Genomic DNA, 57,671 nt, shown 5'->3' on the forward strand with positions numbered 1-57,671 from the left:
TGTTTGGGGTATCGCCCCTTCATCTCTTTTTGAACGTCTTTATACGATCCTGCCCAAAATGACGCTAAGTCTTGTGTCACTTGAAGCGGTCGCTGTGCGGGAGAAAGCAACTCCAAGACGATTTTCTTTTTCCCAAGAGCAATTAAAGGGGAGTCTTTTTCGCCAAAGATTTCCTGCATGCGCACGGATAATATGGGCTCTCTCCCCACTTCATAACGAATTCTCTTTTTCATACCTGTCGGCAAGGTATGTGAGATTGGTAGCCATTGATCGATCTCTTGATTCAATGGCCAACTCAGATAAGCAGACAGAGCCTGAACTAGATCGATGTTTTTTAGGCCTTTAAGTGAGGTCACTCCGACCATATAGGGCGCTAGCCATGTGTCGAGCTCACTCAGTAAACTTTCTTCGTCCACCAATGGCCATGGTTTATCAGGAAGCCACTCTGCTGCGCAGCGAATTCTGGTTAGCAGTTCTGTCGCCGATTGACTCCAGTTTAATACGGATAGGCCTTTCTGATTTACATAGTTAAGTAAGGCATCGGTCATTTTTTGTTTATCAAGCTTAGGGAGCTCTTTACGCGTGATGACCAATGCACCCAATTTCAACTGGTTTTCAGCAATCAATCGACCTTTGTTTTCATTCCACTCGACTGTCTCTTTCTGGACGAAGAGAGTCGGAAAATGCTGTAGAAGCAATTCAATATCTAGATTGGCCGCTAAGAAAACTCGGCTTATATTTTGCTGCCCTCGCATCAAATCAATCGCAACCAGATAATCACTGTCAGAGAGACTATGAGATCCTTCAACTTCGACACCATGGCCATTCGACAACACAAATTTTCCATTTTTAGCAGAGCGGGACTGAGCGATGCGATCCGGAAAGGCCAAACAAAGCACCACCGCAACATACTGCTCTTGAACCGAATTTAGGCTGAATGACTTGTCACATTTAGCCGCTAACTGAGCCGCTCGTTGCAAAATGGCTTTGGATTTCTGATGAGTGCCCTGCTTAAGACGATAAAGACTATCTTGCAGATCCAATGTATTGCGCTCTGGCTCTTCAACCAAAGCAGCGACCGCAACCGCCGTTTGGAACAGGGCATCATCCCCCGTTAAGGATTGAGCGAGCATACTTGCGATACGTGGGTCTAAGCCAAATTGGTGCGCCTGTTTACCGATAGAAGTCAACTGATCGCGTTGATTCATTAGACCTAGCGAGATCAGTAATTGCTTTGCCTGTTTGAGTGCCACAGGTGGTGGAACATCCAGCCACTTAAGCTCGCTTGCCTCTGCTGCGCCCCACTGAGCCAACTCCATAGCCAAAGAACACAGATCAGAATTCAGTATCTCCGCACTTGGAACCACGGGCTGCTGCTTTAATTTTTCTTCGCTATAAAGTCGCAAACAGATACCTGGCTCTAGTCGCCCCGCTCGCCCTGCTCTTTGTTCTGCCGAAGATTGAGCGATTCTGACTTGCTCTAATTTAGTAATGCCGGTTTTAAGGTCGAACTTGGCAACTCGCTCTAATCCCGTGTCGAGAACCAAGCGAATGCCTTCGATGGTTAAGGAGGTTTCAGCAATATTGGTCGCCAGTACGACTTTTCGCTGGTTACTTGGTAAAGGCGCAATGGCTTTTTGTTGCTGAGAAAAGGTCAATTGACCATAAAGTGGGTGCACTTCAATATCAGAGGCCAGCTCAGTCAGCTTTTCTTCAACCTGTTTGATCGCCCCAACACCGGGAAGAAACACCAGTAGAGATCCTGCCTCATTAGCCATCAAGTGATGGATCTGTTTAACAACACTCGGCACGAGATAATCATTCGGTTTTAACTCTTGATAACGGTATTCTACCGGGTAGCTGCGTCCTTGGGATTCGACATATTTAGCGTCAGGCAAAAGAGTGGTTAAGGCGTGTTGATCAAGTGTCGCCGACATCACAACAAGGTGGAGATCGTCTCGCAGCGCTTCTTGAATTTCAAGACTCAGTGCCAAGGACGTATCCGCATGAATGCTGCGCTCATGAAACTCATCGAAGATCAACAAATCGACACCAGTTAACTCAGGGTCCGATTGCAGCATCCTAGTCATAATGCCTTCTGTCACGATCTCAAGCTGAGTATTCCGACCTACACGCGTTTCACCTCGAATTCGATACCCAACTCTCTCCCCCACTTTTTCACCCAATTGAGCCGCTAGGTAGCCTGCAATGTTTCTCGCTGCCAAACGGCGAGGCTCAAGCATGATGATCTTGCCTGAAAACATCTTCGATTGAACCAATTGCAAGGGAAAGAATGTGGATTTACCTGCGCCGGGAGCGGCTTTTAGAATCAATTGATTGTGTGTTTTAACGCCAGCGAGAAGTTCGGGCATCACACTTTCTATAGGTAACGGATTGGATGAAGACAATGGAGACGCCTTATGGTGTAATGTGGACACCATTGTACATAAAAACAGTAGAAATGCATTTTAATCCACCACTTGAATCCGCGCAATTAATCAAGCGATACAAACGCTTCCTTGCTGATATCACATTGCCTGACCAATCCCAACGCACGATACATTGTGCCAATACAGGCGCGATGACAGGGTGCGCTGATGCTGGCAATACAGTTTGGTATTCCACGTCTGACAACCCTAAGCGAAAATACCCAAACAGTTGGGAACTAGCACAGACTCAGCGAGGACATTGGATATGCATTAACACAGTGAAAGCCAATCAGCTGGCGGTCGAAGCCATCGAAAACGGTGTCATTAGTGAACTGGCAAATTATGATGAATTGAAAACTGAGGTGAAATACGGCCATGAAAATAGTCGCATTGATATCTTGCTCAATTCCAAAACTAAGCCAGAATGCTATATAGAGGTAAAAAGCGTCACGCTACTGGATGAACACAATGATGGTCAGGGCTACTTCCCCGATGCTGTCACGACTCGTGGTCAAAAGCATTTGAGAGAGCTCACGGAAATGGCAAAAAATGGAAGCAGAGCAGTACTTTTATTCACTGTTTTACATACAGGGATTGAAAAAGTGTCCGCTGCACACCATATAGACGCCGACTATTCAAATTTACTAAACCAAGCAATCGAACAGGGCGTAGAGGTACTGTGCTACAAGGCGCAAATTACTGAATCTGAAATCAAACTCATTTCAGCTGTTGAATTTATCAATAACTAGCGAAAAATGATGTCATCTTCACAATGATAACAAGTTTGTTTTGCAAGATTTGCTTCGCTCGATTGTTTTTGCTATAGATAGCCGCCTTAAAATAGACTGCTCAAGCAGTTGACTAGGTGTTCGTAGGAGATGCTGCATGCCAGAATCAAAGAAAAAAGCGATTGGCATCCTAGCCATTGCAGGTGTTGAGCCATACCAAGCAAAGCCAGGTGAAGAGTACATGTCACCTGAGCAGGTAGCTCATTTTACAAAAATTTTAGACGCTTGGCGTAATCAGCTAAGAGTGGAAGTTGATCGTACTGTCCACCATATGCAAGACGAAGCGGCAAACTTCCCAGATCCGGTTGACCGTGCATCTCAAGAAGAAGAATTCAGCCTAGAACTTCGTAATCGTGACCGTGAGCGTCGCTTAATTAAGAAGATCGAAAAGACACTGAATAAAATCGAAGAAGATGATTTCGGTTTTTGTGAGTCTTGTGGTGTAGAAATTGGTATTCGTCGCTTAGAGGCTCGCCCAACAGCTGACCTATGTATCGATTGTAAAACTCTTTCAGAGATGAAAGAGAAACAGCAACAAGGTTAACCCTTAACGCGGTTAATAAAGGGAGCTTTGGCTCCCTTTTTGTGGTTTTAGCATCAGGCGAATATTATGAGCTATGTGGGTCGTTTTGCCCCCTCCCCTTCTGGTCCACTGCATTTTGGGTCGTTGGTGGCAGCGCTTGGAAGCTATTTCCAAGCCAAATCGCAACAGGGGCAATGGCTAGTCAGAATAGAGGACCTCGATCCTCCTCGTGAAATGGCGGGTGCGTCTGATTTAATACTCGAAACCCTAGAGGCCTACCACCTTTACTGGGATGGTGAGGTTATTTACCAGAGCCAGCGTCATGATTTCTACCAAGATCAAATTGATCGGTGGTTGAGTTCGAAAGAGGCCTACTTCTGTCAATGCACTCGAAAGCAGATAAAGCAATCGGGTGGCTTCTATCTAGGGACATGTCGCCACACAACCATAACGTCGAATGAACCCTGCTCGGTACGCTTTACAGTACCTCAACCGATTGACCACTTTTTCGATCTAAAGTATGGCCGTATTGATATTCCTAAATCTCTAGCAGATGAAGATTTTATTATTAAGCGTCGAGATGGATTGTACGCTTACAATCTTGCGGTAGTATTGGACGACATCGACCAAGGTGTGACGGAAGTGGTGAGAGGGGCAGACCTGATTGAACCAACGGGTCGACAGATAAACCTATACCATGCAATGAAGCAGCCAGAGGTCAGTTACCTTCATTTACCTCTTGCTTTGGATGCAAACGGGAATAAGTTATCAAAGCAAAACCATGCACCCGCACTTGATAATCAAGCGCCAGTTGCAGCGCTACTCGCGGCGATGTCGTTTCTTGGTTTTACAATCGATACACATATTGCCAATGCGAAAATAGACGAAATTATAAGCTGGGGCTGCCAAAATTGGTCTTTGAAAAACCTGCCAAATTCGATGGCGAGCACAGCAAATTTTTAAAATAGCGCTCCTTAAGCTATCATTAGCCCCAAATTAGGCCTTACTAGGCAAATAATCACTTACTAAAGCAACCTTGGTTTAAGCCAAATTTGCCAGAAGCACATGAATAATAACGAATATACACCAAGCCAATTTCCAGAACTTGCACTCAATGTTCTTACTCGAGAAGAGCACAATATTTCACGCAAGCAGATCAGTGACAATGCTCTTAAGGTGCTATACCGACTCAATGGCGCTGGTTTTGAAGCTTACCTCGTTGGAGGTGGCGTAAGAGACCTGCTGCTTGGTTTAGGACCAAAAGATTTTGATATCGCCACTAATGCGACGCCAGAGCAGATAAAGCACTTGTTCAGAAACTGTCGCCTTATCGGTCGCCGTTTCCGTTTAGCGCACATTATGTTTGGGCGCGATATTATTGAAGTGGCAACGTTCCGCGGTCACCACCAAGAGCCCAGCAAAAATATCTCAGCGCAGTCTGATGAAGGCATGCTGCTGCGCGATAATGTTTATGGCACTATCGACGAAGACGCTGAACGTCGTGATTTTTCAATCAATGCCATGTATTACAACATTAGTGATTACAGCATCCACGACTACGCTGGCGGTGTTGAAGACTTAGAAGACAAACTCATTCGATTGATTGGTGATCCCGAGGTTCGCTACCGTGAAGATCCGGTTCGAATGCTGCGTGCAATACGTTTTGCCGCAAAGCTCGATTTCGACATTGAAGAAGACACGGCAGAACCGATCGAAGAGCTCGCGACATTATTGCAAGGCATTCCGTCTGCGCGCTTGTATGAAGAATCACTGAAGTTGCTTCAATCTGGTTATGGTTTAGAAACCTACCACTTAATGCGTGAGTACAACCTCTTCCAGCAAATGTTCCCAGCGATTGCTGAGCATTTCACTGAAGACTATGACTCGCAAACAGAGCAAATGCTGGACCTAGTCTTTGACTCGACTGACCTTCGTTTAGAAGAGGGCAAACGAATCAACCCTGCTTTTATGTTTGCCGCCATGCTTTGGTACCCATTAAATAGCGTCGCTGAGCAGTTAATGAGTGAACGTAAAATGGGTCACTACGATGCGATCATGGAAGCGAGTAACATTGTGCTCGATGCACAGGTTAAAACCATCGCCATACCACGTCGTCATACCGCTACCATTCGTGAAATCTGGCAGCTTCAATTGCGACTGCCACGTCGAAATGGTAAACGAGCCTTTAGATTAATGGAGCTGAACAAGTTCCGCGCGGGCTTTGACTTCCTGGAAATGCGTGGTGAAGTTGAAGGCGGTGAAACTAAACAGCTGGCCGATTGGTGGAACACATTCCAAAATGCAGGGCGTAATATGCGCCAAGCGATGACGACAGACCTTGATGATTCTGGCTCAAAAACACCGTATCGCCGTCGTAGAAACAATCGCAAGAAAAAGAGCAAACCAGAATAATGGCTGTTGTGTATATAGCGATCGGCAGTAACCTTGCCGATCCTGTTGGACAAGCAAATGGCGCAATTGAAGCGCTAAAGCATTTACCCAAGTCGACTTTTCTTTCGACCTCGCAACTCTATAGCAGCAGCCCAATGGGGCCACAAGATCAGCCTGATTACATTAACGCTGTCGCAGCTATTGAAACCCAATTAACGCCAATTGAACTTCTCGATTGCACTCAAGCAATTGAATTAGAACAAGGGCGAGTCCGTAAAGATGAACGTTGGGGGCCACGAACCCTCGATTTAGACATCATTCTTTATGGCAATGAAGTGATCGATTCCGAGCGTCTTATCGTTCCACATTACGGAATGAAAGAGCGTGAGTTTGTACTCTACCCGCTTGCCGAAATCGCACCAAATTTAACACTCCCTGATGGGACTGAGCTTCAACAACTACTACATCAAGTAGATAGGAATGGACTCAGCACTTGGCAATCATAGCCAACGCCTTGTAAGGAAAAACAATGAAAAAAGTTACAATCAACGACCTAATCAAATGCAAACAAGAAGGACGTAAATTCGCGACCTCTACCGCTTACGATGCCAGCTTTGCTCAGCTTTTTGAAAGCCAAGAAATGCCGGTATTATTGGTCGGTGACTCTTTGGGTATGGTTTTACAAGGCAAAAGCGATACGCTGCCTGTCACTGTTGATGATGTTGCTTACCACACGCGCTGCGTGCGTGCTGGCAGCCCAAATTGTTTATTAATGGCTGATATGCCATTTATGAGTTACGCCACACCAGAGCAAGCGTGTGAAAGCGCTGCGAAACTGATGCAGTCTGGGGCGAACATGGTCAAGCTTGAAGGCGGCGACTGGTTAGTTGATACGGTAAAAATATTGACCGAGCGCGCGGTTCCTGTCTGTGCTCATTTAGGCCTAACGCCTCAATCAGTGAACATCTTCGGCGGCTATAAAGTTCAAGGCCGTGATCAAGAAAACGCTGATCGCATGGTGAAAGATGCACTAGCATTGCAAGAAGCTGGGGCTCAAATTGTGTTACTTGAATGTGTACCTGCAGAGTTGGCAAAGCGCATTACTGAAGTTTTAGACGTACCGGTTATCGGGATCGGTGCTGGTAATGTCACCGATGGTCAAATTCTGGTTATGCACGATATGTTCGGTATCTCGGCGAACTACATGCCAAGGTTCTCTAAAAACTTCCTTGCTGAAACGGGTGACATGCGCTCTGCCGTAGCGAAATACATCAGTGAAGTGGAAAGCGGTGCTTTCCCTGATGACGCTCACACCATCGCTTAGGGAGTTAACACATGCAAACTTTAGCTGAAATAGCGTTAGTTCGAGAGCAGATCAAGCAGTACAAACGCGACGGCCGCAGCATCGCCTTAGTTCCGACGATGGGCAATCTACACGAAGGGCATATTACGTTAGTAAAAAAAGCTCGTGAGCATGCAGACGTTGTAGTTGTGAGTATTTTCGTTAACCCAATGCAGTTTGAACGTGCCGACGATCTCACAAATTACCCACGTACCTTAGATGATGACCTAGCAAAGCTGAGCGCAGAAGGTGTTGAGTTAGTATTCACGCCAACACCTGAGGTGATCTACCCGCAAGGATTAGATAAGCAGTGCTTTGTTGAAGTACCTGTTTTATCGTCGATGTTAGAAGGCGCTTCTCGCCCTGGTCACTTTCGAGGTGTTGCCACGATAGTCACTAAGCTATTCAACATTGTTCAGCCAGACTTTGCATGCTTTGGTGAAAAAGACTTTCAACAACTCGCTGTGATTCGTCAAATGACGACGGATCTCGCTTTAGACATCCAAATCATCGGCGTGCCCACTGTGCGTGAAATGGATGGCGTAGCAATGAGCTCTCGCAATGGCTTACTGACCATTGATGAACGTCAACGTGCGCCCGTTGTTGCGCGTACAATGCGATGGGTAAGCAGTGCGATACGAGGTGGACGTAGTGACTACGACTCCCTCATTGAAGATGCCAGTGACCAACTACGCGCTGCTGGGCTGCAACCGGATGAGATCTTTATCCGCGATGCCAAAAACCTGCAATCGGTAACCCCAGAAAGTACACAAGTGGTCATTCTGATGTCGGCTTTCTTAGGCCAAGCAAGGCTCATTGACAATCAAGTCGTAGAATTGGTTTCTGAGAGCAAAGAAGAAAGCGCAGAGACACAATCTTCTGAATCTGAGTAAAATGCTCAATACAACCAAAAAGGTCGACATCACGTCGACCTTTTTTCGTTTAAGCATCCAACTCTGTGCTAGCCATTAGCTACGTAAGCCAATTCCACGAGTGACCAGATAGTGTGCCACTGCATAAAGAACAATCACAAAAGCGATAAGCACGGAGAATGACGTCGTGATATCGACATCAGAAACGCCCAAGAAACCGTACCTAAATGCATTCACCATGTAGACAATTGGGTTGATCTTCGACACACCCTGCCAAAATTCAGGCAACAAGCTAATCGAGTAAAATACCCCGCCTAAATAGGTTAACGGCGTTAAAATAAAGGTTGGAATGATCGAGATGTCATCAAACGTTTTGGCAAAGACGGCATTAATAAGCCCACCAAGCGAGAAGACCACAGAGGTTAGAAATACCGTTAACGCAATGATCCCCCAATGCTCAACCTGAAGATCAACGAAAAACAGTGAAACAAAGGTTACGATAATGCCGACCAGTAGACCACGAGTCACACCGCCCATCACAAAGCCAGCAATGATGACGTAGTTAGGCACTGGCGCCACCAACAGCTCTTCAATGTTTTTCTGGAACTTCGCGCTAAAGAAAGAAGACGCTACATTCGAGTACGAATTGGTGATCACCGACATCATGATAAGACCCGGCACGATGTATTCCATGTAGCTAAAGCCATTCATTTGACCGATTCGAGACCCAATCAAGCTGCCAAATATAATGAAATAAAGTGTCATTGTGATCGCTGGTGGAACCAGAGTTTGAACCCAAATACGAGTAAAGCGATTGATTTCTTTCGTGACTAAGCTGCAAAAAGCCGTCCAATAAATTTGATACATGGTTACTGCTCCTCCGCTTGATCTCTGACAATGCTGACAAATAATTCTTCGAGTCGATTTGCCTTGTTTCTCATGGACAGCACTTTAATCCCTCTATCAGATAACTGACTAAACACGTGATTCAGCCCCAGCGATTTCTCAACCTCAATCTCAAGTGATCCGTTAATAAGCTGCTGAGAGTTCACACCATCCAGATCAGCGAGGGACTCAACGCCTTCTAGGTCTAGAATAAATGTCTCAACATGGAGTTGATTGAGTAACGTCTTCATGGACGTATTTTCAATCAACTCACCACGATTAATGATCCCTATGTTTCGGCAAAGCATCTCGGCTTCTTCTAAATAGTGGGTCGTCAATATAATCGTAATCCCCTGCTCTTTATTGATCCTTTTTAGGAAATCCCACATCGAACGACGCAGCTCTATATCAACGCCAGCCGTCGGCTCATCCAATATTAATAATTGAGGCTCATGCATAAGGGCACGCGCAATCATCAAGCGACGTTTCATGCCTCCTGATAGATTTCGAGCACGTTCACTGCGTTTTTCCCATAAGTCGAGCTGGGAAAGGTATTTCTGAGCTCTCTCTTTAGCAAGCGATCGAGATACGCCATAATACCCAGCTTGCTGCAAAACAATCTGCTCTACCGTTTCAAACGGGTTAAAATTGAACTCTTGCGGCACTAAGCCAAGATTTTGCTTTGCTAGCTCTAGGTCACTATCAATATCAAAACCAAAGACTTTTACCTTTCCAGAAGATTTATTGACGAGTGAAGAAACCACGCCGATTGTCGTTGATTTACCAGCTCCATTTGGCCCTAGTAAGGCGTAAAAATCCCCTTTTTCAACATTAAGGCTGATACCTTTGAGTGCTTCAAAACCACCAGCATAAGTTTTTCGCAGCTGCTCTATTTCTAATGCGTACATAATATGACCATGCTCTTTTTCTATTTATGGCTAACAGATGACGCCGAAGAGGTTGTTTTTCAACCCAACAGTGAAATATAACTAATTAAAGGTGAGTTTAGACAGAGACAAATAATAAAGGCGCAGTAATTGACTTACTGCGCCTTTAATTTCAATACAAATGTGATGATCTACTTACATAACTCAACAGGTCATCAAACTGGGTTCTGTTGATGCTCGTCAGAGTCTACAATCTTAAGTGATGCCTTAAGTGCCTCATATCTAAAGGAGTAAGTGTTATCTTCAGATACAAGCTCTAGGACATGGAATTTTTCCAATTGATTGCGTGTCTTTTCGTTTGGACATAGCAACAACACCTGGCACTGAGCATCTTTCGCGTCTTTGATTGCATTCTCTAACGCAAGGCCAACCGTCACATCAATCATCGGCACATCGGTAAGATCCAAGATCATCACTTCATAGTCAGAAATACTGCTGTGTTGTCGTGAGATTGCCTTTGATACACTAAAGATCATTGGCCCTGACAGGTAGAAAAATAGAACCTTACCATTGGCTCTGTCGAGCAGGCCTCGTTCACTGTCAGTCAGAGGAACATCGTTTTCATCCGCATCACTGATCGCCTTTACCTGCCTTGCCTGTTCTCGACTTAATCGCTCTATGATAATGATATTCGAGATGAAAACGCCTAAACCCACAGCGACAATCAGATCGACAAACACCGTCAAAAGCATCACACCATACATGACGCTCATGCCAGCAAAACTGACTTTGTGTGCGCGCTGAATGAAACTCCAATCAAGAATATTGAAACCTACATAAACAGCGATACCCGCCAATACAGCCATAGGTATCGGTTCGGTTAATCCACCAGCGACCAATACAACAAGCATCAGGACCACTGCGCGAATCATGCCTGAAACCGGTGAGCGAGCCCCCACTTGAATGTTCGTCACTGTTCCCATGGTTGCACCAGCACCAGGTAGCGCACCAAATAGACCAGAGATCATATTGGCTAGCCCTTGCCCTCTTAACTCTTTATCGGAGTCGTGCTCTTTTCGCGTCAAAGAGTCGCCAATGACAGCGGTCAACAAAGTATCGATACAACCTAATGTGCCAAGCACTAATGCATCAATCACCATCTCAACAAACATCTCAGCATTAATGTGAGGAATCACAAAGGATGGTAATCCTGCTGGAATGACGCCGATTCGACGTATATCTTCCATACTAAATAGAATGACAGAGATGAGAGTAACCGCGACAAGCGCAACGAGCTGAGCCGGTACATACTTACGATATCGCTTCGGGAAAAAGAAGAGAATCGCCAGTGTTAGCAAACCGAGGAAGAGTTCACTGAACTTTAGGTTTTCAACCAATTCTGGCAGTGCGTTTAAGGTGCCAATCACCCCACCAGATGGCGCTGCATGCCCCAACAAGGGGGATAACTGCAAGATAATAAGTATGACACCAATCCCAGACATAAAGCCTGAAATAACGCTATAGGGCATCAATGTAATGTACTTACCCAGCTTTAATGTACCGAGTAGGATCTGAAAGGCGCCCGCCATCATGACAACGGTAAATGTCATCGCCATCCCGGTTTCTGGGTATTTCGCCATCATGCTGGTTAACACAGCGGTCATGATCACGGTCATAGGACCAGTCGGCTCAGAAATCAGGCTGGTTGAACCGCCAAATAAGGCAGCGAAGAACCCGACAAAGATGGCGCCCCATAATCCAGCTTCAGCCCCAGCTCCAGAAGCCACACCAAAAGCGAGCGCTAGCGGTAAAGAAATAATCGCAGTAGTAACACCGCCAAATATGTCGCCTTTCAAACGGACATCTTCAAAACGTTGACCAAACAAACTTCAGCTCCCTGCTGATAAAAAAACAAATCACATCACTGTAGCAAATGTGAATGTTATTTTTCACCTTTAATTACGTTAATTTTAGTTAACAAGTTTCAAAATAATTTTCTAAGCCCGTGATTCTCTGCATAAAGCTCGTCAGATGAGTACTCGCTAAGGCACTTTTAACAAGATCGCGTTTATGACTTTGTGTATAGTGTGACGAGTTAGATTGAGGGACAAAACGATGCCAGAGATTAAGCAGCTATTTGAGAATAACTCAAAATGGTCTGATTCCATCACTTCAGATAGGCCTGAGTATTTCACTAAACTGGAAGAAGGGCAAAACCCCGGTTTTCTTTGGATAGGGTGCTCAGATAGCCGCGTGCCAGCAGAGCGTTTAACAGGCTTATATTCCGGCGAACTGTTCGTGCATCGCAATGTTGCAAACCAAGTCATACACACGGACTTAAACTGTTTATCAGTTGTTCAGTATGCTGTAGACGTCCTAAAAGTAAACCACATCATCGTCTGTGGTCACTATGGCTGTGGTGGCGTTAACGCGGCCATTGATAATACTCAGCTAGGGCTGATCAATAACTGGTTACTTCATATTCGCGATCTCTACCTTAAGCACCGCAACTGGCTTGGAGAGATGCCTCGTGAGCTATGGGCAGACAAACTCTGCGAAATTAACGTAGCAGAACAGGTTTACAACCTAGGTAATTCAACCGTTCTTCAAGGCGCGTGGGAACGAGGACAACACGTTGAAATCCATGGTGTCGTGTATGGCATTGGGGATGGTAAACTTCTGGACCTAGGTGTTAGATGCTCTAGTAGGGAGACACTCGAAGTTTCGTACCAAGCCGCAATGGCTAAGATCCTGAATAACGAGAATAAAACCACTTGCTAAAAAAACGCTCACTAATTAGTGAGCGTTTTTTCTATCTATTCGCACGTTATTCCTGAGGAACTACCTTACCGATGAATGGTAAGTGGCGATATTTTTGCGCGTAATCGATACCAACACCCACCACGAACTCATCAGGGATAGCAAAACCAATCCACTTTGCATCAACTTCTATCTCGCGACGAGATGGTTTATCTAGCAGTGTACAAACCTCAATCGACTTCGGCTCGCGCAGTGACAGAATCTCGATAACTTTATTTAACGTATTGCCCGTATCGATAATGTCTTCAACCAAAAGAACATCCTTGCCTTTAATATCATCATCAAGATCTTTAAGGATACGAACATCGCGGTTACTTTCCATTGTGTTGCCATAGCTAGACGCCGTCATGAAATCAACTTGGTGCGTGATATCGATTGCACGAGCCAAATCCGCCATAAACACAAATGATCCACGCAGTAGACCCACCATGACCAGATCTTCACTGCCTTGGTAATGCTGTGTAATTTGCTTGCCTAGCTCTGTTACTCGCTCCTGAACTTCCTGCTCAGAAATCATTGGTTCTACTGTATGTTTCATACCATTCTCAATTTATCAGTGTTCATCGCATCTCACGCCGATTAAGTGACGTTGAGCGCCTAAATTTGCCGCTATAGTACCACTCCTCAGTTCATGAGTTAAATGTTTCACGGTTTCTCATTTATTAGAGTTGCTATTAACTTTAGCACATTGAATCTAATCACTATTCGCATTATTGACTATTATGTAAGCATAAATCATTGACCAACCTCATATGCACCATTACACTCATTATGCTACACAAAATAACAATAAACTCATTAGAGCAAAGACTCTAAGACTTAAAAGCATAAAATAAACGTCAATAGGCAAGGAAAAAATCATATGGACTCGATAGCAAAAAGACCACGCACGCGCCTTTCTCCTCAGAAACGTAAATTGCAACTAATGGAAATTGCATTAGAAGTGTTTGCAAAGAGAGGAATAGGACGAGGTGGGCACGCCGATATAGCAGAAATTGCACAAGTTTCTGTTGCCACCGTATTCAATTACTTCCCAACGAGAGAAGATTTAGTAGACGATGTTCTAAATTATGTCGTCCGTCAGTTCTCCAACTTCTTAACCGACAACATTGATCTGGACATTCACGCCAAGCAGAACCTAAGAAACGTGACTAATGGCATGGTCAACCTAGTGATACAAGACTGTCACTGGCTTAAGGTTTGGTTTGAATGGAGTGCCTCTACTCGCGATGAAGTTTGGCCACTATTTGTTTCATCTAACCGAACGAATCAACTCTTGGTTAAGAACATGTTCATCAATGCGATCAATCGCGGTGAAGTATGCAGCGATCATGAACCAGACCACCTAGCAAACCTGTTCCACGGTATTTGCTACTCGCTGTTCATTCAGTCTAACCGTCTGCAAAGTGAAATTGCACTAGAACAGCTAACAAGCAGCTATTTGGATATGCTTTGTATCTACAATGAAGACAAGTAATAAACTTTAGTGCACTCAATACAAAAAAAACCGCTGAATCATCAGCGGTTTTTTATTAACTTCTAAAAGCCTTCAAAGAGAATTACTTCTTCTTTTTCACTGCTTTTTTGTTTGGAAGGTCAGTGATTGAACCTTCGAAGACTTCCGCTGCTAGACCAACAGACTCATGCAGAGTTGGGTGAGCGTGGATAGTCAGTGCTATATCTTCTGCATCACAACCCATTTCGATTGCTAGGCCGATTTCGCCAAGAAGCTCACCACCGTTAGTACCCACAACAGCGCCACCGATTACGCGATGAGTATCTTTATCGAAGATCATCTTCGTCATACCGTCTGCACAGTCAGAAGCGATTGCACGACCAGAAGCAGCCCAAGGGAAAGTCGACACTTCGTAGTTAATGCCTTCCGCTTTCGCTTCTTTCTCAGTCTTACCAACCCACGCAACTTCAGGTTCCGTGTACGCGATTGAAGGAATCACTTTAGGGTCGAAGTAGTGCTTCTTACCAGAAATAACTTCAGCCGCTACGTGACCTTCATGCACACCTTTGTGAGCAAGCATTGGTTGACCAACAACATCACCGATTGCATGAATGTGAGAAACGTTCGTCCGCATTTGCTTATCAACATTGATGAAACCGCGCTCATCAACCTCGATACCCGCTTTTTCAGCGTCGATAAGTGCACCGTTTGGAACACGACCGATAGCAACAAGAACAGCATCGTAACGCTCAGCTTCAGCTGGTGCTTTTTTGCCTTCCATTGAAACGTAGATACCGTCTTCTTTCGCTTCAACCGCAGTCACTTTAGTTTCAAGCATTAGCTTGAACTTGTCTTTGATGCGCTTTGTGAAGACTTTTACGATGTCTTTATCCGCCGCCGGGATAACTTGATCGAACATCTCAACCACTTCAACTTTAGAACCTAAAGAGTGGTAAACCGTACCCATCTCTAGACCGATGATACCGCCGCCCATGATAAGCAGCTTTTCAGGTACTTCGTTCAGTTCTAGTGCATCCGTAGAATCCCAAATACGTGGGTCTTCATGTGGGATGAAAGGCAGTTTGATTGGACGAGAGCCCGCTGCAATGATTGCGTTGTCGAAGTTAACCGTCGTTGCTTCGCCTTCACCTTCAACAAGGATGCTGTTAGGGCCAGTAAACTTACCGAAACCGTTAACAACCGTCACGTTACGCATCTTAGCCATTCCGCCAAGACCGCCAGTCAGTTGATCAACAACTTTCTCTTTCCAGATACGGATCTTGCTGATGTCAGTTTGTGGCTCGCCGAATACGACACCGTGATCAGCCATCGCTTTAGCTTCTTCAATCACTTTTGATACGTGAAGAAGTGCTTTTGATGGGATACAACCAACGTTCAAACATACACCACCAAGCGTGCTGTAACGTTCAACGAGTACTGTCTCTAGACCTAAGTCTGCACAGCGGAATGCAGCTGAGTAACCAGCAGGACCTGAACCAAGTACAACAACTTGGGCTTTGATTTCTTTGCTCATTGTGACCTCTTGTAGTCATTATCCCTAACAGGCTAAGTAGGTATTCCTAAATATATGGACTTTCAAACGTGAAACATTTTACAGAGATGTTAACAGTGTGAAAGAAGCATTCAGTTAGCCTGTGAGCTAGACAACAATTCACTCTCAGTTTATTAAGATTGATTGAAACTGTTATCTAATAACATGCGTTATATAAAACAATTAAGGTGGCCCGAAAGCCACCTTATATCTTCGAACCTTACAGAACTAAACGGCGAATGTCAGACAGTGCGCTGTTTAGGAAAGTAATGAAGCGTGCACCTTCAGCACCATCGATCACACGGTGATCGTATGATAGAGACAGTGGTAATTGTAGGCGCGGTTCGAACTCTTTACCGTTCCATACTGGCTTCATTTCAGACTTAGATACACCTAAGATACCCACTTCTGGTGCATTAACGATAGGCGTAAATGCAGTACCGCCGATACCACCAAGGCTAGAGATTGTGAAACAACCGCCTTGCATGTCTGCCGCTGTTAGCTTACCAGAACGTGCTTTCTTAGAAACAACCATTAGCTCTTCAGATAGCTCGTAAATGCCTTTCTTGTTCACATCTTTGAAGACAGGAACAACCAGACCGTTTGGTGTATCAACAGCGATACCCACGTTTACGTACTTCTTAAGAATGATGCTTTCGCCATCGTCAGAAAGAGAAGAGTTAAACGCTGGGAATGCTTCTAGCGCTTTCGCAACAGCTTTCATGATGAACACAAGTGGTGTGATCTTCATGCCTGTGTCTTTCTTCGCTTCGATTGCGTTCTGTTCTTTACGGAATGCTTCTAGCTCAGTGATGTCTGCATTATCCCACTGCGTAACGTGAGGGATCATTACCCAGTTACGGTGCAGGTTAGCGCCAGAGATCTTCTTAATCTTAGACAGCTTCTGAACTTCAGTTTCGCCGAACTTTCTGAAATCCACTTTTGGCCATGGTAGTAGACCAAGAGCGCTGCCGTCGCCGCCTTCGCCAGATGCTGCTGCACCAGACTCTAGACGCTTAAGTGCATCTTTAACGTAAGACTGAACGTCTTCTTTAAGTACACGGCTCTTACGACCAGTACCTTTAACTTTCGCTAGGTTTACACCGAACTCACGAGCTAGACGACGAACCACTGGAGACGCGTGCGCGTACTCACCGTTTTCTTGGAAGTCGTTCGCAGCTGGCGCTTCAGCTTTTGCCGCAGGAGCAGGTGCTGCTGCCGGAGCCGCCACAGGAGCTGCTGCTTGTGCTGGAGCCGCTACAGGCGCCGCGCCTTCCACCGGAGTGCCGGCCACAACGAAAGTCATGATTAGAGAACCAGTTGACACTGTGTCGCCAGCGGCAATCTTAATCTCTTTCACTGTACCAGCGAATGGTGCAGGTACTTCCATTGAAGCTTTGTCGCCTTCAACAGTGATGAGAGATTGCTCTTCTTCTACTGTATCGCCAACCGCTACCATGATTTCAGTCACTTCTACTTCGTCACCGCCGATGTCAGGAACGTTTACTTCTTTCTCAGCAGATGCTGCTGGAGCCGCCGCAACTGGTGCTGCCGCCGCAGGAGCCGGAGCTGCTGCAGGTGCTGAACCAGCCACCGGAGTGCCGGCCACTTCAAATACCATGACTAGAGAACCAGTAGAAACTGAATCACCAGAAGCGATCTTGATTTCTTTAACGATACCAGCGAATGGTGCAGGGACTTCCATTGAAGCCTTGTCGCCTTCAACAGTAAGAAGAGATTGCTCTTCTTCTACTGCATCGCCGATAGCAACCATGATTTCAGTGACTTCAACTTCGTCGCCACCGATATCAGGTACGTGAACTTCTTTAAGTTCAGATGCCGCCGCTGCAGCAGGAGCCGCTTCAGCCGGTGCTGCTGCACCTTCCGCAGGGGAGCCTGCCTCTTCAAAGATCATGATAAGAGAGCCAGTAGAGACTGAGTCGCCTTCGGAGATCTTAATTTCTTTAACCACACCCGCTTGAGACGCTGGTACTTCCATTGAAGCTTTGTCACCTTCAACAGTGATCAGTGACTGCTCTTCTTCAACCTTGTCGCCAACGCTTACAAGAATCTCAGTAACTTCAACCTCATCCGCACCGATGTCAGGTACATTAATTTCGATTGCCATTGCTTATTTACCTTCTATTAAAGCGCTGTATTAAGCGTATTGTGGGTTTGTTTTTTCAGTGTCGATACCGAATTTAGCAATGGCTTCAACTACCACTGACTTCTCAATATCACCACGTTTAGCCAATTCAGTTAGCGCTGCAACCACTACGTAGCCAGCATTCACTTCGAAGTGACGACGAAGGTTTTCACGGCTATCTGAACGACCGAAACCATCGGTACCAAGTACTTTGTAAGACTCGCTTGGCATGTACGCACGTACTTGCTCTGCGTAGTTCTTCATGTAGTCAGTCACTGCGATAGCAGGTTCGTTACCAAGAACAGTTGTGATGTACGGTACTTTCTCTTCCGCTTCTGGGTGAAGCATGTTGTCACGCTCTACCGCTTGGCCGTCACGAGTTAGTTCGTTGAACGACGTTACAGAGAATACGTCAGAGGCTACGCCGTACTCTTCGCTTAGAATTTCAGCTGCTTTACGCGCTTCGTTCATGATAGTACCAGAGCTCATTAGTTGAACTTTGCCCTTGCTACCTGCGTGAGATTCAAGCTTGTAAATACCCTTACGAATGCCTTCTTCAGCGCCTTCTGGCATTGCTGGCATTGCGTAGTTCTCGTTCATTACTGTTAGGTAGTAGTAAACGTTCTCTTGCTCAGGACCGTACATGCGACGAATACCGTCTTGCATGATGACCGCTAGCTCGTAAGCAAACGTTGGGTCGTAAGAGATACAGTTAGGGATCGTGTTCGCTTGAATGTGCGAGTGACCATCTTCGTGCTGCAGACCTTCACCGTTCAGCGTTGTACGACCTGCTGTCGCACCTAGTAGGAAGCCACGAGCTTGTTGGTCGCCTGCTAGCCATGCCATGTCACCAATACGTTGGAAACCGAACATTGAGTAGTAGATGTAGAACGGGATCATCGGTAGGTCGTTCGTGCTGTATGAAGTTGCCGCTGCAACCCATGACGCCATAGAACCTAATTCGTTGATACCTTCTTGAAGAACTTGACCAGACGTTGCTTCTTTGTAGTAAGAAACGATGCCTTTATCTTCAGGTGTGTATTCTTGACCGTGTGGGTTGTAGATACCAACCTGACGGAACAGACCTTCCATACCGAATGTACGTGCTTCATCACAGATGATAGGAACGATGTTCTTACCAATGTTCTTGTCTTTAAGCAGGATGTTCAGTGTACGTACATACGCCATAGTCGTTGAGATTTCACGCTTTTGAGCGCCAAGTAGCGGAGCAAATTCTTCTAGCTCTGGTACTTTGAATTCTTGAGTGAACTTAGGAATACGTTTCGGTGTGTAACCTTGTAGCGCTTTACGACGCGCGTGAAGGTATTCGTATTCTGCAGAGCCTTCTTCAAGCGTCAGGTAAGGCAGCTCGGTAATTTTCTCGTTCGTTAGAAGATCTTGAAGACCTAGACGATCACGTAGGTATTGCACGTGAGTCATGTCCATCTTCTTAACGCCGTGCGCAATGTTCTTACCTTCTGCCGCTTCGCCCATGCCGTAACCTTTAACAGTCTTAGCTAGGATTACGGTTGGCTTGCCACCGGTTTCTTTTGCATTGTTGAATGCAGCGAACAGTTTAGAAGAATCGTGACCACCACGCTTAAGCGCGAAGATTTCGTCATCAGTCATGTCAGCAACAAGAGCCGCTGTTTCAGGGTACTTACCAAAGAAGTGCTCACGTACGTATGCGCCATCTTTAGATTTGAATGTTTGGTAGTCACCGTCGATAGTTTCGTTCATTAATTGAAGAAGCTTACCTGTCGTGTCTTTAGCCAGTAGAGAATCCCAGTTGCTACCCCAGATAACTTTAACAACGTTCCAACCTGCACCTTTAAATAGGCCTTCAAGTTCTTGGATGATGCTACCGTTACCCATTACAGGTCCGTCTAGGCGCTGTAGGTTACAGTTGATTAGGAAACATAGGTTGTCTAGCTTTTCACGCGCGGCGAAAGAGATAGCACCACGTGATTCAGGCTCATCCATCTCACCGTCACCTAGGAACGCGTATACGCGTTGAGCGTTAGTCTCTTTCAGACCACGACCTTCTAGATACTTTAGGAAACGCGCTTGATAGATAGCCGAAATAGGACCTAGACCCATAGAAACTGTAGGGAACTGCCAGAATTCAGGCATCAGTTTAGGGTGTGGGTAAGAAGGAACACCTTTACCATCCACTTCTTGACGGAAGTTATCTAACTGCTCTTCAGTTAGACGACCTTCAACGAAAGCACGAGAATAGATACCAGGAGAGATATGACCTTGGTAGTAAACCAAATCGCCACCGTCCGTCTCATTTGGAGCGCGGAAGAAGTGGTTGAAACAGACTTCGTAGAACGACGCTGCAGACTGGTAAGAAGCCATGTGACCACCAAGGTCCAGGTCTTTCTTAGAAGCACGCAATACGATCATGATTGCGTTCCAGCGAATGATTGAACGAATACGACGTTCAAGAGTTACGTCACCTGGATAGGCTGGCTCTTGTGCTGCTGGGATTGTGTTGATGTAGTTTGTGTTGATGCCTGTTGGCATATCTACACCATCTAAACGTGCTTTGTCTAAAACTTGCTCTAGTAAAAACTGAGCGCGTTCTACACCTTCTTCACGAACAACTGATTCAAGTGCTTCTAGCCAATCTTGAGTTTCCAGTGCGTCTACGTCATGCTTCATGTCAGACATGGCGATCTATCCTTCTATTGGTTGGATTTTAGATAAACAGTCAAAGAGCCGTACTAAGACGACTCTTTGCCTTGTTGAATTCGGCGTAAAGAACGTTCTCTTCGAGATTCCTCACGCGTTAAATCCAACAATGTTTCTTCAATATAAGCTAAATGTGAGTGTGACATTTCACGCGCCTTTTCAGGCTGACCCGAAACGATCGCATCCACAATATTCGCTCTGTGTTTGCTTACTTTTTCAACCACGTCTTCGCGGCGATGTAACAACTTTAAATTCTGTAAAATGTTTTGCTCTAGCAATGGAGCAAGGCTACGAACAATGTGCAGCAATACGACATTGTGAGCCGCTTCAGTCAGTGCCACGAGGAACTTCATGACCGCACTGGCTTCTGCTTCAATATTCTTTTCTTTTTGCTCTTCACCGATGTTGGCTAAGCATCCTTGGATGCGGGCAAAATCTTCTTCTGTCCCACGCAATGCCGCAAAGTAGGCAGAAATGCCTTCCATTGCATGACGTGATTCAAGCAGGTCTAGCTGAGTTTCTGAATGGCTAGATAATAAATTTAGCAGAGGATCAGAAAAACTCTTCCAAATGCTCTCACTGACGAACGTTCCGCCACCTTGGCGACGCGTTAATAATTTTTTTGCTTCAAGGCGCTGAATAGCTTCTCTAACCGACGGACGTGACACGTCGAACTGCTTCGCTAACTCGCGCTCTGGCGGTAATTGCTGACCGGGTGCTAGGGTGCCTTCCACTATCAATTGTTCGAGCTCCTGCTCAATAACATCAGATAATTTAGGCTGACGAATCCTTTGATAAGCCATATCGATTGCTCTTCCCACTCCAGCGTAAATTGGTAATACCAATTATTTGATGGGCAGAAAATTAACATATCCAAATCAACTCTGTCCAGTGAAATATTGACTCAAATCAAGGAACAGTGCCGAATCTAACAAAACGATAACTTAATTTATTTATTCACAAATAGTTAATAAACAAAATTGGTCATACCAATTACAAAGAGGACACAAACCCACCTGACCTTAATATCATTTAAACTATTGATTTAACGAAATTAAATTGATTAAGATCAAGAAATAATCACGATAAGTGTAGATAAAAAGTGAAGATAGAGCCTTAGAGTTAAGGCTCTACATAAGATAGAAATGTTAAATTGTGTCGAGGTGTTCAATCATAAGCTGAAGCGATTGATTGCCTCTGAACTCATTGATATCAAGTTTAAAAGCGACTCGCGCTTTTTTGGTCGACGCATCAGGCCAGCGTCGAAGGTCAACGTTAAAAGCAATACCATCCACCATGATATTGGTCGGGTGACCTTTATGAAGAGGTTCTAACATCAGTTTTAAGTGCTTCTCTCCGACCAACTTCTGATGAAGTATCTTAAATTCGCCGTCAAAAATTGGCTCAGGGAAGGCTTGTCCCCACGGGCCGCCAGCGCGAAGTAACTCGGCCGTGTGCATCGAAAATTGCTCAGGGGTTAACTCACCATCCGATAAAATCACCCCCTTGAGTGCATTATCATCAAGCTCTTGTCTCACCACCTGATCGAACAAGGCAGAGAATTTCTCAAAGTCAGACTCTTTAATACTTAGCCCTGCTGCCATAGCGTGCCCGCCAAACTTCGCAATGAGTCCGGGATTTTGAGTATCGATTCGATCGAGTGCATCTCTCATGTGAAGCCCGGGAATAGAGCGACACGATCCTTTGATCATACCTTCGCCCCCATCTGCGAATGCAATGACGGGGCGATGGAACTTCTCTTTGATACGAGAGGCCAAAATACCAATCACACCTTGGTGCCAGTCTCGTTGAAACATAACAAGGCCGTGTGGCAGCTCTGAATTATCACCAAATTGAAGTCGTTCGCATAAAGCCATCGCTTCTTGCTTCATGCCTTCTTCAATCTCTTTACGTGTCTGATTCAAGCCATCGAGTTCACTTGCCATGCGTCGTGCGGCATGGATGTTATTGCTCATTAAGAGTTCAACACCAAATGACATGTCGTCTAGCCGCCCTGCCGCATTAATTCTAGGGCCAAGTGCAAAACCAAAGTCAGTGGCGACCAATCGATGAGCATCCTTTTTGGCCACTTCTATCAATGCTTGAATACCCGGTCTCGCTTTGCCAGCCCGGATCCGCTGCAATCCTTGATGCACTAAGATGCGGTTGTTTTCATCCAAAGCAACGACATCGGCAACCGTGCCAAGAGCAACCAAGTCAATCAATTCCATTAGCTTGGGTTCAGCCATGTGATTGGCACTAAACCACCCGACTTTTCTCATGTGCACGCATAACGCCATCATAAGATAAAAGGCAACACCGACACCGGCTAACGATTTAGAGGGGAAGTCACAAGATTCTAGATTAGGGTTGACCATCGCATCCGCAATAGGAAGCTCATTTCCCGGTAAGTGGTGATCCGTGACTAAGACTTGTAAGCCTTTCTCTTTCGCATAGCGAACGCCATCAATAGAAGAGACACCGTTGTCGACCGTCATAATGACTTCTGCGCCCAGAGCAATCGCTTGATCCACAACCTCAGGGCTTAAGCCATAACCATCTTCAAAACGATTCGGCACAAGGTAATCAACATTGCTACTGCCTAGCATTCTCAGCGCCAGAACAGACAGTGCTGAACTGGTTGCCCCATCGGCATCAAAGTCTCCGACAATGATGATGCGTTGGTTCTTGCTTACCGCATCAAATAGAAGTTCAACGGCTTGTTGAATACCATCTAACTCTTGATACGAGTGCAATGCTCGAGATGCCTTATCTAGCTGTGCGGCAGATTCAATACCACGATTGATGTACACTCGCTTTAACAGCGGATCAATTGGCTCATCAAGAAGGGAGAGATCAACATCGGGACGACGAAGAATTTCTATCATAGATATATACTTAGCAGGTGCACTTACACCTGCTCCTAGTTTTAGTTGAGATTATTTAACTTGTTGCGGAACACACCATAGTAACAACGAGTGTTTACTGAACTGCAAGTTGCTCTAACAGTCGCTCCGGTGGTAAATACCCACCAATCATTTCGCCACTTGGTAAGAAAATGGATGGTGTACCACTGATACCGAGAGATTGACCAAGCGTATAGTCTTTCATGACTGTCTCTAAGCATTGTGCGATATTCTCACCGGCTTCAGGAAGCTTGCGATTGATTTTTGCTTGATGCATTGCATCTTGTGGATCGGCGGAACACCAGATGGCAGCCATTTGCTCGCCCACATCAGATTGTGGTCCTTTGCGTGGGTAAGCCATATAACGAACGGTAATACCCAGCTCATTGTAATCATTCATTTGGTTATGAAGGCGCACACAGTAGCCACACGTGATGTCGGTAAAGATCGTCACCACGTACTTTTCGTCATCCGCTTTATATTCGATCACATCATCGCTCATTGAAGCAATGCGCTCTGCATTCATCGGCGCCTGACGCTTAGCTAAGACATCTTCGTAGCCACCGCCTTCGGTATGACGATACAAAGTACCTGACATGAAGAGTTCACCATCGACTGACGAATACAAAATTCCACCACTGGTTTGAACTTCATAAAGCCCTTCGATCCCTGTCGGCAGGACATCAATAACAGTCAACTTCAGTTTGGCAAAGTTTGCCTCCAGTTGCTGTTTAGACGCTTCGCTTAAGCCTGAAGAATCCATCGTATTCACATCCGAAGATTCACTTTGAATGGCTGCTGTTTCTTCAACCTTTTCGGTCTCTTCAGCATTGCACGCCACAATAAACAGTGGCAGTAGGAATATAGACAGTCGGCGTAATACGCTCATTAAAATCACCTTTAAATTAAGCCCTTGGATGGTGCTCACTATGAATTTGTTTAAGTCTTTCAGTGGCGACGTGAGTATAAATCTGTGTCGTTGATAAGTCACTGTGCCCCAATAACATTTGCACAACTCGTAAATCGGCCCCGTAATTGAGCAAGTGAGTGGCAAACGCATGTCTTAGTACGTGTGGAGAGAGAAGCTCCGTGTCAATCTCAGCAATGACGGCATAATGTTTTATCCTATGCCAGAACGTTTGACGCGTCATCTGCCTTGCTCTTTTACTTGGGAAGACCACATCCGAGGTTTTCTCTCCCAATAGACTAGACCTTCCTTGCTCCATGAAAGTTTCAATCCAGTCGACGGCATTTTCCCCCATTGGAACCAAACGCTCTTTTCCACCTTTACCCGTAACTCGAACCACGCCTTGACGAAGGCTGATGTTCTCCATGGTTAAACTGACTAACTCTGTAACACGCAAGCCTGTCGCGTAAAGCAGTTCTAACATCGCTTTATCACGAAGCTCGAGCGGATCATTAGGATCAGGGGCATCCAACAAGGCTTCTACTTGATCTTCCGATAAATCTTTCGGCAATCGCTGAGGCAGTTTAGGACTGATCAACAACGCACTTGGGTCATCTGCTCGAATTTTTTCGCGATGCAGATATTGAAATAGACGGCGAATGGCCGACAACATTCTTGCTCGGGATGTCTGTTTATACTCTTTATCCACCAACCACGTTTGGTATTCTTGTAAGCCCGATAAGCTGATCGCATTTAAGCGATAATGGTTCTCTGACATCCATAAAACCAGTTTCTGAAGATCATTGCGATACGAGGCCAGCGTATTTTCCGATAAACCACGCTCCATCCACATCGTATCTAAGAACTGCTCCAGTATGGCTTGCTCTGGCGAAACCTTTTCTTGTTTATGCTCTGTATCACCCTGTTCAGGCGGCGCTATTTTCGACACGGGAAACCTCATTAACTCTAACTCGAACAGGTTATGTGACTGGAGGCACTAATACCACCAATTTGTCGATTTGATAAAATTCGAACTACATTCTTGGCATATTTATGGTTAAAATCCGTCATCGCTCATCAAAATTAGAACATTATGAAGATTGGTTTGTTTTACGGCTCTACAACCTGCTACACCGAAATGGCAGCGGAAAAAATACGCGCTATTATTGGGGAGGAGCTTGTAGATATTCACAATGTCAAAGAGAGTCCACTCTCATTGATGAGTGACTATGACTTATTGATTCTCGGCATCTCCACTTGGGACTTTGGTGAAATCCAAGAAGATTGGAGTGAGATATGGCAAAAAATCGCTGGCGTATCGCTAAGCGGCAAGTACGTAGCACTGTTCGGCTTAGGCGATCAAGAAGGCTATGGCGAGTGGTTTCTCGATGCGATGGGTCTTCTACATGATGAACTGAAGCAGGTTGACGCTAACCTGATTGGCTATTGGCCAAATACTGGCTATGACTTTGAAGCGTCTAAAGCCCTCACCCCAGACGGCTCTCATTTTGTTGGCCTTGCCTTAGATGAAGACTCTCAATACGAGCTGAGCGACGAACGCATTGCAACATGGGTTGAACAGGTTCTTGTTGAATACCAAGCCGCTCTCGATTAATACACAGTAACGTTAGTCAGATTCCAACAGTCGGCGTAGCTTTCGCCAATCAAACACCAATCCAGGATCAGTTTTACGCAGCGGGGCAATGTATTGATGCCCCGTAATTCGACTTGACGTAATTTTGGGGTATTCGTTCATTAGCGCCCGAGTGACACGCTTTAATGCCTGATACTGCTCTTCGGTGTAGGCCGTGTAGTCATCCCCTTCCAGCTCTATACCTATCGAATACTCATTGCATTTACTGCGCCCAGCATAGCTCGATAACCCCGCATGCCACGCTCTCTTATTGAAGGGAACAAATTGTATGACTTGCCCTTTTCGATCAATCAGGCAATGCGCAGAGACCCTCATCTCTTTAATGACGTCAAAAAATGGATGTTGTGATGCATCCAGTTGACCCGTGAAGAACTGCTCAATGTAGTCCCCACCAAATTGGCTGGGTGGCAGACTGATATTATGAATGACCAAAAGAGAAATATCCGACTCGTCATCACGGCTGTCATGGTGAGGAGATAGAAGGTGCTTTGCATCGCTGTACCAACCTTGCTGAACAATCATTTTCTCTGCCTTTTTTTAATCCATCAAAGCTCTGATTTTATCCATTCCAGTCTGAAAAGCGAGATTAATGGCTGAATTTCATTTCGACTCCGCGTATCATGCCCCTACGCTCACACCAACCATAAAATTTGCGATGAAAAACACACATAACAGCCAAGAACGCCTTGAATATTTGAAAACGCAATTGCCGCTAGAAATCACGCGTGCGGTTGCTGAAACCTTAAAAGAAGATCTTGGCGGTTCAGTTGATGTCGAAGCTGATATTACCGCGAGTTTAATCCCTGCGGATGCACACAATGTCGCAACGATCATTACGCGTGAACACGGTGTTTTTTGTGGTCAAGCTTGGGCCGATGAAGTGTTTAAGCAGATTGGCGGAACGGTTAGCATTGAATGGCACGTAAAAGACGGTGACCATGTTAAGCCCAATCAAACACTATGCACCCTGACAGGTCCATCTCGTGCGCTGTTGACTGGCGAACGTAATGCGATGAACTTCATTCAAACCTTGTCTGGTTGTGCAAGTGTGACCGCTACCTACGCGAAACAGCTTGATGGGACTGAGTGTCGCTTACTTGATACTCGCAAGACCATTCCAGGCTTACGCAGCGCACTAAAATACGCCGTTGCCTGTGGTGGCGGTTTTAACCATCGTATTGGTGTATTCGATGCTTACCTTATCAAAGAGAACCACATCATTGCCTGTGGCGGCATTGAAAAAGCCGTTTCCACCGCTAAAGCACTAAATCCTGGAAAGCCGGTAGAGATCGAAACCGAAAGCCTAGAAGAACTTCAGCAAGCAATTGAAGCAGGTGCCGATATCATCATGCTGGATAACTTCACTACCGATATGATGCGTGAAGCCGTCAAAATTAACGCTGGCCGTGCTGCCTTAGAGAACTCGGGCAACGTCACTCTGGAAACTATTCGTGAGTTTGCTGAAACTGGCGTCGATTACATTTCGGTTGGTGCACTGACTAAGCACCTGAAAGCAATGGATTTATCTATGAGATTTCAAGCTTAATTACTGAACCTCAGTAAATAAATAGAACCCAAAAGAGGCTGACTTTATAGGAAGCCTCTTTTTCTTTTTAATCACTCGTTCTTATCAACTCAACCTTTCTTATCAACTTATCCTCAATCCAGAAAATAAACCTTTAGTAGTTCGTCTATCCGAGGGTTAACCGCATTTAAAATTATCTTCTTAATATGCTACTCGTCGAATAATTTTGCAGCTCAAATGTAATGCAGTATTAAGTACAACCATTTGACTCGCGCCCAACTCCTACTCACCTATCCATATTCAACAAGTCTACTTAACCTAGCCGCATCCCTTATATATCGCAAAATGGAGAAAATAATGAAAGCGATCAATAAGAAACAAAAAGGCTTTACGTTAATTGAATTGATGATTGTTGTGGCGATCATTGGGGTTTTGTCCGCAATAGCTGTCCCTGCATACAAAGACTATGTAACTAAAAGCGAAGCTGCTTCTGCACTAGCAACAATGAAGTCTCTAATTACTCCTGCAGAATTGATTTATCAAGAAGCTGGGGAGATATCTACAGGAATTAACTTAGTAACAGCGCTCGGTATCTCTAGCGGATCGAATACTCTTGGAACCATATCAGTCGATGTAAAAGACAAAATTAAATTCACATTCTCTGACAATGCTTTAGCTACTGAAACAATCGAACTAGAACGAACAAACTCGGGGTGGGAGTGCGCATTTAGTAGCTCAACTGTTGATCTAAAAGGTTGTTCATAATAAACCATGCTCACAAACCTCCCAGCTATCTTGCGCCAGGCTGACTTAATCAGCTTGGTGCAAGAACAGAATGTGATTGAACATGTTAATGCTTCCGGTATGTCTGTACCTGAAGCATTACTCGATCTTGAGCTGTTCGATCACCAAGATCTAACCCAGCAGTTGAGTCATATCTTTGGCTTAACGCCAACAGAACTATCCCACTACGATTACGCCACTTTGTGTCATAACCTTGGCCTGCGAGAGTTGATCACTCGTTTTCAAGCATTGCCAGTACAGAATAACGGACTGGTTCTATCAATAGCGGTTTCAGACCCGACAAACAGTGAACTCGAAGACGAATTTCGCTTTGCATCCGGTTTACAGGTCGAACTTGTTCTAGCCGATTTTAAAGAACTACAAGCCGCGATTCGTCGCTTGTACGGTCATGCTGTCTCAATGCAGAGTTCATCCAATAAAGAGATCAGCCAGGATGAATTAGCAAGCTTAGTTGACGTCGCCGATGATGAACTGCAATCCATAGAAAACCTCAGCCAAGATGATGCGCCAGTAAGTCGCTTTATCAATCAAGTATTACTTGATGCAGTACGTAAAGGAGCTTCAGATATCCACTTTGAGCCCTACGACGACAGCTATCGAATTCGGCTAAGGTGCGATGGAATATTAGTCGAAACCCAAACACCAGCAAGCCAACTCAGTCGTCGACTCTCAGCAAGATTAAAGATTTTGGCCAAGCTTGATATTTCAGAGCGTCGATTACCTCAAGATGGGCGAATCAAACTCAAGCTCAATGATGTCACCGCAATTGATATGCGTGTTTCAACACTTCCGACGTTGTGGGGAGAGAAGATTGTATTGAGGTTACTTGATAGCAGCAGTGCAAACCTTGATATCGATAAACTGGGATACAGTGACACGCAAAAGAAACTCTATCTTGATGCGCTTAAAAAGCCGCAAGGCATGATATTAATGACAGGCCCAACTGGAAGCGGTAAAACCGTATCCCTCTATACTGGGCTTAGCATCCTCAATACGCCAGAAGTCAATATTTCAACTGCCGAAGATCCTGTCGAAATCAACTTATCAGGCATCAACCAGGTACAAGTTCAACCCAAAATCGGATTTGGTTTTGCCAAAGCTTTACGATCTTTCTTACGTCAAGATCCTGATATCGTCATGGTTGGTGAAATCCGCGATCTCGACACCGCTGAAATTGCGATTAAAGCCGCCCAAACAGGGCACTTAGTGCTATCAACACTGCACACCAATTCTGCGGCAGAAACCGTTGTTCGGTTAAGCAATATGGGAATCGAAGCCTTTAATTTGGCCTCTTCTCTTAGTTTGATCATTGCTCAGCGTCTCGCTAGAAAACTCTGCTCGCATTGCAAACGCCCTCACGACGATAAAGCCCTATTTGAAAAACACGCGATTAGTGAAGAAATCACGATCTTTGAAGCCAACCCACATGGCTGTAACGAGTGCAATGCTGGCTACTCTGGGCGTACCGGCATCTATGAGGTCATGCCATTTGATGCCGAACTCGCGAGCGCAGTTATTCAAGGGGCTTCTATGATCGAGATTGAAGAACTGGCTGAAAGTCGCGGCATGCAAACCCTGCAGCACTCTGGTATTGAAAAACTCAAACAAGGGATCACCAGTTATGCCGAGTTGCAGCGCGTACTCTACTTTTGATTGCACAGATAAGAATGTTTACTGATGAAAAAAATGAAAGCGATTCAACTCAAAAATTTCCGTTGGAAAGGCATCAACAGCGTTGGAAAGAGTGTATCAGGCCAACTCTTAGCGTTAACCGAACTCGAGGTTAGAGAAAAGCTCAAAGAGCAGCACATTCAGGTCAAAAAAATCAAGAAGAGCAATGTTTCACTGCTCACTCGTTTATTTCACCGAGTCAAAGCAAAGGATATTACAATCCTCACTCGCCAACTCGCCACAATGCTGACCACGGGTGTTCCAATCGTTCAAGCACTCAAGTTGGTGTCAGATAACAATCGCAAAGCGGAAATGAAATCGATACTCTCGCAAGTGAGTAAAGGCGTTGAAGCCGGAACCCCCATTTCCAAAGCACTGCGCACAGCCAGTGTTCATTTCGATTCATTGTATGTCGATTTAGTAGCGACAGGAGAGCAGTCAGGAAACCTTCCAGAAGTCTTTGAACGGCTAGCAACTTACCGTGAGAAAAGCGAGCAATTAAGAGCAAAGGTCGTCAAGGCTCTCATCTACCCAGTGATGGTCGTTTTAGTCGCACTCAGCGTCTCTTACTTGATGCTCACCGTCGTTATTCCTGAATTTGAAAGTATGTTCAAAGGGTTTGGCGCTGATCTGCCCTGGTTCACTCAGCAAGTTCTTTATCTTTCCCATTGGGTTCAAGAATACAGCCTAACCATTTTACTCTTCTTCATTGGCACTTATGTGGGCGTGAGATTGATCAGGAAGCGATCTTTTAAGGTTCGTTTATCCACCAGTCGCCTCGGACTAAAGATACCGATCATTGGCGGTGTTTTTTCAAAAGCCGCAATAGCCAAGTTCAGTCGAACCCTAGCAACTAGTTTTAGTGCTGGGATACCGATACTCTCAAGCCTAAAAACGACGGCTAAAACCTCTGGGAATCTCTACTATCAAACGGCAATTGACTCCGTACACAGAGATACGTCAGCAGGCATGCCTATGTACATTGCCATGAGAAACACCAATGCCTTCCCTGAGATGGTTTTACAGATGGTCATGATAGGTGAAGAATCAGGCAGCCTCGATGATATGCTTAATAAAGTCGCGACTATCTATGAGTTTGAAGTCGATAATACCGTCGATAACCTAGGAAAAATTCTCGAGCCACTGATCATTGTGTTTCTAGGCGTTGTTATTGGCGGGTTAGTCGTCGCAATGTATTTACCAATCTTTAACTTAATGAGTGTATTAGGATAGTATGTGCTTCTGATATGGTAGTCTCCTTTGTTGGCTGCCGTTACCCTAATTGCTCGAGTAAATATATGGAAGTGTTTGAGTTACACCCTTGGCTATTCACCACCTTTGCGGTTATTCTTGGGCTCATCGTAGGCAGTTTTTTAAATGTCGTTATTCACCGCTTACCTATCATTATGGAAAGAGAATGGCGACAAGAGTGCGCTGAGGCATTTCCTGAATATAAGATAACCCCACCTGAGGGGACGTATTCTCTAAGCATTCCACGTTCAACATGCCCAAGGTGTGATACACAATTGCGCCTTATCGACAATATCCCGGTCATTAGCTGGTTAATGCTGAAGGGCAAGTGTCATCAATGCGCAACCCCTATCTCTGCTCGTTATCCTCTTGTGGAACTGCTCACCGCAGCATTAAGTGGCGCCGTGGCTTACTTCATGGGGCCTAGCTACTTTTCCATCGCTTTAATCTTTTTCACTTTTGTCCTCATCGCTGCAACTTTCATTGATCTAGACACCATGCTTTTGCCAGATCAATTAACCTTACCGCTAATCTGGTCGGGGATTACGTTAGCTCTACTTCAAATAAGCGCAGTATCTCTTCAAGATGCCGTGATTGGTGCCATTGCTGGCTACCTTTGCCTATGGTTCGTTTATTGGGGATTCAAACTCGTCACCGGTAAAGAAGGAATGGGGTTTGGCGACTTTAAGCTGTTGTCGGCTCTAGGTGCTTGGTTAGGCTGGCAATCTCTCCCCTTGATTATTTTGCTCTCTTCCCTCGTAGGACTGGTATTTGGAATTATACAATTAAGGCTGCAGAAAAAAGGCATAGACAAGGCTTTTCCTTTTGGCCCTTATCTCGCTATTGCAGGTTGGATCAGTCTCATTTGGGGAGAACAAATTATGTCTTGGTATCTAAGCACCGCTATGGGTATCTAATTGTTCTGCTAGTCGATTTACTATTTAGGAAACGTAACCATGACATATGTAGTAGGCATTACTGGTGGAATAGCGAGTGGGAAAACAACCGTTGCCGATCTTTTTCATCAACACTTTAATATCGATATTGTTGATGCCGATGTCATCGCTCGTGAAGTAGTACTCCCTAACACGACTGGACTCAACGCCATCATAGAGCATTTCGGACAGAGTATTGTCGATGAGAGTGGCGCTTTGAACCGCGCTAAGTTACGAGAGAAAATATTTTCTAATCCGTTAGAAAAGCAATGGTTAGATGAGTTGCTTCATCCCCTTATTAGACAAGAAATGAAAGCGGCCATCGAGTCGACTTGCTCGCCCTATGTATTGCTTGTCGTTCCGTTGTTGGTTGAAAATAACCTACAAATTATGACGGATCGAATTTTAGTCGTTGATGTTAATGAACAGACACAAATCCAAAGAACAATGGAACGAGATGGCGTGCCCGAAGAGCAGGTCAAATCAATTTTAGCATCACAATCAACACGAGAAGAGAGACTGAAGTTTGCTGATGATGTGATTAAAAATGATACGAAAAACAGAGAACTTTTGCCTTATATCACAGAATTACATCAAAAGTATCTGGCTATTAGTAGTAAAAATCGGTGAGAATAACAAAGAGACATTCTAAGGCGATATCCATGACCACCCATAAGTTTGAACATCCTCTCAACGAAAAAACACGCATCTATTTGCGAGTAGAAGCGCTACTCCGCCAACTTGATGTGTCATCACAGTTTTCTGATGATCTTCAACACCTTCTGTTCTTCCGCTCTCTTTTTGATCTGTTAGAAATCTTTGAGCAAATACAGCTTAAAAGTGAGCTAGCGAAAGATATTGAGAAGCAGCGCCTAACGTATAAAAGTTGGTTAAACGTCGATGGCGTTGATCAAGCAATGCTTCTGGATGTCCTCAAAGAGGTCGATCTTGTTCATGGTAAACTAATGACTGCCGAGCGTTTTGGTCAGTCCCTTAAAGAAGACCGATTCATTAGTACCATTCGACAACGCTTTAACCTGCCGGGTGGCTCGTGCTGTTTTGACCTTCCTGCTTTACACCATTGGTTACATCTGCCCACTACGCAAAAAGAGCACGATACTAATCAATGGCTAGAAACACTAACCCCCCTGTCTGATGCCTTAACACTCTGGCTTAAGCTAGCGAGGGAGACGGGTTATTTTCAGCCTCAACAAGCCAGCAATGGTTTTTTCCAAAGTGATGCTGAAGATGCCAATATTCTACGCTTAGAGATACCACTGCAATACGGAGTGTATCCAATGATTTCTGGGCACAAGAACCGATTCGCCATTAAGTTCATTGATTTTAAATCAGGCCAAGCATGCACTCAGGACATACAATTTTCACTCGCTGTCTGCAGTTAGGTACTATGGTTAATAGCTCTAACTCATTATTCCGTCCATAAACACCTAAAGCTTTAAAGCCAATATCTGTTTGCATTCCTGCTTTCAAGAACCGACAATATCGGCACTATCAATACGAGACAGTTACCATGTCAAAAAAAATCACGATTGTTAAATGTCCCCAATGCAATGAAGGTGTTGAATGGGGAGAGCAGAGCCCTCACCGCCCTTTTTGCAGCAAACAGTGCCAAATGATAGATTTTGGTGAATGGGCAGATGAAGAAAATACCATTGCTGGTGCACCAGACATGTCAGACAGTGACGGTTGGTCAGAAGACCCATATTAAAAAAGCGAACATCGAATTAATTTAAAGGTTGAAGCCATTGGTCTCAGCCTTTTTTATTATCCATTTTACTTCACGCGCAAAAGTAAAATGGATTGAGATTTAAGCGACGGAAGAATTTCCTAAAACAAGAAAGAGGAACGGAGTTTACGATAGTAAATGAGTACCGATGACGCAGTAATAGGGAATACTAACCAGCTTAAATCCAAGACATAAAAAAGCGGGGTCCAATAGACCCCGCTTTTCTTATGAGAACGCTAGTTATAGCATTACTTCTTAGTAAGTTTCTCGCGGATACGAGCTGACTTACCAGAACGCTCACGTAGGTAGTACAACTTGGCACGACGTACTGCACCACGGCGTTTAACTTCGATGCTATCAACCATTGGAGAATGTGTTTGGAATGCACGCTCAACACCTTCACCGTTTGAAATCTTACGTACAGTGAAAGCAGAGTGTAGACCACGGTTACGGATAGCGATTACAACGCCTTCAAAAGCTTGTAGACGCTCACGATCACCTTCTTTTACCTTAACTTTAACTACAACAGTGTCACCTGGTGCAAATTTAGGTAGGTCTGATTTTAGTTGCTCTTCTTCAAGAGCCTTGATGATGTTACTCATTTTTAAAATTCCTAGAATAAACTGATACTAAATAAAATAGGTTACTGCTTACTTTTTATCGGAGCGATATTCTCGAATAAATTCAGCCAGTAATTGTTCCTGTTCGTCAGTCAGAGCTAGGTTTTCCAGAAGCTCTGGTCTTCTAAGCCAAGTACGGCCTAACGATTGTTGTAATCGCCAGCGACGAATGTCCTTATGGTTACCAGACATCAATACCGAAGGTACGGATGTGTCATCTAGCACCTCAGGGCGCGTATAGTGGGGACAATCTAACAAACCATTTGCAAAAGAATCTTCTTCTGCTGATGCGAAATCTCCAAGTACACCCGGAACAAACCGAGAGACTGAATCAATCAGCGTCATGGCTGGCAATTCGCCACCCGTCATTACAAAATCACCAATTGACCATTCTTCGTCAACTTCGGATTGAATAATGCGCTCATCTACCCCTTCATAGCGACCACAAATAAGAAGCAAGTTCTCGTTTGTTGCCAGCTCTTCAACCCCTTTCTGGTCGAGTTTTCGACCTTGAGGTGAAAGGTAAATAACCTTCGTCTTTCCCGGTGAGGCTTGCTTTGCTGTATGAATAGCATCGCGCAAAGGCTGAACCATCATAAGCATGCCAGGACCACCACCGTAAGGTCTATCATCAACAGTGCGATGTTTATCATGAGTGAAATCGCGAGGATTCCATGTCTCAATAGATAAAAGACCTTTCTTTACCGCTTGACCTGTTACTCCAAAATCAGTAACTGAACGGAACATTTCAGGAAATAGGCTAATTACGCCAACCCACATGTGTTCTCTCGCTCTATGATTTTAAAGTTAGAATCCAGGATCCCAGTCAACTTCGATCCGTTGAGCTTCACGATCAACTTTCTTGATCACTTGCTCTTCAAGAAACGGGATTAATCGTTCCTTTTGCCCGAAAGCATCTTTTAGATTTGCTTTCACTACGAGAACATCGTTAGAGCCAGTTTCTAATACATCAGAAACCTTACCCAAGTCGTAACCTTTATCGGTCACTACTTGCATCCCAAACAATTCACGCCAGTAGAACTCATCTTCTGACAATTCAGGTAATGATGCAGGGTTAATAGCAATTTCGAAATTAGTCAGTAAGTGCGCTTCTTCGCGAACTTCCAAACCGGCCAGTTTAGCCACCATAGCTTTGTTATGGCGCTTCCAGCTTTCTACTTTGTACTCAACCCACTCGCCCTTTTGTTTAATAAACCAAGGACTGTAATCGAATATGCTTTCAGCATTGTCTGTGTAGGAAAAAACTTTAAGCCAGCCGCGAATGCCATAGGTAGCACCAAACTTGCCCATAACAATTTTTTCGTTTTGCTCACTCATTGTTTCTTTTCCTTTCATCGACATAAGCTAATATCTTCACTCGTTAATTCTGCAATTAACAGTAAAAATTAAGCCGCTTTCTTAGCGTCTTTAACTAGCTTAGCTACGCGGTCAGATACAGATGCGCCTTGACCAACCCAGTGGTTAACGCGATCTAGGTCTAGACGTAGACCTTCTTCTTGACCAGTAGCAGTAGGGTTAAAGAAACCTACTTTCTCGATGAAACGGCCAGTTGCTGCATTGCGGCTGTCCGCTACTACGATTTGATAGAATGGGCGTTTTTTTGCGCCGTGACGTGCCAAACGAATGGTTACCATGTCGTCCTCTTTGCTTTCTCAAAAATAAAATTAACCCCAATAACCGTACACAAAAGTGACAGTTTGGGGTCTCGTGCCAAAATAAAGCCTCGGAATTTTACTCTTATTCCGAGGCTTTGCAAGGTATTTAGCTACTTTTTCGCCACCACAAATTGTCAGATTAATTTGTGATTTAGCTAACAGCTTGATAATAAAGTTAGCGTAGGCGTAATGAATGAAATATGAACTGGCGAATTATCGACCAAACGGGTTAAAGCCACCGCCGCCCATACCACCCATGCCGCCCATTCCACCGCCGCCCATCATGCCTTGCATGTTGCGCATCATGCCTTTCATCCCACCTTTCTGCATTTTCTTCATCATCTTCTGCATCTGAGTGAACTGTTTCAGCAAACGGTTGACATCTTGTACCTGAGTACCAGAACCCGCTGCTATACGTTTTTTGCGTGAACCTTTAATGAGTTCAGGACGCTTACGTTCCTTCATAGTCATTGAGTTGATGATCGCTTCCATCTGCTTAAACATCTTGTCATCAACTTTATCTTTGACGTTATCTGGGACGTTATTCATGCCTGGAAGCTTATCCATCATTCCCATCATGCCGCCCATGTTTTGCATCTGGCCCAGCTGTTCGCGGAAATCTTCTAAATCAAAGCCTTTCTTCTCTTTGAATTTCTTTGCCAGCTTGTCCGCTTTTTCGGTATCAACGTTACGCTGAAGATCTTCAATAAGAGAAAGAACATCACCCATGCCGAGAATACGTGATGCAACACGATCTGGGTGGAAGGGTTCAAGCGCGTCCGTTTTTTCACCCACCCCCAAGAACTTAATTGGCTTGCCGGTAATATGGCGAACAGACAAAGCTGCACCACCACGGGCATCACCATCAACCTTGGTCAGAATGACACCCGTTAACGGCAGCATGTCGCCAAAGGCTTTCGCCGTATTCGCCGCATCCTGACCTGTCATTGCATCAACAACAAACAGAGTCTCTACTGGGTTTATAGCGGTATGAAGCTCTTTGATCTCAGCCATCATATCTTCGTCGATAGCTAAGCGACCTGCCGTATCAACAAGAAGAACGTCGTAGAATTTTTTCTTGGCGTGATCGATTGCAGCATTGGCAATATCAATCGGTTTTTGATCCGCTGAGGATGGGAAGAAATCCACACCCACATCAGCAGCAAGCGTTTCCAGTTGCTTGATCGCAGCGGGACGATAAACGTCGGCAGAAACGACCAGAACTTTCTTCTTGTCTTTCTCACTTAGGAGCTTGGATAATTTACCAACACTGGTTGTTTTACCCGCTCCTTGCAAACCCGCCATAAGAATAACGGCTGGCGGTTGAGCGGCTAAATCTAGCGCTTCATTGGACTCACCCATGACCGCTTCAAGCTCTGCTTGAACAATCTTGATGAATTCTTGGCCAGGAGTAAGAGATTTAGAAACCTCTACACCGACTGCGCCTTCTTTCACGCGTTTTACGAAATCACGAACGACAGGGAGTGCAACGTCCGCTTCTAGTAACGCCATGCGAACTTCACGCAGCGTCTCTTTAATATTATCTTCGGTCAAACGACCTTTACCGCTGATGTTTTTCAGCGTTTTGGATAATCGATCGGTTAAATTGTCAAACATCTCTTTTACTCTTCGCTATCAGGCGACAAATTAAGGTGAGTATACATTAGCCACGGATGGAGTCATACCCGTTGTCATAGCCTTCTTAAGAATTGATCTCTCATCTATTGCAATTCGATCAAGATATACGATAGCCCAAGCGCTTGATGCAGGGTATAATTCCCTCAATTGACTAAATAATTTGTGGCATGAATGGATAACGTAATCGCTGTTGCTTCTGCAATTTTATACACACTTGCAATCGCAACTATTATTCCTGGGCTGGTTCAGCAAACGGGAATAAGATCAAAAACAGTCTTTGTAAGCGCAGCCCTTGCGTTGGCTTTTCATGGCTGGTTATTGAGCGACCTAATCCTAGATGGAAGCGGACAAAACCTCAGCATCCTCAATGTCGCTTCTCTTATCAGTTTCATCATTTCTCTGGTAATGAGCCTTGCCATGATGAAAACTCGCTTGTGGTTTTTACTGCCCGTCGTTTATAGCTTCTCGGCCATAAACTTGATAGGAGCAACTTTTATATCGAGTGCTTTCATCACCCACTTAGAGCATCAACCTAAGCTTCTATTGCATATCTCCCTCGCCTTATTCTCATATTCAACACTGTCGATAGGCGCGCTTTACGCTTTACAATTGGCCTGGCTAGATCACAAGTTAAAGGTTAAAAAATCTCTGGTGATCAATCCTAACTTGCCACCGTTGATGATGGTTGAGCGTCAGTTATTTAAGATCATCTTAATCGGAACCCTGCTACTCACCGGTACTTTGGCAACAGGCACAATCTTTGTTCAAGACATGTTCGCGCAAGGAAAAGCACACAAAGGAATTTTGTCATCCATCGCTTGGATCATATACACAACCTTACTTTGGGGACATTACCAAAAAGGTTGGCGTGGTCGTAAGGTCACCTGGTTTGCCGTTGCGGGCGCGACTCTGCTCACCTTGGCTTACTTCGGAAGTCGGTTTGTAAAAGAGATCATTCTCACTTAGCTCTGGTTGTTTACTCAGGGGTAAGTAACTCTTCTTGTTACCTTTTAATAGATTGTCAATATTTGAGACCTCATTGACATCCTCACTATTATCGGTCATAAATTAATCTATACATAAAAAGGGAAAATTTAGATTGGACGACATCTCCACTGTTTTTTTGTTCACGTTACTAGGCTGTTTGATTGTTATCTCAGGGTACTTCTCAGGCTCAGAAACGGGAATGATGTCTCTAAACCGCTATCGGTTAAAACACTTAGCTGGCACAGGGCATAAGGGTGCAAAACGCGTTGAAAAGCTACTAAGCCGCCCTGATCGTTTGATAGGGCTGATCCTTATCGGCAACAACTTGGTCAATATCCTAGCCTCTGCCATTGCGACTATCATTGGCATGAGACTCTACGGAGACCTCGGAGTTGCTCTGGCTACCGGTATTCTCACCTTAGTTATCCTTGTTTTTGCCGAAGTCACACCTAAAACGATCGCTTCGCTTTATCCAGAACGCGTCTCCTACGCGAGCAGCATCCTACTGATTATTCTGATGAAGGTGCTCTCGCCACTGGTTATTTTAGTAAATTTCATCACGAATGGGTTTATTCGCCTGCTTGGCGTTAAAGCGGAACACAATAGTGAAGATCATCTCAGCTCTGATGAACTAAGAACCGTGGTTAATGAAGCCGGCAACCTTATTCCTCAGCGACACCAAGACATGTTAGTTTCCATTTTGGATCTTGAGCATGTGACAGTGAATGACATCATGATTCCTCGAAACGAGATTACCGGTATCGATATCAACGATGACTGGAAATCGATCGTTCGACAGCTCACCCACTCGCCTCACGGCCGTATCGTCCTTTATCGAGATCAGATTGATGAAGTCGTTGGCATGCTTCGTCTTCGAGAGGCGTATCGCTTGATGCTCGAAAAAAACGAATTCAATAAAGAGACATTATTGCGAGCCGCCGATGAGGTGTACTTTATTCCAGAGAGCACGCCACTCAATGTTCAGCTTCTTAAATTCCAAAGAAACAAACAACGAATCGGTCTGATTGTTGATGAATATGGTGACATTAATGGTCTGGTGACACTGGAAGATATCTTGGAAGAGATCGTTGGAGAATTTACGACGTCGATTGCACCAAGCTTGTCCGATGAAATAACGCCTCAACCAGACGGCAGCTTTATGATTGAGGGCAGCACGAACATCAGAGACATCAACAAAGGGCTTCAATGGGCATTGCCAACGAATGGGCCACGCACATTGAACGGTTTGATCTTAGAGCACTTGGAAGACATTCCAGAAAGCCACATCAGCATTCGAGTAGCAGAGCACCCGATGGAAATCGTCGAATTAGAAGAAAACCGCATTAAGCTAGTGCGTGTCTTCCCAAAATCGAAAGTAGCGACTTCCAGTTAAAGTCACCTTACTCTGAGCAATGAATACAAAAAAACCTTGAGAACTAATCTCAAGGTTTTTTATTTTAATCAACGAGTTCTATCTCTTCAATAAAGAGCAAACCTACTAGTCGACTTTCAACTCTTTAAGCATCGCATCAGGAAGTGCTAACTCATCATTTTTATTGACTGAGATGCCAGCAGAAATAATGTTCTTCGCGATGTCTTGAGCTTGAGTCAATGAATGCATAGCAGCAGTACCACATTGGTATTCATTTAGCTCAGGGATTTTGTTTTGATCAGCAACCTTTAATACGTCTTCCATCGCAGCAAGCCACGCAGCAGCCACCGAATCTTCACTCGGAGTGCCAATCAGGCTCATGTAAAAGCCAGTGCGACATCCCATTGGGGAGATATCAATGATCTCGACTGAATCACCATTTAGGTGATTACGCATAAAGCCAGCGTAAAGGTGCTCAAGGGTATGAATCCCTTCTTCAGAAAGAATGTCTTTGTTTGGTGCTGTAAAACGCAGGTCAAACACCGTAATTGTGTCGCCTTTCGGTGTCTGCATTGTTTTTGCAACACGGACAGCTGGCGCATTCATGCGCGTGTGGTCAACGGTGAAACTATCTAATAACGGCATTGCTTAATCCTCTTTTTATTACTGCACTGTGCATCAGTGAAGCTCACTGATGCTACATGTCTGTTTAGGCCATTCTATTCACAGGCGAAATACTAACGACTATTTCAAATAAGAGAAGTAGTTTTCTAAGTATTGATCGAAGTTTTCCGTATCGCTCTCTTCTTGAGCCTTCTGGGCTTGTCGAGAGCGCACGACTTCAGACTCCATCTCTTGCTGAGAGTATACTTTATATTCGTGCTGTCGGTATTGTTCACGATAGCGCTTGCCTAACTCACAACCTAGTTGGCCAAGGCCACCATGCTCTTTTGTTAAAGACAATAATTGACCTGAAATCGTGAGTTCAGGATCATCAACCCACTTAAGCAGTTTATTGCAAACGTCTTGATACGCACGGCCACCTTGAGACTCATCCATAGCCTGAGCAATCAAGATAAGATCATCAAAGACACGTTTCGCCCAGTCTTGAAGAGATAAACGCTCGCCAAGACAGCCTATTTGTAACTCTAAGCCCGTTTTACGCCCTTCAACGATCACTTTATTCCAATTGTCACGCCAACATTCGAGCTCACAGTTATCCATTGGTTCTGAGTCACTCAATGCTGCCCAGGTCAGGAACAGATCAAGGAAGCGTACTTGCTCCTCGGTAATGCCTACAGAGCTAAATGGATTCACATCCAATGAGCGAACCTCTATATACTCAACTCCCGCTCGTGCTAAAGCTTCAGAAGGCTTCTCATCAGAGTTTGCGACACGCTTAGGTCGAATTGGCGCATAAAGTTCATTTTCAATCTGCAGTACATTGCTATTCAGTTGTCGATACGCTCCGTCAACTTTAACACCAATATTCGCGAACTCTTCTGATGGCGTGCGAATGGCTTTATTTAGACCATCTAAGTACTGCTCAAGGCTATTGAAGCCTATTTTTAATACGCTCTGTGCGCTATTGGTATAGCCTAAATCACTTAACCTCAATGATGTCGCGTGAGGCAGGTAGAGCGTTTGATTAATGTTCTCAAAAGGCAGCTTTGTCTCTCTTCCCTTCAAGAAAGAGCCACACAAAGCAGGAGAAGCACCAAAGAAATAAGGGATCAACCAACCAAAACGGTAGTAGTTTCTAATCAGACCAAAATAGCCTTCGGATTTCGTCGTTTCTCGTTCTTGTTTAGATTGCTCGCCATACAGAGCATCCCAAAAGGTTTCTGGAAAAGAAAAGTTGAAATGAACCCCAGAGATAATTTGCATCAGGCTACCATAGCGGTGTTTAAGCCCTTCGCGGTAAAGTGTTTTCATTTTGCCGGAATTTGAGGTTCCGTAATATGCCAGGTTAATGTCATCTTCCGCACTGACATAGCAAGGCATTGAGAGTGGCCACATTTTCTCATCACCTAACTTGGTTTGAGTAAAATGATGCACATCTTCTAACTGATACAACAGTGTCGATACGTCATTCGATACTGGAGTAATAAACTCGAGTAAGGATTCAGAGAAATCAGTGGTGATTCTTTCATTTGAATACGCGGAGCCTAAGCTCTCTGGGTGAGGCGTTGTCGCAAGGTGGCCATCATTGTGGTAGCGCAATGTTTCTCGCTCCACGCCACGTCCATATTGCTTAAACACATCCGATTGTTTGGCTATTCGTTCTAGCCTTGCAGCAAAATCAGTCAAAATGAAGATCACTTATGTTCTTACTAAACGCATTAGCGACCAATTATTGCCGAGCCACTGCGTTCAATAGGTTGTTAGAATTTGGGCGGTATTTACCGCCCTTTATAAATGTGTACTCTAACGGATGATTTCAAGCTCTTCTATCGGAATATCTAACTTTTCTAATTCCGGAATTAAGCTTTCTGCATCTCCGACGACGATTATTTGATAATCATCGGGGCTGAACCACTTCGCCGCTAGTTTATCGAGCATTGACTTGTTCACCGTTTCAACTATCTGATTCCTTTGCTGTAGATAGTCTTCATCTAAGCTGTAAGTTAAGATATTGCTAAGCAGTGCAGCCTTCTGCGATGGGGTTTCATATTTCAATGCATCTTGTTGCCCAACGGCCAAGCGCAAGAATTCTAACTCAGCGTCCGTCATCCCTTCCTCGCTAATCAAGCTGAGCTCTTTTTGCAACTCTTCAATAGATGCGACCGTTGAATCGGCTCGGACTTGTGCATTGAATACGATAATACCAACCTCTCGGTTGGCGGCGAGATAACCATTTGCCCCATAGGTATAGCCCTTATCTTCACGTAAATTTTGGTTGATTCGGCTATTAAAATTACCGGCTAGATTAAAATTGGCCAACTGAGTGAGATAAGATTCGCCCGTCGCATCAAAAGAACGCCCTTTCCTAACAAATCGTACGACACTTTGAGGGGCTTTAGGTTTATCCACTACGTATATCTTTTGCTCTATCAGTGGCTTCACCACCTGAGGGCGAAGTAATGGCGATGCCTCTCCTTGCCAACTAGAAAAGAACGTCAGCTCTTTCTTAATCTCTTTTTTCTCTATGTCACCAACCACAACAATTTTCGCACCATGCGGCGTGTAGTGCTCATTATAAAACGCGTTTACATCATCTAAGGTTAATTCAGATAACGAGGCCTGAGTTCCATCTTGTGAACGAGAAAAGATTGAACGACCAAATATCACTTGTCTCGTGGCTTGAGAAGCTAGCCAGCTTGGCGTCTGATGACGATAAACCGCTCCTTCAATCATTTGCTTCTTCACTCGCTCAAAATCAGATTGACCAAAGTTAGGCTCAAAGAGGATCTCTTCAGCGATAGCAAGCGTCGGTGTTAAGTTTTTCTCTAGAGAGGAAATGCTGATCGAGGTGGTATACGAACCTGCACTTACGCTGATATTACTTCCGAGTTTATCCAACTCCGCTTTTAAGTGCTCTAAAGTGCGCAGCTGTGTTCCTTCTTCCATGAGAGCGGCCGTCAGGTTTGCTAGCCCCTCTTTACCTCGTGGCACATGTCTTTCGCCTGCAGGTAAGTAGATCTCTATCTGTACTGTTGGCACTTCACTGGTGGTTGTACCCAGTAGTTCGGCACCGTTATCAAAATAAAGCTCGTATAACTTAGGCATCTGAGCTTTCACACCACCAGCGACAGGCGGCATGATCGAACGATCAAAATCATCGACTGCTTTACGTTGCTCTAACTGATTGTCTGATATTTTTTGATATTCAGGCAATGTTCTCGGTTCGGGGCTAAAGTTTGCCTCACGCACCGCTAGGTTAGCTTGCCCTTTCGGTATCACGCTCAACGTGACCTTTGGCTGTTCCTGAATGTACTTTTGATAAACGGACAGTATCGATTCAGGGGACACCTCGTGAATCTGTTTCAACCTTTCGTCAATTCGGTCAGGCTGTCCGTAGAAGGTTTGATTCGATGCTAACTGAGTGACTTTTCCTCTCACACTTTCAAGAGCAAAAACAGCATTGGCTTCCGCCATTCCTGTGATTTGATCTAAACGCTCTTGCTCGACGCCATTACTAGCAAATTCATCCAATGAATCCATGAGTTCTTGATACAGTGGTGTTAGATCGCTGTCCCCTCCAGAAGCCCCCATCGCATAAACATAGAACGTACACGCGAGTTCAGCACAATCTTGAAATGCACCTGCATCAACGGCTTTCTGCGTCTTTACAAGGCGTTGATACAACAAGCTATTCGCTCCGCCTCCCAGTACATTAGCAAAAGAGTCTAATGAGGTTTGGTCTTGATGTCCGCGATACTCAGTAGGCCAACCGATAATTACCATAGGCTGCTGAATACGATCCTCCAGAGTCAAGTAACGATCGTCCGTTAACTTAGCTGGCTGCTTTTGCGCTTTTTCAACGTTAGGCCCCATTGGGATCGAACCAAAGTATTGGTTTATCCATTCCAACGTTTCATCTTTATCAATGTCCCCACCAATCGTGAGAACGGCATTGTTTGGCCCGTACCAGCGTAAGAAGAAATCTTTCAGATCATTGACATCAACGCGATCAAGATCTTCAACGTAGCCAATTGGCTGCCAAGAATAAGGGTGCCCTTCAGGGTAAATGGCTTCCCCCATTCGTTCCCACATTAGTCCATATGGGCGATTATCATAATTTTGTGCTCGTTCGTTTTTGACCGTGTCTCTTTGAATCTCAAACTTACGCTGAGAAACTGCATCAATTAAAAAGCCCATTCGGTCAGACTCTAACCACAGGACCTTTTCAAGTTGGTTTGAGGGCACTGTCTGAAAGTAATTGGTTCGATCTCGATTTGTTGTCCCGTTGAGGGTGCCACCAGCTTCAGTAATGATTTTAAAATGCTCTTGGTCACCCACATTTTCTGAACCTTGGAACATCATATGCTCAAAGAAATGCGCAAAGCCTGAACGACCAATGTCTTCACGTGCAGAGCCTACGTGATAAGTCACATCTACGTGCACCAAAGGATCAGAATCGTCAGGGGAAAGGATTACAGTGAGCCCATTGTCTAATTGATACTTAGAGTATGGAATCATGACAGTGTCAGTATTTGCTGGCACTTCTTCGATCAGAGTAACGCCCTCGGGCAGCGAAGAGAAAAAAGGAACTGACGGAATGGTGTAACTGGAACATGCTGAAATAGTGAGGAGAGAAAATGCCCCTAACCAGATATTTCTCATAACGCTTCCTTAAAAAAATCCAAAATAGATTGTAGCCAATAAACTATAGCGAAGGGCTTTCCCAACCAAAATAAGAATGAAACAGGGTAAAAATCGCATTCTCAGCCAGCCCGCTGCGAGGCACAATGGGTCACCAATGACAGGTAACCAACTAAATAATAACGTCCAATAGCCATATCGATTAAGCCAGCTAATGGCTTTATGACCATGTTTTTCTTGTTGAGTTCGATTTGGGAGCCACAAACCGAGCCAATAGTTCGTCATGCCGCCCAGAGTATTTCCTACGGTGGCAACAACGATAATAATGAAAGTGGTGTATTGATTCAGGCTTAATGTGGCAATGAGACCCGCTTCAGAGCCACCAGGCAATAATGTGGCACTGAGGAAGCCACTGATGAAAAGAACCCATAATGCAGAGTCTGAAAACCAAAGAGCAAACTGTTCAAATGCAGATGTAAATGTCTCTAGCACTGCATATCAAGCAATACCTTGCCTCTAGTGTGACCAGTTTCTATTTGAGTATGTGCATCTTGTACTTGCGTATACGGGAAAATTTTCTGTATTTCTGTTTTAAGTAATCCGACGCTGACCATGTAAAGCATCGTATCAAGCTGCTCAGGATCAGGATCAACTAACATACCCGTGGCCTCAAAACCCAATAGCTTGGCTTTTTCACAGATCAGTTCAGCACTTAATGTTGGAACGGTGACAACACGTGCCCCATCTTTTAAGCATTTCAATGCATCGAGTGCAGCATCACCGCCAATGAGATCGATCAACACATCCACCTCTTCTACGCGCTCAGAAACAGGCGCAAATTCATAGTTGATCGCATGTGCACCTAATGTTGCCATATAATCAAGGTTACTCTCACTGCAACTGGTAAAGACTTCAGCTTTGGCAGCAATGGCTATCTGTACCGCGAGGTGTCCAACACCTCCTGCTCCCGCAAGAATAAGAACTCGCTCGCCTTCTTTCACTTCAGCTTTATTTAACGCTTGTGCAGCCGTTTGGCCAGCCAATGGTAAAACAGCGGCCGCCTCTAAAGTGACAGCATCAGGAACTTGGCTTAATTCTGCTTCAGGAACACAAATGTACTGACTGTAACCACCACCTTGCAGAGGAAAACCCACAAAGCCAGCAACAATCGCTCCCTTATCAAATCGAGAAGTGCCCTCACCACCAGAAACGACTTTTCCGGCGATATCGTATCCAGGTACCCAAGGCAAATTATCTTTGTTTTGAGCGGCTGCCCAGCCAAGGCCCGCGCGCGTTTTCACATCAATAGGATTAACACCAGCAAAGGCTACCTTTACCAGTACCTCCCCACTTTTAGGTTGAGGAATTTGAGAAGTGAGAGTGGCAAGGACATCGACCTCACCAAACTGGGTAATTGCGATTTGCTTGTTTTCCATCTGTGCTAATCCTTAGTTAAATAAGAAAGGGATGCCGAAGCATCCCTTTGAATATATAACATTTCTTCTGACTAGGTTAACTTTTAGCTCGCAATTTGACCATCACCTGACCATTTGCGCGTGAATTAACCGAGTTGGTATTCTCTAATTAGCGATCTTGATTATCCGACCAAGGCTAAAAGTATACCAGCAGCTACTGCCGAGCCTAAAACACCCGCAACATTTGGCCCCATTGCGTGCATTAGCAAGAAGTTCTGTGAGTTAGCCTCAAGACCGACTTTGTTTACAACACGCGCTGCCATTGGTACTGCTGAAACACCAGCCGCACCAATCAGTGGGTTAATGTCTTCTTTTGAGTACTTATTCAAAAGCTTAGCCATTAAGACGCCTGCCGCGGTACCTATACTGAATGCAACCGCACCGAGTAGCAAAATACCTAGCGTCTTAAAGTTCAGGAATGTATCAGCCTGAAGCTTAGAACCCACACCTAAACCAAGGAAAATAGTCACAACGTTAATCAGTTCGTTTTGGGCTGTTTTCGACAGGCGATCTACCACACCCGCTTCACGCATTAAGTTACCTAAACAGAACATACCCACAAGTGGTGTGGCTGATGGTAGGAACAAAATCGTCATCAATAACACCGCAAGAGGAAAGATAACTTTCTCCGCTTTGCCGACATGTTTAAGCTGAGCCATCTTGATCGTACGCTCTTCAGGCGTTGTTAATGCCTTCATGATTGGCGGCTGAATAATTGGTACAAGAGCCATATAGCTGTAAGCAGCAACAGCAATAGCACCAAGCAAGTCAGGAGACAACTTGCTCGCTAAGAAAATAGCCGTTGGACCATCGGCTCCACCAATGATTGCGATAGAAGCGGCATCTGGCATGGAGAATTCCATTCCAGGGATATAGTTAAGCATAATCGCACCGAATAATGTTGCGAAGATACCGAACTGAGCCGCTGCCCCTAACCACAACGTTTTTGGGTTAGCAATCAGTGCACCGAAATCTGTCATTGCCCCCACACCCATAAAAATGAGTAGTGGGAAAATGCCAGTCTCAATACCAATGTAATAGACGTAATACAGCAAGCCACCTGGATCGGTAAAGCCCGCATTTGGGATATTCGCTAATACTGCACCAAAGCCAATAGGCAATAGCAGCAAAGGTTCAAACCCTTTAGTAATGGCTAAGAAAAGCAAAATAGCGCCGACCAACATCATACACAGTTGGCCGAATTCGAAGTTCGCTATCCCTGTCTCAGACCATAAGATCATCAATCCTTCCATGGTGATCCCTTACGCTAAGCTTAGAAGTGGTGAGCCAACAGTCACAGAGTCGCCTTCTTTAACAAGTAGGTCTTGAACGATACCGCCACGAGCAGCACGAACTTCTGTTTCCATCTTCATCGCTTCTAAAATAAGTAATACATCCCCTTCCGCAACTTGTGCGCCAGACTGAACGTTTACTTTGAATATATTACCAGCAAGTGGGGCAGGTACCGCTTCAGCATTACCTGCAGGTGCAGCAGCAGGAGCCGCCTGTACTGGCGCAGCACCTTGTGCGGGTGCGACTGAGGTCAGTTCACCTTGTGGGCCAACTTCAACATCAAAAACTTGACCGTCGACTTTCACGCTGTAGCTTTCAATACCGCCAACCGCTTTAACAGGAGCAGATGTGACTTGAGCAGCAGACTCTAACGTCGGTGCTGGTTCAAATGCTTCAGGGTTACGGCGATTCTTAAGGAATTTTAGGCCAACTTGTGGGAACAATGCGTAGGTAAGCACGTCATCGACTGTGTCTTCTGCTAAAGAGATACCATCCGATTTCGCTTTTTCTAGTAATTCAGTGGTTAATGAATCAAGTTCGTTTTCTAGCAGATCCGCTGGGCGACATGTTACAGGCTCTGCGCCATCGAGAACCTTCGCTTGAAGCTCTTGATCGACTTCGGCAGGAGCAGCGCCATACTCGCCTTTTAGTAGACCCGCAGTCTCTTTTGTAATGCTCTTATAACGCTCACCCGTCAATACGTTAATAACCGCCTGAGAGCCCACAATTTGTGAGGTAGGGGTGACAAGAGGAATGTAACCAAGCTCTTTACGAACGCGAGGAATCTCTTCCAGTACTTCATCGAGACGATCAGCTGCACCTTGCTCTTTCAGTTGGCCTTCCATATTGGTCAACATACCGCCAGGAACTTGAGCAATGAGGATACGGGAATCAATACCTTTAAGCTGCCCTTCCCATTTTGCGTATTTCTTACGTACTTCACGGAAATAGGCAGCAATAGGTTCAATTTGATCAAGCTTTAGATTCGTATCGCGCTCTGTACCTTCTAACATCGCAACAACTGTTTCGGTTGGCGTATGGCCATAAGTACAGCTCATAGAAGAGATAGCGGTATCGAGAATATCGACACCCGCTTCAACGGCTTTCACTGCTGTTGCCGTCGATAAGCCCGTTGTCGCATGACAGTGCAATGCTAATGGCACGTCACAAGACTCTTTGATTCGTGAGATAAGCTCTTCAGCTTCATATGGCTTAAGCAGACCTGACATGTCTTTAATACAAAGAGAGTGACAGCCAAGATCTTCCAAGCGCTTGGCAAGATCAACCCAAGTATCTGAGTTATGAACAGGGCTTGTTGTGTATGACAGCGTGCCTTGAGCATGTGCGCCAACTTCTTTCGTCGCTTTCACTGCAGTTTGGAAATTGCGTACATCGTTCATTGCATCAAAGATACGGAAAACGTCCATACCGTTGGTATGCGCTCGTTCAATGAACTTTTCTACTACATCATCCGCGTAGTGACGGTAACCCAATAGGTTTTGACCTCGCAGTAACATCTGCATAGGTGTGTTTGGCATCGCTTTCTTTAATTCACGCAAGCGCTCCCAAGGATCTTCACCTAGAAAACGAATACAAGAATCGAAGGTTGCGCCACCCCAAGTTTCAAGTGACCAATAACCGATTTTATCCAACTCTGCCGCAATAGGCAGCATATCTTCAATACGCATACGCGTAGCAAATAGTGACTGATGGGCGTCACGAAGGACCACATCCGTAATAGCTAGTGGTTTAGACATGCTCATTAACTCCTTTTAATCCTTAAAAAATCTATTTAGCTGTAGAAGTGCGATGTTGGTGAACTGCAGCAGAGATAGCGGCAACAACGTTCGGACTTATAGCAGAAGGATTTGATTGAACTTTATTATTTTGAATGGGTGTAGCGAAGGACTCAGGTGCTTCAGTTGGCACAAGTCTCGACATTAACCTTACAAGGTATACAAGAATAGTTAGGAAAATAAAGACAACTGTCATACCCGTCATCATGAGGGTTGCAGCGTCTCCTAGCAGGCTTCCAATGTTTGTCATGTTGCTTCCTTTCTTTGTCTTCCTGACAATTTATGTCGAACAATTCCGTAATTTATATCGACAGTGATCTAGGATTATCTCGATTAGTAAAAGATTGTCAATTTTGTTTAACCAACTCTTAATGATAATGCACAAAATTGATGGTTTTTTCATCACCAAAATCACATAACTCTATTTTTATCCCACTTTACAGGAGAAAAGACCAATCAATATAGACGGTTAAATCAAAAAACATGCAGATACACAGATGTTATCAAGTAAATTTGATATTTATCAATTAAAACAATAGGTTGATTTTTTAGTGTTGCAAGAATGATAATGGGATGTTAATAAAAAGCCCCGCTATAATAGCGGGGCTTTTTAAGGTGGCGCGTCCTGGAGGATTCGAACCTCCGACCGCCTGGTTCGTAGCCAGGTACTCTATCCAGCTGAGCTAAGGACGCACTGGGTTTTGATATCAATAAGTATCAATATCAGGGTCAACAACCCTTTATAGTGGCGCGCTCTGGAGGATTCGAACCTCCGACCGCCTGGTTCGTAGCCAGGTACTCTATCCAGCTGAGCTAAGAGCGCACAGGTTTCGATAACAAATCTATAATTCATCATCAGGATTATAACAACCCTTAAAAGTGGCGCGTCCTGGAGGATTCGAACCTCCGACCGCCTGGTTCGTAGCCAGGTACTCTATCCAGCTGAGCTAAGGACGCACAAGTTTTGACATTAACAAGGCTAATATCAGGGTTATAGAAACCCTTAAATAGTGGCGCGCTCTGGAGGATTCGAACCTCCGACCGCCTGGTTCGTAGCCAGGTACTCTATCCAGCTGAGCTAAGAGCGCACAGGTTTCGATATCGATCTATTTTGGTTGCTATACAAATAAAATCAATATCAGGATTATTAAAACCCTTTATAGTGGCGCGCTCTGGAGGATTCGAACCTCCGACCGCCTGGTTCGTAGCCAGGTACTCTATCCAGCTGAGCTAAGAGCGCGCAAGTTTGTGAACAACATCACAATACATTTCTTTTGGAACAAAAAAATTGACTCAAGGTCAATAAATGGCGGAGAGGGAGGGATTCGAACCCTCGATGCGGCTATAAACCACATACTCCCTTAGCAGGGGAGCGCCTTCGGCCACTCGGCCACCTCTCCGCATTGTAAATTTTCATTCTTTAAAAGAATGGCGCGTCCTGGAGGATTCGAACCTCCGACCGCCTGGTTCGTAGCCAGGTACTCTATCCAGCTGAGCTAAGGACGCACATTTTGTTCTCTGCTTGTCTGCTACAACAAGTCATCTATTTGCATGCTAAAACAAATAAGCAAGAATGGCGGAGAGGGAGGGATTCGAACCCTCGATGCGGCTATAAACCACATACTCCCTTAGCAGGGGAGCGCCTTCGGCCTCTCGGCCACCTCTCCGTCTTGCGGAGGCACATATTACGATTTACCAAAAATATGTCAAACACTTTCTTGGCAAAAAGATTAAAAAAAACGTCAACCGTTGGCTATTTAATCAAAGCGATGTGAAATCACTCTTTTTACTCGTAATATCTATTTTTAACGCACAAAAAAGGCCAGCACAATCGCTAGCCATTCATTCAGTTTTAGTAGTTGCCTGGTGCAACGTTACCATTACCTTTTTCTGCTTGAATTCGCATGTAGATTTCTTCACGGTGGACAGAAACCTCTTTTGGAGCATTTACACCGATACGTACTTGATTACCTTTTACACCAAGAACAGTGACCGTGACTTCATCACCGATCATAAGAGTTTCACCAACGCGGCGAGTCAAAATTAGCATTACTAGCTCCTTGAGTAGTCTCAAATAAATTTGTTACGAAAGTATTATCTAACAAAAGTTATATTTTCGTAAACATTAATGTTAACCAATATTAGCCTAAAAACATGTGTTTTTGATGGTCATCGAATACTTGGCCTTGGGCAAGATAAGCATCATGTAGGATATGAGCTGCATTATCTACGCAATCTTGAAATAAAACGACAGTCAATGAGTCATTATCAATGAAACAGTCAATAACGTTAATTTCACTTTTCGCTAACAACTGTGTAGATGACTTAATCAATCCTTTTGCTCGCAAACCAACGACCGTTAACAGGCTTACATTAGAACTATTACGGATTTTATCTCTGAACACCAGATCCAATTTTGAAATTGAGTCGTATTCAATCACTATGTAGGCACAATCTGCATGGCTGATCACATTCCATACATTGATTCCTAACATTTGACACTGAGTTGTAGCACTCACTAGATCGGCAGAGTCGATCTTTATTCGCAACATATTTCGGCTAATAGCTAAACCGGTGACGTCTTGAGTAGGCTCTTCTCCTAGAATGAGACTGCCTTTGTTACTGTCAAAAGTAGAAAGAACCCGCAGTGGTACTTCGTGTTTCCAAGCATATTGGACAGAAGGTAAATGTAAAACCTTGGCGCCTTTGCGAGCCATTTGTTCCATTGAAGGAAAGTCAATGATGTCCAACTTTTTCGCTTTGGGAACGACTCTAGGGTCACAGGTGTAAATACCATCAACATCGGTAAAGATTTGGCACTCTTTTGCTCGCAGTGCTCCTGCTAATGTGACGGCACTAGTATCCGAACCACCGCGCCCAAGAGTGGTGATATCACCGTTATCATTGATTCCCTGAAAACCTGCAACGATGACAATTGTACCCAAATCTAACAGAGCGCTAATCACATCTGTTTTGATACACTGGATAGTCGCTTCATTATGCTGGCTATCTGTCTCAATCCGAGCCTGTGTGGCCGTTAAAGAACGGGCTTGATAACCCAATTTATTCAGAGTCATGGCAAGAAGAGCCATAGAGACCTGCTCGCCTGAAGAGAGCAAGACATCTAACTCCCGAGCATTGGGTACACTGTCGACTTGCTTGGCTAGAGACATCAAGCGATTCGTCTCGCCAGACATAGCCGATACAACAACCACAACTTGGTTGCCTTCATTTTTTGCATTAATCACATGCTTGGCGACGGTATGAATTGATTCAATTGTTCCTACAGAGGTTCCACCAAACTTTTGTACGATAACGGGCTTTTTCACCAGTTTTCACCTTCCCAAGACTAAATCTCATAGCACTTACAAAATGGAGTTTCATAAGAGTCAAAACACAAAAACCAAGTTGTTCGCTTGGTGATGTATATCAGCCAATTAAACCACTTGGTTCTATTCGTATTGTTATGCTCAATCAAAAACTATCGATTGAGCATAGGGTTTCTTCAACGATGCTTTATTTTAGACGCTCTTCTAACCAGCCACGAACTGACATAAGAGCTTCAGGTAACGCTTCAACATCGGTACCGCCAGCTTGAGCCATATCTGGACGACCGCCGCCTTTACCGCCAACTTGCTCAGCAACCATCTTAACGAGGTCACCCGCTTTTACTTTGCCGATTAGGTCTTTGGTTACACCAGCAATCAAGCCAACTTTACCGTCTGCTACGTTCGCGATCAGGATGATACCGCTACCCACTTGGTTTTTAGCGTTATCAACCATAGTACGTAGGTTCTTGTTGTCTGCGCCTTCAATTGCAGCAACCAGTACTTTAGTCCCAGAGATGTCTTCTACTTTACCCATTATGTTTGCGCTTTCAGCAGCAGCCATCTTCTCTTTAAGCAGTTGGATTTCTTTCTCTAGCGATTTCGCTTTCTTCGCTGACTCAGCCAGCTTCTCTTCGTAAGCGCTATTCTGAGCTTCTACTGCATCTAGCGCACCTTCCCCGGTTACTGCTTCGATACGACGAATACCCGCAGCAATGCCACCTTCAGAAGTGATCTTAAATAGGCCGATATCACCTGTATTGCTCGCGTGAATGCCACCACAAAGCTCAGTAGAGAAGTCGCCCATAGACAGAACGCGTACTTCATCATCGTACTTCTCGCCAAACAGTGCCATTGCACCCTTTTCTTTCGCTGACTCGATGTCCATGATGTTGGTTTCAATCACGTGGTTCTTACGAACTTGTGCGTTAACCAAGCGCTCTACTTCTTTAAGCTGTTCCGGTGTTACCGCTTCAAGGTTAGAGAAGTCAAAACGTAGGTTGTCTGGCTTAACTAAAGAACCTTTCTGAGCAACGTGCTCACCTAGAACTTCGCGCAGTGCAGAGTGAAGTAAGTGCGTTGCAGAGTGGTTTAATGAGATAGCAGCACGACGCTCAGCGTCAACCGTTGCTTGTACTTTATCGCCCTTAGCGAATACACCTTCAACTAGTTCACCGTGGTGCGAAAATGCGTTACCTAGCTTCTGAGTGTCTTGTACTTTGAATAGACCTGATGCCGTTTTTAGCGTACCAGCATCGCCACATTGACCGCCTGACTCAGCGTAGAATGGCGTTTCTTCAAGGATGATGATGGCTTTGTCGCCCGCTGATAGTGAAGAGACTTCTTCGCCGTCAACGAATAGCGCAGAGATTTCACCTGAACCTTCAGTACCTGTGTAACCACAGAACTCAGTGTTGGTGTCTACTTTGATCGTCGCGTTGTAATCCGTGCCGAATTGGCCAGCTTCACGTGCACGTTTACGCTGTGCTTCCATCGCCTTCTCAAAGCCTTCTTCATCTATAGTAAAGTCGCGTTCACGAGCTACATCGTTAGTAAGGTCAGCTGGGAATCCGTATGTGTCGTAAAGTTTGAAAACTGTTTCGCCGTCAAGCTCTTTGCCTTCAAGCGCGTCTAATGCGTCATTAAGAATAACCATGCCGCGCTCTAGAGTGCGACCAAAGTTTTCTTCTTCAATGCGAAGTACTTTTTCAACAAGCTCTTGCTGTTTCTTAAGTTCATCTGCCGCAGAGCCCATCACTTCAGCCAGTACACCCACAAGTTTGTGGAAGAACACGCCTTGTGCGCCAAGCTTGTTACCGTGACGAACTGCACGACGAATAATACGACGTAGAACGTAACCACGACCTTCGTTTGAAGGCATAACGCCGTCAGCGATTAGGAATGAACAAGAACGGATGTGGTCAGCAATAACGCGCAGCGATTGGTTCGATAGATCGTCATGACCCACCACTTCAGCTGTCGCTTTGATTAGCTTTTGGAATACATCAATTTCGTAGTTAGAGTGAACGCCCTGCATGATTGCAGAAATACGCTCAATACCCATACCAGTATCTACAGCTGGTTTAGGTAGCGGTTCCATAGTGCCGTCAGCGTGACGGTTGAACTGCATGAATACGTTGTTCCAGATCTCAATGAAACGGTCACCATCTTCTTCAGGTGTACCAGGGCGGCCGCCCCAGATGTGCTCACCGTGATCGTAGAAGATTTCAGTACATGGGCCACAAGGACCTGTGTCGCCCATCGTCCAGAAGTTATCTGACTCGAACTGTTTGCCGCCGTCTTTGTCGCCGATGCGAACGATACGGTCAGCAGGTACACCTACTTTCTTGTTCCAGATATCGAATGCTTCATCATCTGTCTCGTATACCGTTACCAGTAGACGATCTTTTGGCAGTTGAAGAGTTTCTGTCAGGAATTCCCAAGCAAACGCAATCGCTTCTTCTTTGAAATAATCACCAAAGCTGAAGTTGCCTAGCATTTCGAAGAACGTGTGGTGACGAGCCGTGAAACCTACGTTTTCAAGGTCATTGTGTTTACCACCCGCACGTACACAACGCTGAGCCGTAGTTGCTCGTGTGTAGGCACGCTTTTCGGCGCCTAGGAAGCAATCTTTGAATTGGTTCATACCTGCGTTAGTGAATAGCAGGGTTGGATCGTTATGTGGAACTAACGATGAACTGTCTACGATTTGGTGTTCTTTGCTCTCAAAGAACTTAAGGAACGCGTTGCGAACCTCATCAGTGCTCATGTACATGCAGCTCTTCCTGAAAATAGTCGAGTTAGAATTTTGCCGTATTGTAGATCATGGTTAAGGCTTCGACTAGTTTTCTTGTAGAAAAGACACCCTTGGGCAGGATTTTAGAGGGAATTCGATAAAATTAAGAATATTCCACTATATCGAGCCGTGGAAAAGCAGAACTAAATTGGTGACCTATCGGCTAAGAAAACTCGGACTACGAAAGAGAGTTTGTTAAAGGTATGCACGACGGGGCTACTCCAATAAAAAAGCCCCGCATAAAAAATGCGAGGCTTTAAGTTCTTTAAAAGCGGATGCTTCTTTTAAACATCCACTCTATAAAACGTTAGCTTATAACTCTTCGTTTTCTTCTTCTTTCTCTGCATCTTTCTCTTCAAGAACAGCAGGAGTCAGTAGCAATTCACGAAGTTTAGTATCAATCTCTAGAGCAACTTCTGGATTTTCACGTAGGTATTTACCAGCGTTAGCTTTACCTTGACCGATCTTGTCGCCTTTGTAGCTGTACCAAGCGCCAGCCTTTTCTACCAACTTGTTCTTAACACCTAAGTCGATAAGCTCACCTTCACGGTTGAAGCCTTTACCGTAAAGAATTTGAGTTTCAGCTTGTTTGAATGGTGCAGCAATCTTGTTCTTAACAACCTTGATACGCGTTTCGTTACCAACAACCTCATCACCATCTTTGATTGCACCCGTACGGCGGATATCTAAACGAACAGAAGCATAGAACTTAAGTGCGTTACCACCTGTTGTTGTTTCTGGGTTACCAAACATCACACCAATCTTCATACGGATTTGGTTGATGAAGATAGCCATACAGTTAGACTGCTTAAGGTTACCAGTCAGCTTACGCATTGCTTGAGAAAGCATACGAGCCTGAAGACCCATGTGGCTATCGCCCATTTCGCCTTCAATTTCTGCTTTTGGTGTTAGTGCTGCTACTGAGTCAATAACAAGAACGTCGATTGCACCTGAACGAGCCAGTGCATCACAGATTTCAAGCGCTTGCTCACCCGTATCTGGTTGAGAAACAAGAAGTGCATCAATATCAACACCCAGCTTTTGAGCGTAGATAGGGTCAAGTGCGTGCTCTGCATCAACGAAAGCACACGTTTTTCCTACACGTTGTGCCGCTGCAATCAGCTCTAGAGTAAGCGTTGTTTTACCTGAAGATTCAGGGCCATAAACCTCAACGATACGCCCCATTGGTAGACCACCAGCACCCAGTGCAATGTCTAAAGAGAGTGAACCCGTTGAGA

Annotated in this window: 50 protein-coding genes and 8 tRNA genes (1 of these 58 running past the window's edge); 20 read left to right on the forward strand and 38 right to left on the reverse strand. The window is 44.8% G+C overall.

All coding sequences use genetic code 11. The features are described 5' to 3' along the window. Positions 1–2,372 (reverse strand): ATP-dependent helicase HrpB (gene hrpB, locus BCU12_RS16610; protein WP_241909860.1); only part of this gene is annotated, 2,372 nt, incomplete at its 3' end. A gap of 89 nt (positions 2,373–2,461) precedes the next feature. On the opposite strand from hrpB, the gene sfsA reads away from it, so the two are divergent. The 7 genes from sfsA (at position 2,462) to panC (ending at position 8,366) form a co-directional block, all read left to right on the forward strand. Next, complete coding sequence (gene sfsA, locus BCU12_RS16615; RefSeq protein WP_198599359.1) at positions 2,462–3,178, forward strand: DNA/RNA nuclease SfsA; 717 nt, start codon at positions 2,462–2,464, stop codon at positions 3,176–3,178. Positions 3,179–3,314: 136 nt separating this feature from the next. After that, complete coding sequence (gene dksA / locus BCU12_RS16620; protein ID WP_102405378.1) at positions 3,315–3,761, forward strand: RNA polymerase-binding protein DksA; 447 nt, start codon at positions 3,315–3,317, stop codon at positions 3,759–3,761. Positions 3,762–3,827: 66 nt separating this feature from the next. After that, positions 3,828–4,703, forward strand: a complete 876-nt coding sequence (gene gluQRS, locus BCU12_RS16625) for a tRNA glutamyl-Q(34) synthetase GluQRS (protein WP_102405379.1) — start codon at positions 3,828–3,830, stop codon at positions 4,701–4,703. Between the two features lie 102 nt (positions 4,704–4,805). After that, complete coding sequence (gene pcnB / locus BCU12_RS16630) at positions 4,806–6,152, forward strand: polynucleotide adenylyltransferase PcnB (protein ID WP_102405380.1); 1,347 nt, start codon at positions 4,806–4,808, stop codon at positions 6,150–6,152. Continuing rightward, complete coding sequence (gene folK / locus BCU12_RS16635) at positions 6,152–6,637, forward strand: 2-amino-4-hydroxy-6-hydroxymethyldihydropteridine diphosphokinase (RefSeq protein ID WP_102405381.1); 486 nt, start codon at positions 6,152–6,154, stop codon at positions 6,635–6,637. Before pcnB ends, folK begins: the two co-directional genes overlap by 1 nt. Positions 6,638–6,660: 23 nt before the next feature. Then, the gene (gene panB / locus BCU12_RS16640; protein WP_102405382.1) at positions 6,661–7,455 is read left to right on the forward strand and encodes a 3-methyl-2-oxobutanoate hydroxymethyltransferase; all 795 of its coding nucleotides are present in this window, start codon (positions 6,661–6,663) and stop codon (positions 7,453–7,455) included. A gap of 11 nt (positions 7,456–7,466) precedes the next feature. Then, entirely contained in the window at positions 7,467–8,366 is a 900-nt protein-coding gene (panC, locus tag BCU12_RS16645; RefSeq protein ID WP_102405383.1) for a pantoate--beta-alanine ligase, read from the forward strand. A 75-nt stretch (positions 8,367–8,441) separates the two neighbouring features. Here panC and BCU12_RS16650 read toward each other — a convergent pair whose 3' ends face one another. From BCU12_RS16650 to BCU12_RS16660, 3 genes are all read right to left on the reverse strand, one after another. Beyond that, the gene (locus BCU12_RS16650) at positions 8,442–9,212 is read right to left on the reverse strand and encodes an ABC transporter permease (protein WP_102405384.1); all 771 of its coding nucleotides are present in this window, start codon (positions 9,210–9,212) and stop codon (positions 8,442–8,444) included. Positions 9,213–9,214: 2 nt separating this feature from the next. Then, positions 9,215–10,138, reverse strand: a complete 924-nt coding sequence (locus tag BCU12_RS16655) for an ABC transporter ATP-binding protein (protein WP_102405385.1) — start codon at positions 10,136–10,138, stop codon at positions 9,215–9,217. Positions 10,139–10,332: 194 nt separating this feature from the next. Next, complete coding sequence (locus tag BCU12_RS16660) at positions 10,333–12,003, reverse strand: SulP family inorganic anion transporter (RefSeq protein WP_102405386.1); 1,671 nt, start codon at positions 12,001–12,003, stop codon at positions 10,333–10,335. Positions 12,004–12,232: 229 nt separating this feature from the next. Here BCU12_RS16660 and can point away from each other — a divergent pair, with 229 nt between their 5' ends. After that, positions 12,233–12,898: a carbonate dehydratase gene (can, locus tag BCU12_RS16665; protein ID WP_102405387.1), complete on the forward strand. Its 666-nt coding sequence runs from the start codon at positions 12,233–12,235 to the stop codon at positions 12,896–12,898. A 46-nt stretch (positions 12,899–12,944) separates the two neighbouring features. On the opposite strand, the gene hpt is transcribed toward can, so the two are convergent. Then, positions 12,945–13,475, reverse strand: a complete 531-nt coding sequence (hpt, locus tag BCU12_RS16670; RefSeq protein WP_102405388.1) for a hypoxanthine phosphoribosyltransferase — start codon at positions 13,473–13,475, stop codon at positions 12,945–12,947. Positions 13,476–13,799: 324 nt separating this feature from the next. Here hpt and BCU12_RS16675 point away from each other — a divergent pair, with 324 nt between their 5' ends. Beyond that, positions 13,800–14,414 carry a LuxR/HapR/OpaR family quorum-sensing transcriptional regulator gene (locus BCU12_RS16675; protein ID WP_102405389.1) on the forward strand — a complete coding sequence of 205 codons (615 nt, stop codon included), beginning with the start codon at positions 13,800–13,802 and terminating at the stop codon, positions 14,412–14,414. Positions 14,415–14,496: 82 nt separating this feature from the next. Here BCU12_RS16675 and lpdA read toward each other — a convergent pair whose 3' ends face one another. The 7 genes from lpdA to xerD form a co-directional block, all read right to left on the reverse strand. Beyond that, the gene (gene lpdA, locus BCU12_RS16680; protein WP_102405390.1) at positions 14,497–15,927 is read right to left on the reverse strand and encodes a dihydrolipoyl dehydrogenase; all 1,431 of its coding nucleotides are present in this window, start codon (positions 15,925–15,927) and stop codon (positions 14,497–14,499) included. A gap of 238 nt (positions 15,928–16,165) precedes the next feature. Further along, complete coding sequence (aceF, locus tag BCU12_RS16685; protein ID WP_102405391.1) at positions 16,166–18,073, reverse strand: pyruvate dehydrogenase complex dihydrolipoyllysine-residue acetyltransferase; 1,908 nt, start codon at positions 18,071–18,073, stop codon at positions 16,166–16,168. Between the two features lie 30 nt (positions 18,074–18,103). Then, a complete protein-coding gene (gene aceE / locus BCU12_RS16690; RefSeq protein WP_102405392.1) occupies positions 18,104–20,767 on the reverse strand; it encodes a pyruvate dehydrogenase (acetyl-transferring), homodimeric type in 2,664 nt (887 codons plus the stop codon). Between the two features lie 53 nt (positions 20,768–20,820). Next, positions 20,821–21,591 carry a pyruvate dehydrogenase complex transcriptional repressor PdhR gene (pdhR, locus tag BCU12_RS16695; RefSeq protein WP_102405393.1) on the reverse strand — a complete coding sequence of 257 codons (771 nt, stop codon included), beginning with the start codon at positions 21,589–21,591 and terminating at the stop codon, positions 20,821–20,823. 345 nt (positions 21,592–21,936) lie between these two features. Then, positions 21,937–23,676 carry a single-stranded-DNA-specific exonuclease RecJ gene (gene recJ / locus BCU12_RS16700; RefSeq protein ID WP_102405394.1) on the reverse strand — a complete coding sequence of 580 codons (1,740 nt, stop codon included), beginning with the start codon at positions 23,674–23,676 and terminating at the stop codon, positions 21,937–21,939. Between the two features lie 94 nt (positions 23,677–23,770). Further along, complete coding sequence (locus BCU12_RS16705; RefSeq protein ID WP_102405395.1) at positions 23,771–24,583, reverse strand: thioredoxin fold domain-containing protein; 813 nt, start codon at positions 24,581–24,583, stop codon at positions 23,771–23,773. A 16-nt stretch (positions 24,584–24,599) separates the two neighbouring features. Then, positions 24,600–25,478 carry a site-specific tyrosine recombinase XerD gene (xerD, locus tag BCU12_RS16710; RefSeq protein WP_198599360.1) on the reverse strand — a complete coding sequence of 293 codons (879 nt, stop codon included), beginning with the start codon at positions 25,476–25,478 and terminating at the stop codon, positions 24,600–24,602. Between the two features lie 216 nt (positions 25,479–25,694). Here xerD and fldB point away from each other — a divergent pair, with 216 nt between their 5' ends. Further along, entirely contained in the window at positions 25,695–26,216 is a 522-nt protein-coding gene (gene fldB / locus BCU12_RS16715) for a flavodoxin FldB (RefSeq protein ID WP_102405397.1), read from the forward strand. Positions 26,217–26,228: 12 nt separating this feature from the next. Here fldB and ampD read toward each other — a convergent pair whose 3' ends face one another. Further along, complete coding sequence (ampD, locus tag BCU12_RS16720; protein ID WP_102405398.1) at positions 26,229–26,777, reverse strand: 1,6-anhydro-N-acetylmuramyl-L-alanine amidase AmpD; 549 nt, start codon at positions 26,775–26,777, stop codon at positions 26,229–26,231. 133 nt (positions 26,778–26,910) lie between these two features. On the opposite strand from ampD, the gene nadC reads away from it, so the two are divergent. The 8 genes from nadC (at position 26,911) to yacG (ending at position 34,170) form a co-directional block, all read left to right on the forward strand. Then, positions 26,911–27,801 carry a carboxylating nicotinate-nucleotide diphosphorylase gene (gene nadC / locus BCU12_RS16725; protein ID WP_102405474.1) on the forward strand — a complete coding sequence of 297 codons (891 nt, stop codon included), beginning with the start codon at positions 26,911–26,913 and terminating at the stop codon, positions 27,799–27,801. A 336-nt stretch (positions 27,802–28,137) separates the two neighbouring features. Then, positions 28,138–28,545 (forward strand): prepilin-type N-terminal cleavage/methylation domain-containing protein, encoded by a 408-nt coding sequence (locus BCU12_RS16730; protein ID WP_102405399.1) that lies wholly within the window; start codon positions 28,138–28,140, stop codon positions 28,543–28,545. Between the two features lie 6 nt (positions 28,546–28,551). Beyond that, positions 28,552–30,237, forward strand: coding sequence for a type IV-A pilus assembly ATPase PilB (gene pilB / locus BCU12_RS16735; RefSeq protein ID WP_102405400.1), 1,686 nt, complete (start codon positions 28,552–28,554; stop codon positions 30,235–30,237). A gap of 24 nt (positions 30,238–30,261) precedes the next feature. Beyond that, positions 30,262–31,488, forward strand: a complete 1,227-nt coding sequence (locus BCU12_RS16740; protein WP_102405401.1) for a type II secretion system F family protein — start codon at positions 30,262–30,264, stop codon at positions 31,486–31,488. Between the two features lie 65 nt (positions 31,489–31,553). Beyond that, positions 31,554–32,423, forward strand: coding sequence for an A24 family peptidase (locus tag BCU12_RS16745; RefSeq protein WP_102405402.1), 870 nt, complete (start codon positions 31,554–31,556; stop codon positions 32,421–32,423). 39 nt (positions 32,424–32,462) lie between these two features. Further along, positions 32,463–33,071 carry a dephospho-CoA kinase gene (gene coaE, locus BCU12_RS16750; protein WP_102405403.1) on the forward strand — a complete coding sequence of 203 codons (609 nt, stop codon included), beginning with the start codon at positions 32,463–32,465 and terminating at the stop codon, positions 33,069–33,071. 32 nt (positions 33,072–33,103) lie between these two features. Further along, positions 33,104–33,844, forward strand: coding sequence for a cell division protein ZapD (gene zapD, locus BCU12_RS16755; protein WP_102405404.1), 741 nt, complete (start codon positions 33,104–33,106; stop codon positions 33,842–33,844). A 128-nt stretch (positions 33,845–33,972) separates the two neighbouring features. Beyond that, positions 33,973–34,170, forward strand: coding sequence for a DNA gyrase inhibitor YacG (gene yacG / locus BCU12_RS16760; RefSeq protein ID WP_102405405.1), 198 nt, complete (start codon positions 33,973–33,975; stop codon positions 34,168–34,170). Positions 34,171–34,436: 266 nt separating this feature from the next. On the opposite strand, the gene rplS is transcribed toward yacG, so the two are convergent. The 5 genes from rplS to ffh form a co-directional block, all read right to left on the reverse strand. Next, positions 34,437–34,790 (reverse strand): 50S ribosomal protein L19, encoded by a 354-nt coding sequence (rplS, locus tag BCU12_RS16765; RefSeq protein ID WP_102405406.1) that lies wholly within the window; start codon positions 34,788–34,790, stop codon positions 34,437–34,439. A 48-nt stretch (positions 34,791–34,838) separates the two neighbouring features. Then, complete coding sequence (gene trmD, locus BCU12_RS16770) at positions 34,839–35,588, reverse strand: tRNA (guanosine(37)-N1)-methyltransferase TrmD (protein WP_102405407.1); 750 nt, start codon at positions 35,586–35,588, stop codon at positions 34,839–34,841. A 27-nt stretch (positions 35,589–35,615) separates the two neighbouring features. After that, positions 35,616–36,170, reverse strand: coding sequence for a ribosome maturation factor RimM (gene rimM, locus BCU12_RS16775; protein WP_102405408.1), 555 nt, complete (start codon positions 36,168–36,170; stop codon positions 35,616–35,618). Between the two features lie 44 nt (positions 36,171–36,214). Beyond that, complete coding sequence (rpsP, locus tag BCU12_RS16780) at positions 36,215–36,463, reverse strand: 30S ribosomal protein S16 (protein WP_017036646.1); 249 nt, start codon at positions 36,461–36,463, stop codon at positions 36,215–36,217. A 234-nt stretch (positions 36,464–36,697) separates the two neighbouring features. After that, complete coding sequence (gene ffh, locus BCU12_RS16785; RefSeq protein WP_102405409.1) at positions 36,698–38,101, reverse strand: signal recognition particle protein; 1,404 nt, start codon at positions 38,099–38,101, stop codon at positions 36,698–36,700. Between the two features lie 192 nt (positions 38,102–38,293). On the opposite strand from ffh, the gene BCU12_RS16790 reads away from it, so the two are divergent. Then, positions 38,294–39,088, forward strand: coding sequence for an inner membrane protein YpjD (locus BCU12_RS16790; protein WP_102405410.1), 795 nt, complete (start codon positions 38,294–38,296; stop codon positions 39,086–39,088). Between the two features lie 133 nt (positions 39,089–39,221). Next, positions 39,222–40,502 (forward strand): CNNM domain-containing protein, encoded by a 1,281-nt coding sequence (locus tag BCU12_RS16795; RefSeq protein ID WP_102405411.1) that lies wholly within the window; start codon positions 39,222–39,224, stop codon positions 40,500–40,502. A 105-nt stretch (positions 40,503–40,607) separates the two neighbouring features. Here the strand turns inward: BCU12_RS16795 and luxS are convergent, their stop codons facing one another. The 20 genes from luxS to recA form a co-directional block, all read right to left on the reverse strand. After that, positions 40,608–41,126 carry an S-ribosylhomocysteine lyase gene (gene luxS / locus BCU12_RS16800; protein WP_102405412.1) on the reverse strand — a complete coding sequence of 173 codons (519 nt, stop codon included), beginning with the start codon at positions 41,124–41,126 and terminating at the stop codon, positions 40,608–40,610. A gap of 99 nt (positions 41,127–41,225) precedes the next feature. Further along, on the reverse strand, positions 41,226–42,791 hold the full coding sequence (gene gshA, locus BCU12_RS16805) for a glutamate--cysteine ligase (RefSeq protein ID WP_102405475.1): 1,566 nt from the start codon (positions 42,789–42,791) through the stop codon (positions 41,226–41,228). A 117-nt stretch (positions 42,792–42,908) separates the two neighbouring features. After that, a complete protein-coding gene (locus BCU12_RS16810) occupies positions 42,909–45,767 on the reverse strand; it encodes a pitrilysin family protein (RefSeq protein WP_102405413.1) in 2,859 nt (952 codons plus the stop codon). A 9-nt stretch (positions 45,768–45,776) separates the two neighbouring features. Continuing rightward, positions 45,777–46,238 (reverse strand): YqaA family protein, encoded by a 462-nt coding sequence (locus BCU12_RS16815; protein ID WP_102405414.1) that lies wholly within the window; start codon positions 46,236–46,238, stop codon positions 45,777–45,779. Continuing rightward, positions 46,232–47,182, reverse strand: coding sequence for an NADP-dependent oxidoreductase (locus tag BCU12_RS16820; protein ID WP_102405415.1), 951 nt, complete (start codon positions 47,180–47,182; stop codon positions 46,232–46,234). Before BCU12_RS16820 ends, BCU12_RS16815 begins: the two co-directional genes overlap by 7 nt. 161 nt (positions 47,183–47,343) lie before the next feature. Continuing rightward, the gene (locus BCU12_RS16825; RefSeq protein ID WP_102405416.1) at positions 47,344–48,474 is read right to left on the reverse strand and encodes a sodium ion-translocating decarboxylase subunit beta; all 1,131 of its coding nucleotides are present in this window, start codon (positions 48,472–48,474) and stop codon (positions 47,344–47,346) included. 9 nt (positions 48,475–48,483) lie between these two features. Continuing rightward, complete coding sequence (oadA, locus tag BCU12_RS16830; RefSeq protein WP_102405417.1) at positions 48,484–50,271, reverse strand: sodium-extruding oxaloacetate decarboxylase subunit alpha; 1,788 nt, start codon at positions 50,269–50,271, stop codon at positions 48,484–48,486. 31 nt (positions 50,272–50,302) lie between these two features. Further along, entirely contained in the window at positions 50,303–50,560 is a 258-nt protein-coding gene (locus BCU12_RS16835) for an oxaloacetate decarboxylase subunit gamma (RefSeq protein WP_102405418.1), read from the reverse strand. 366 nt (positions 50,561–50,926) lie between these two features. Continuing rightward, positions 50,927–51,003, reverse strand: a tRNA-Arg gene (locus tag BCU12_RS16840). Positions 51,004–51,056: 53 nt separating this feature from the next. After that, positions 51,057–51,133, reverse strand: a tRNA-Arg gene (locus BCU12_RS16845). Between the two features lie 57 nt (positions 51,134–51,190). Next, positions 51,191–51,267: transfer RNA gene (locus tag BCU12_RS16850), tRNA-Arg, on the reverse strand. 54 nt (positions 51,268–51,321) lie between these two features. Then, positions 51,322–51,398: transfer RNA gene (locus tag BCU12_RS16855), tRNA-Arg, on the reverse strand. 75 nt (positions 51,399–51,473) lie between these two features. Continuing rightward, positions 51,474–51,550: transfer RNA gene (locus BCU12_RS16860), tRNA-Arg, on the reverse strand. A 67-nt stretch (positions 51,551–51,617) separates the two neighbouring features. Beyond that, positions 51,618–51,710: transfer RNA gene (locus BCU12_RS16865), tRNA-Ser, on the reverse strand. Positions 51,711–51,739: 29 nt separating this feature from the next. Then, positions 51,740–51,816, reverse strand: a tRNA-Arg gene (locus tag BCU12_RS16870). 68 nt (positions 51,817–51,884) lie between these two features. Continuing rightward, a tRNA-Ser gene (locus BCU12_RS16875) sits at positions 51,885–51,977 on the reverse strand. 185 nt (positions 51,978–52,162) lie between these two features. Beyond that, positions 52,163–52,360 carry a carbon storage regulator CsrA gene (gene csrA, locus BCU12_RS16880; RefSeq protein ID WP_009847619.1) on the reverse strand — a complete coding sequence of 66 codons (198 nt, stop codon included), beginning with the start codon at positions 52,358–52,360 and terminating at the stop codon, positions 52,163–52,165. Between the two features lie 91 nt (positions 52,361–52,451). Then, positions 52,452–53,639: an aspartate kinase gene (locus BCU12_RS16885; protein ID WP_102405419.1), complete on the reverse strand. Its 1,188-nt coding sequence runs from the start codon at positions 53,637–53,639 to the stop codon at positions 52,452–52,454. Between the two features lie 187 nt (positions 53,640–53,826). Further along, the gene (alaS, locus tag BCU12_RS16890) at positions 53,827–56,412 is read right to left on the reverse strand and encodes an alanine--tRNA ligase (protein WP_102405420.1); all 2,586 of its coding nucleotides are present in this window, start codon (positions 56,410–56,412) and stop codon (positions 53,827–53,829) included. Positions 56,413–56,745: 333 nt separating this feature from the next. Further along, positions 56,746–57,671: the 3' portion of a recombinase RecA gene (gene recA, locus BCU12_RS16895; RefSeq protein ID WP_102405421.1), read on the reverse strand. Its footprint extends 115 nt past the window's final position; the window shows 926 of its 1,041 coding nt (coding positions 116–1,041); its start codon lies beyond the right edge, outside the window; the stop codon is at positions 56,746–56,748.

The sequence above is a fragment of the Vibrio sp. 10N.261.55.A7 genome, from assembly GCF_002877365.1.
In the GTDB taxonomy this organism is placed as follows: Bacteria; Pseudomonadota; Gammaproteobacteria; order Enterobacterales; family Vibrionaceae; genus Vibrio.

Coding starts and splice junctions, on each gene's coding strand:
- fldB (WP_102405397.1), top strand. CDS start 25,695: ATGAAGATTGGTTTGTTTTACGGCTCTACAACCTGCTACACCGAAATG.
- BCU12_RS16705 (WP_102405395.1), bottom strand. CDS start 24,583: ATGAGCGTATTACGCCGACTGTCTATATTCCTACTGCCACTGTTTATT.
- yacG (WP_102405405.1), top strand. CDS start 33,973: ATGTCAAAAAAAATCACGATTGTTAAATGTCCCCAATGCAATGAAGGT.
- rplS (WP_102405406.1), bottom strand. CDS start 34,790: ATGAGTAACATCATCAAGGCTCTTGAAGAAGAGCAACTAAAATCAGAC.
- pdhR (WP_102405393.1), bottom strand. CDS start 21,591: ATGGCTTATCAAAGGATTCGTCAGCCTAAATTATCTGATGTTATTGAG.
- BCU12_RS16740 (WP_102405401.1), top strand. CDS start 30,262: ATGAAAAAAATGAAAGCGATTCAACTCAAAAATTTCCGTTGGAAAGGC.
- hpt (WP_102405388.1), bottom strand. CDS start 13,475: ATGAAACATACAGTAGAACCAATGATTTCTGAGCAGGAAGTTCAGGAG.
- trmD (WP_102405407.1), bottom strand. CDS start 35,588: ATGTGGGTTGGCGTAATTAGCCTATTTCCTGAAATGTTCCGTTCAGTT.
- recJ (WP_102405394.1), bottom strand. CDS start 23,676: ATGATAGAAATTCTTCGTCGTCCCGATGTTGATCTCTCCCTTCTTGAT.
- BCU12_RS16650 (WP_102405384.1), bottom strand. CDS start 9,212: ATGTATCAAATTTATTGGACGGCTTTTTGCAGCTTAGTCACGAAAGAA.
- zapD (WP_102405404.1), top strand. CDS start 33,104: ATGACCACCCATAAGTTTGAACATCCTCTCAACGAAAAAACACGCATC.
- can (WP_102405387.1), top strand. CDS start 12,233: ATGCCAGAGATTAAGCAGCTATTTGAGAATAACTCAAAATGGTCTGAT.
- BCU12_RS16730 (WP_102405399.1), top strand. CDS start 28,138: ATGAAAGCGATCAATAAGAAACAAAAAGGCTTTACGTTAATTGAATTG.
- rpsP (WP_017036646.1), bottom strand. CDS start 36,463: ATGGTAACCATTCGTTTGGCACGTCACGGCGCAAAAAAACGCCCATTC.
- pcnB (WP_102405380.1), top strand. CDS start 4,806: ATGAATAATAACGAATATACACCAAGCCAATTTCCAGAACTTGCACTC.
- BCU12_RS16790 (WP_102405410.1), top strand. CDS start 38,294: ATGGATAACGTAATCGCTGTTGCTTCTGCAATTTTATACACACTTGCA.
- BCU12_RS16675 (WP_102405389.1), top strand. CDS start 13,800: ATGGACTCGATAGCAAAAAGACCACGCACGCGCCTTTCTCCTCAGAAA.
- ampD (WP_102405398.1), bottom strand. CDS start 26,777: ATGATTGTTCAGCAAGGTTGGTACAGCGATGCAAAGCACCTTCTATCT.
- rimM (WP_102405408.1), bottom strand. CDS start 36,170: ATGTCGATGAAAGGAAAAGAAACAATGAGTGAGCAAAACGAAAAAATT.
- csrA (WP_009847619.1), bottom strand. CDS start 52,360: ATGCTAATTTTGACTCGCCGCGTTGGTGAAACTCTTATGATCGGTGAT.
- dksA (WP_102405378.1), top strand. CDS start 3,315: ATGCCAGAATCAAAGAAAAAAGCGATTGGCATCCTAGCCATTGCAGGT.
- folK (WP_102405381.1), top strand. CDS start 6,152: ATGGCTGTTGTGTATATAGCGATCGGCAGTAACCTTGCCGATCCTGTT.
- BCU12_RS16745 (WP_102405402.1), top strand. CDS start 31,554: ATGGAAGTGTTTGAGTTACACCCTTGGCTATTCACCACCTTTGCGGTT.
- luxS (WP_102405412.1), bottom strand. CDS start 41,126: ATGCCGTTATTAGATAGTTTCACCGTTGACCACACGCGCATGAATGCG.
- pilB (WP_102405400.1), top strand. CDS start 28,552: ATGCTCACAAACCTCCCAGCTATCTTGCGCCAGGCTGACTTAATCAGC.
- coaE (WP_102405403.1), top strand. CDS start 32,463: ATGACATATGTAGTAGGCATTACTGGTGGAATAGCGAGTGGGAAAACA.
- panB (WP_102405382.1), top strand. CDS start 6,661: ATGAAAAAAGTTACAATCAACGACCTAATCAAATGCAAACAAGAAGGA.
- lpdA (WP_102405390.1), bottom strand. CDS start 15,927: ATGAGCAAAGAAATCAAAGCCCAAGTTGTTGTACTTGGTTCAGGTCCT.
- aceF (WP_102405391.1), bottom strand. CDS start 18,073: ATGGCAATCGAAATTAATGTACCTGACATCGGTGCGGATGAGGTTGAA.
- sfsA (WP_198599359.1), top strand. CDS start 2,462: ATGCATTTTAATCCACCACTTGAATCCGCGCAATTAATCAAGCGATAC.
- ffh (WP_102405409.1), bottom strand. CDS start 38,101: ATGTTTGACAATTTAACCGATCGATTATCCAAAACGCTGAAAAACATC.
- alaS (WP_102405420.1), bottom strand. CDS start 56,412: ATGTACATGAGCACTGATGAGGTTCGCAACGCGTTCCTTAAGTTCTTT.
- nadC (WP_102405474.1), top strand. CDS start 26,911: ATGAAAAACACACATAACAGCCAAGAACGCCTTGAATATTTGAAAACG.
- gluQRS (WP_102405379.1), top strand. CDS start 3,828: ATGAGCTATGTGGGTCGTTTTGCCCCCTCCCCTTCTGGTCCACTGCAT.
- oadA (WP_102405417.1), bottom strand. CDS start 50,271: ATGTCTAAACCACTAGCTATTACGGATGTGGTCCTTCGTGACGCCCAT.
- BCU12_RS16820 (WP_102405415.1), bottom strand. CDS start 47,182: ATGGAAAACAAGCAAATCGCAATTACCCAGTTTGGTGAGGTCGATGTC.
- panC (WP_102405383.1), top strand. CDS start 7,467: ATGCAAACTTTAGCTGAAATAGCGTTAGTTCGAGAGCAGATCAAGCAG.
- BCU12_RS16810 (WP_102405413.1), bottom strand. CDS start 45,767: ATGAGAAATATCTGGTTAGGGGCATTTTCTCTCCTCACTATTTCAGCA.
- aceE (WP_102405392.1), bottom strand. CDS start 20,767: ATGTCTGACATGAAGCATGACGTAGACGCACTGGAAACTCAAGATTGG.
- BCU12_RS16825 (WP_102405416.1), bottom strand. CDS start 48,474: ATGGAAGGATTGATGATCTTATGGTCTGAGACAGGGATAGCGAACTTC.
- BCU12_RS16835 (WP_102405418.1), bottom strand. CDS start 50,560: ATGACAAACATTGGAAGCCTGCTAGGAGACGCTGCAACCCTCATGATG.
- BCU12_RS16655 (WP_102405385.1), bottom strand. CDS start 10,138: ATGTACGCATTAGAAATAGAGCAGCTGCGAAAAACTTATGCTGGTGGT.